The following is a 56,756-nucleotide window of genomic DNA, read 5'->3' as shown; positions in this document are numbered from 1 at the left end:
TGGAAGTACGTGGTGCCACCGGAGCTGCAGTTGCCACTGCCGCCCGAGGTGAGACCGATCGCCTTCGAGCCGGAGTAGAGCGGGCCGCCGGAGTCGCCGGGCTCCGCACACACGTTGGTCTTGATCATGCCGTAGACGATGTCGCCGTTGCCGTAGTTGACCGTGGCGTTGAGGCCCGTGACGCTGCCGCTGTGGACGCCGGTGGTGGAACCGCGGCGGGTGACGGACATGCCGACCGTGGCATTGGCCGCTCCGGTGATGGTGACGCTGCCGACGGTGCCCGGGTGGGCGAGCGAGGCATTGTCGTACCGCACCAGGCCGTAGTCATTGGTCGGGAAGCTGGACCCGACCGTCGGGCCGATGCTGGTCGTGTTCGAGGAGTTGGTGTACCAGGGCGGGTTGCCGTCGGTGCAGTGACCGGCGGTCAGGAAGTAGTAGGTGCTGCCGCTGTGGACGTTGAAGCCGAGGGAACAGCGCCAGCCGGGGGCGTAGATCGCGTCGCCACCGGAGAGCAGTTTGCTGAGCTTTCCGGCGGTGCGCTCGATCCGCACGGCACCGGCGTTGGCTCCGACGGACTGCTTGATCTGCTTGATCTCGGCCTGTGAGACCGTGCTGTCCGCGGTGACCACGAGGGAGTTGGTCGCCGGGTCGATGCTCCAGGCAGTCCCCGCCACATCGGCGCCGAGCACGGCGTCGCTCGCGGCGGAGAGCTGCTTGGCGCTGAAGGTGGTGGGGGCGGTGTCGGCCTGGGCGCTGGGTACGGCGAGTGCGGCGACGGCGACGAGGCCGGCTGCGACGGCGACAGCCCTGCTGCGTCTGGCGGTGCCGCTGAGGGGGGTGGTGCGCTTGATCCTCACTTTTCATTCCTCCCGAAAGGAAATCGGGGGTCCGCCTGTGGGGTGGTCGGACCCGTGAGGCGCAGTCGTTCGCACGGCGGCATGCCCGGGTTCCGGAATGCCGTGCTCCTGACAAGCGCTGCTCGGGAGTATTCAAGGCGTCAACTTCTGGCGCAAGAGGGCCTCCTGGCCTGAACCTGTCGCGTCGCACCGGACGGCCCCGGCAGCCCGTGGGCTGCCGGGGCCTTTGTCCGAGGCCGATCCGGCGGCGCGTCGGCCGCGGACCGGGGCCTTTGTCCCGGGGTGGTCCGACGGAACGTCAGCCGTCGATCCGGTTCCGCTCGCCCGCCTCGACGGCGACGGGCAGGGTGTTGCCGGGCGGCGGGAAGGGGCAGATGAAGTGATCAGCGAAGGCGCAGGGCGGCAGCAGTGCCCGATTGAGGTCCACCGTCACGCTGCCGTCCTCGGCCGGGGCCGCGGGCCGCAGGAACCGGAAGCGGTAGCTGCTGTTCCCACTGGTGGCATCCGCGAAGACCGCCCAGAGTGATCCGTCGGGCTCGACCGCGGCCTGCAGCGTGTGCTGGGCACCGTCGAGCTCGAACACGATCTCACCGCCGAGCCCGAGGCCGCGCTCGACCCCGTCGGCGTTCTCGACGCGGACCGTACGGGCGGAAGCGTACGGGCGGAAGGTGCCCGGCAGCGCCCAACGGGCCTCGTACAAGGTGGCCTCGATGGCCCGGAAGGCGCGCCGTGCCGCCGAGGCCGGGTCGAAGTCCCTTACCGCCCAGAGCCCTTCGCGGCTCAGGACGACCAACCGCCGCTCACCGTGCGCGACGCGGGACTCTCCGATCGGGCCGCGGTCGGGGGTGAGGCGGACCTGGCCGGTGAAGGGCTTGCCGTCGACGGTCAGGCCGTCTGCGGCGGTGGCGCTGAGCAGCAGTTCCTCGCCGTCCCCGCGCCACTGTCCGGGCGCCCCCGGAATGTGGCCCCCCGGGTGGTCGGAGAGCCAGTGGGTGCCGGTGAGGGAGAGCGGACCGTACGGCGCGGACACCGTGGCGGTGCGCTCCTCGTGCCAGTGCTTCCAGTCCTGTGCCGCCTGCCCGGAATCGTGCGGCTGGTGTGTTTCCGTGCTCATGCGTTCAACCTTTCCATACCGGTTCGGCGAGCCCGAGATGCGACCGCAGCGTGGGACCCGTGTACGCGGAGCGGAACACGCCGCGCTCCTGGAGGAGCGGGACGACCCGGTCGACGAAGTCGTCCAGGCCGCCCGGGGTGAGATGCGGTACGAGGATGAACCCGTCGGCGGCGTCGGCGGCCACGAACTCGGTGAGCCGCGCCGCGACCGTCCGCGGGCTGCCGATGAAGGACTGCCGCCCGGTCGTCTCGATGACGGTCTGACGGATGGACAGCCCCTTCTCCTTCGACAGCGCGCGCCAGCGGACCGCGACAGCAAGGGGGTCGCCGTGCCTGACCCGGCCCTGGACCAGCGAGGAATCCGGGTCGGGGTCGATCTCGGGGAGCGGTCCGTCGGGGTCGTAGGAGGAGAGGTCACGGCCCCAGACCTGTTCCAGGGCCAGCAGCGCGTTCTGCGGGGAGACCTGCTGGAGGCGGATCTCGGCCGCTCTCTCCCGGGCCTCGGCATCGCTGTCGCCGAGCACGAAGGTGACCCCCGGCATGATCTTCAGATCGTCCGGCTCCCGACCGTACTTCGCCAGCCGCGCCTTGACGTCGGCGTAGAAGGTGCGTCCGGCCTCCAGGGTGCCGTGCCGGGTGAAGATGACATCGGCGGCGGACGCGGCGAACTCACGGCCCTCCGGGGAGTCCCCGGCCTGGATGACGACCGGATGGCCTTGCGGGGAGCGCGGGACGGTGAACTCCCCCTCGATGGTGAAGTGCTGCCCGTGGTACGCGAACGGGCGCGGAGTGCCGTCGGGGGCCCAGCTGTCCCACAGTTCGCGGGCGGTGGCTACGAACTCGGCCGCCCGGGTGTATCGGTGGGCCCGGTCGAGATAGCCGCCGCGCCGGAAGTTCTCCCCGGTGAAGGCATCCGAGGAGGTGACCACGTTCCAGGCGGCCCGGCCGCCGCTGAGATGGTCGAGGGTGGCGAGGCGGCGGGCCAGTTCGTAGGGCTCGTTGAACGTGGTGTTGACGGTCGCGGCAAGGCCCAGCCGGTCGGTGACGGCCGCCAGCGCGGCCAGCACCGTGAGGGATTCGGGGCGGCCGACCACGTCCAGGTCGTGGATCCGGCCGTTGTGCTCGCGCAGCCGCAGCCCCTCGGCGAGGAAGAAGAAGTCGAACCTGCCGCGTTCCGCGGTGCGGGCCAGGTGCTCGAACGAGGAGAAGTCGATCTGGCTCCTGGAGCGCGGGTCCGACCAGACGGTGGTGTTGTTCACACCTGGGAAGTGGGCGGCGAGATGCATCTGTCTCGTCGTGGTGCTCATGCTCGTCCCCCTTCGAGGGCGTAACGGTTGGCGGGGCGGGCCAGCCCCAGGTGCTCGCGCAGGGTGCCGCCGGGATAGAAGGTGCGGAACAGGCCGCGGTGCTGGAGCACGGCCACGGTGCCGTTGACGATGCGTTCGAGGTCGCGCCCGGGGGTGATGGGCGTGAGGTGGAAGCCGTCCACCGCTCCCCCGTGGTGCCACTGGGTGATCAGTTCGGCGAGGTCGACCGGGCCGCCCCGGTAGTAGGAGCCACCGGCGGCGAGCGGGGGTCCGCTCGCCAGCCCCGGTTCCGGGGCGGTCTCGGCGTCGCCGAGGTCGACGGCGAGCGCGACCAGAACCCGGAGGGAGTCGGGGTCGCGTCCGTACACCGCGGCGCGCCGGCGCAGATCGGTGCGGATCGCGGCGGCCCGCTCGGGGGCGGTGGCCCGGACGAGGACGACATCGGCGTGGCGGGCCGCGGTCTCCCTCGCCGGGCCACCGGTCCCGTCGACGACGGTGACCGGGTGTCCCTGCGGGGGCCGGGGCACGATGGCCGGGCCACGGACCGAGAAGGAGGCGCCCTCGAAGTCGACGTGGTGCAGCTTGTCGCGGTCGATGAAACGTCCGGTGGCGACGTCCCGGATCTCGGCGTCGTCCTCCCAGCTGTCCCAGAGCCGGGCGCCCACCTCGGCCGCCTGGAGTTCAGCACCAGGGCGAGGAGCGCCAGGGCGGCAACTGCCGCCGCCCACTGACCTGTTCGGCGTACCGGGACGATCCTGAGCCGGTCGGTCTGCTCACTCTTCGCGGGTGGGGCGGGGAGAGAGGAAGGAAGGGTGTCTGTCTGCGCGGACATGCGAGGGCTCCGTGGATGCAGAGATCGAACACGGGGCGCGTCTTCAGCGGAGACACAACGCGGACCGGGCCCCTCAGCACCGGTCCGCTTCCGAGATAAACGCTGTTCACCGTGCGTTGTCAAGCCTGTCCACACTGTGAGTCGTACGTCTCAGTTCAGTTGACGCACCACCGGATGCCTGTTCCACTGGGGCCATGCATTCGCAGCAGTGGCTGGTCAAGCGCTCCCACATCGACTTCGGTCGCGTGTGGTCCTCCTCCTGTTGAGCCGACCCCCCTGCATCTCCTCGCATCTCCGCCCGGCGCCGTGCGCGGCGCCTGAGCACTGTTCCCCGCGCGTCTTCACGTACACAACATCGCTCCACCCTCCCCTCTCGTTCCGTAGCTCTTCCGTGCTGTGTCGATCTCTCGTTCTGTCGACTTTTCGTCCTGCCGTTCGCTTCGCCCCGGCCGTGGGGTCGCCGCGCGACATCGGCAGTCCGCCCGGTGCCGCCTACCTCGCCGACGGGAAGACGGTGGCCGGTACGGACATCGACTTCGCGGACGCGGTGGCCAGGAAGCTCGGGCTGGGACTGAAGCGCGAGGTGGCCTCCTTCGAGGCGATCCTGCCCGCGCTGGACAGCGGCAAGTACGAACCACGTTCGAGGTGACGCTGGAGGAGAACAGACATCGGTGCTCCGACGCGGGCAAGAAGCCGTACGAGGTGAAGACCTACAACGACCAGGGCGCGACCTGGGGTTCGTTCCGGCAGGGTCGCAGCGATGTGGTGATGTCCACCATCAACGGGCTGCGGTACGCGGTGGATCAGCAGGAGGGTGTGCGCTTCCTCAACGAGTTCAAGCGCCTCGACGTCGGCTTCTCCTTCAAGAAGGGCGCCCCGTTGGCACCCGCCTTCCAGGCCGCGGTGAACGGTCTCGAGGCGGACGGCACCTACGACCGGATCCTGAAGAAGTGGGGCATCGGCGCGTCGGCCATCAAGACCTCGCAGATCTCGCCGCCCGTGATCAGGTGAAACGGGCCCGCGGACCGGGGCCGGGTCTCCGGGCCGCCCCATGCCTCGGGGGCCGGGACGGCGCGGCCCGGCCACGTCGCAACGCCCGGTCTCCCGCTCAGCAGCTGCAGTCGCACCCGCAGTCGCAGCAGTCGCATCCGTCGCAGCAGTCCCCACAGTTGCTGCAGCAGTCGCACGCATCGCAGCAGTCGCCGCAGTCGCACTGGCTGCACAGCCCCTCACGGCGCTGATGGGTCCACGGGTCCTCGAAGGTGCCGCAGCACATCTGGCAGGTGCAGGCCAGCCCCGCCCACACCAGGCAGCCGGCGATCAGTCCTCGCCGGTCGCGCGGGGGCTCGGGCGGGGGTTGCGGCGGGCCGAAGGGGTTGCCGGGGCTCGGTGCGTACGGATTGCCCGGTGGCGGGCCGAAGGACCCGGTCTGCCGCCCGTCCGACGGGCGGACGGCTCCGTCCGGTACCGGGACGCCCGCACCGTGCGAGCACGCCGTGGTACCGAACGCCCGGTCCACCGACTGCCGCAGCTCGTGCACCAGCAGCACATGGGCCAGCTTGTCGTCGGTGAACTCCGCGTCGCGCAACGCCAGCCGTACGCCCCGCAGCGCGTCGTCGCACAGCCGTCGGGCCTCGGCCCGCGAGGTGCCGGTCGCGGTGAGCGGGTTCCATGCACCCGACGCGGCGTCAGCTTCCTGGTCCTCCACGGCATCCAGCAGATGCGCCAGGCGTCCGAAGAGCCGGCCGGCCTCGGCCAGCGGCTCCGCGTTCTGCGGCCTGCCCGCGAGTATCGCGGTGTGGGCGAAGGCGGCCGCAGTGGCGGTCTCGGTGGGCTCGGTGACCGTGAGCAGCGGGGCGCCGGGCCCGGCGAGCAGCTCGATTCCCGTCTGCCGGTCGACGGCGTCCACGAGCAGCGCCGTGTCGAAGCCGAGTTGCGCGCCGGTGCGCGCGCCTGCCCGGTCCCAGCCCGCCGCGACCCGGCGCGCGGCCGCGGCGACCGGGCGGCGCTTCAACAGGCCGTCCCGGTCGGCGACGTGGTCCCGTACCTTCGCCGATGCCAGCACCAGTGAGACGGCGGCGGCCAGCCTGGCTCCCTCGCCGTGGGCGACCGGGGCGGTCCGCATGGCGCGCAGCGGGCAGGGCCCCGCGGTGCGTCGCCATCCGTTGGTGCGCTCGGCCTGAGCCTCCGTCAGGACCGAGACGATCAGGCCGTCATAGTTCGTCACGATGCGGGCGAATTGCCCGTGGTCCGAGCGAAGTGCGAGACAGAGCCCGCAGAGATGGGCCATCCACTCGGTCCTGAGCCCTTCGGACAACCGGTGCGTACAGGGCCTGACTATTCCGAACACGACGATCCCCCGAGAGTCGTTCACTCGTGCGCCGAGCTCCTGCGCGTGCGCGACGTGCATCGTATCGAGCGCTCCGTTCACCCGTACGTCCCCCGTGTCACCCGTACGGACCGGCGCATCTTATTTTCTTTCTTTCAGGTCCCTGATGCAGGAGGAACCTTGACGAACCGCCACATCTTCTGCACCAGTACCGTCACGAATCCCCTGCGCGCCGACTATCCACTTGGCGCACGATCCGCATCATGGACGACCATAGGGACACGAAAGAGATAGAGATGCGGAACATCACGGAACCGCGGTGAGAGGAGGCGTCCATGGGATCGGTGCGCAAGGCGAGTGCCTGGCTGGGCCTCGTGGAGGACAACGACGAGCGGTACTACGACGACGAGGAGTACGCGAGGGGTGCACAGACCGGGACCGGCCAGGCCTGGGTGACCGACCCCCGGGTGCAGGTGGCTTCCGAGGCGGCCGTGGAGACGGGCCGCCGGATCGCCACCGTCACCCCGGACAGCTTCCGGGACGCGCGAGGCATCGGCGAGCTCTTCCGGGACGGCGTGCCGGTGATCGTCAACCTCACGACCATGGACCCCACGGACGCCAAGCGCGTCGTGGACTTCGCCGCGGGGCTGACCTTCGGGCTGCGCGGTTCGATCGAGCGCGTGGCCACCCGGGTCTTCCTGCTGACCCCCGCCGACACCCGAGTGGTCAACGGCGAAGCCGTCGGCCGGCCGGCCGACGGCTTCTTCAACCAGAGCTGAGCAGGGCGCTCGCCGGACCGGTCTACCGGAACGCGTCGAGACCGGTGAGCGCCTTGCCCAGCACCAGCTGGTGCATCTCCACGGTCCCCTCGTACGTGAGCACCGACTCCAGATTCGTCGCATGCCGCATCACCGGGTACTCCAGGGAGATCCCGTTGGCGCCGAGGATCGTGCGCGAGGTACGGCAGATGTCGATCGCCTCCCGCACATTGTTGAGCTTTCCGAAACTGACCTGCTCGGGGCGGAGCCTGCCCGCGTCCATCCGCCGGCCCAGATGGTGGGCGAGCAGGATGCCCTTGTGCAGTTCCACGGCCATGTCCGCGAGCTTGGCCTGGGTGAGCTGGAAGCCGCCGATCGGCCTGCCGAACTGTTCCCGGGTCCGCGCGTAGTCGAGGGCCGTCTCGAACGCGGAGCGCGCCGCCCCCATGGCTCCCCAGACGATGCCGTAGCGGGCGTGGCCGAGACAGCTGAGCGGGCCGCGCAGACCGGTGACTCCGGGGAGTACGGCATCGGCGGGCAGGCGTACCTCGTCGAGGACCAGCTCACTGGTGACCGAGGCGCGCAGCGACCACTTGTGCTTGATCTCGGGCGCTGTGAAGCCCGGGGTGTCGGTCGGCACGACGAATCCGCGGATCCCGCCGCCCGCGCCGCCCTCGTCGGTCTGCGCCCAGACGACGGCGACCCCGGCGACCGAGCCGTTGGTGATCCACATCTTGCGGCCGGTGAGAACCCAGTCTCCCCCTCGGTCGCGCCTGGCGTACGTCCTCATCCCGGCCGGGTCGGAGCCGTGGTCCGGCTCGGTGAGACCGAAGCAGCCGATGATCTCGCCGGCCGCCATGCCCGGCAGCCACCGCTGCCGCTGCTCCTCGGAGCCGAAGCGGTGGATGGCGTACATGGCGAGCGACCCCTGCACGGAGACCAGCGAGCGGATCCCCGAGTCCGCCGCTTCGAGTTCCAGGCAGGCCAGTCCGTACTGCACGGCGGTGGCGCCCGCGCAGCCGTACCCCTGCAGGGACATGCCGAGAGCGCCGAGCGAACCGAGTTCGCGGGCCAGTTCCCGGATGCCGGGCAGCTCGCCGTTCTCGTACCACTCGGCGATGTGCGGCAGTACGCGGTCGGTGGCCCAGCCCCGGACGGTGTCGCGGATGGCGAGGTCCTCGGTGCCGAGCAGGTCGTCGATGCCGATCGGGTCGGCGGGGTCGAAGGGTGGGAGCTTCGAGGACGGGGTGGTGGACATGAGGGCGCCTCCGGCGGCTCGCACGATGCTAAAACTAGCAGTGTTAGTTATGGCCTCGTGTCGACGTTACGGCTCAGTGCCCCGCCCGTCCAGAGCCGGTCGCCTCGGCGGGTCGGCGCCGGGCGGACAGCGCGAGCGGCCGCTGCGTACGGCCCGCGACGGGCACCTCGTGCGGCTCGGGGCGTTGCGGCGCCTGGCCCGCGTCGGCCTCCCGGGATTCGTCAGGAGCCGGCGATGGGCACTCCATCGCGCGTGGCAGCCGCAGCGCGGCGAGCGCGCCGGCCAGCAGCAGGGCCGCGCTGACCAGCAGCGTGACATGCAGCCCGGTGATGAAGGCATGGCGGGCCGTGGAGCGCAGCGCCTCGCCCAGCGGACCGCCGAGCCGGTCCGCCACCTGGTAGGCCTCGCCCAGCGAGTGGGCGGCGGCCGCGCCGTCCCCGACGGGGACGCCCTTTCCGGGGAGCTTCGCGAGTCCGGGGGCATAGGCGGCGTTCATGACACTGCCGAGCAGGGCGATGCCCATGCCCGCGCCCAGCTGGTACGAGGTCTCACCGATCGCCGCCGCCCCGCCCGCCCGGTCGGCCGGGGCATCGCTGAGCATGGATTCGTACGCCCCGAAGAGCGTGGTCTGCAGTCCGAAGCCGAGCGCGACGAACGCCGCGGTCAGCAGGCCGGGCCGGTCGTGCTGCCCCATCGCGGTCAGGATCAGCACGGAGGCGGCCGTCAGCACGAAGCCCCAGCAGACCATCCGCCGCGGCCCGACGCGGCGCAGCGTGTACGACCCGGTGGCGCCCGCGGCCATGGCCGCGAAGGTGAGCGGCAGCAGCCGCAGCCCGGTCTCCAGCGGGCTCAGTCCGAGCACGAGCTGGAGGTACTGCACGGCTATCAGTTCCAGCCCGACCAGGGCCAGCATGGCGAGGACGATGCAGCCCACCGCGGTGGAGAAGGCCGGCCGGGCAAACATCCCGATGTCTATCAGCGGATGCCTACGGCGTTTCTGACGGCGTACGAAGGTGACGAGCAGTACGGCCCCGATCAGCAGCGGGGCCAGGGTGGCCGGGCTCAGCAGCCCCTCCCCGGCGCCCGCCCGCTTCACTCCGAGGACCACGCCGAGCACACCGGCCGCGGCCATCAGCGCGCCCAGTACGTCCCACGGGCCGTCGTCACTGCCGCGCGACTCGGGCAGCAGCAGGCGGCCCACCGGCAGGACCAGGGCCATCAGCGGGACATTGATCAGAAAGACCGAGCCCCACCAGAAGTGTTCGACCAGGAAGCCGCCTATGACGGGCCCGGTGGCCGCTCCGACGGCGGCGACCGCGCTCCAGACGCCGATCGCCACGGCCCGTTCGCGCCGGTCGGGAAAGACCTGCCGGAGGATCGACAGCGTCGCAGGCATGATCATCGCCCCGCCGACCCCGAGCAGGGCACGCGCCGCGATCAGCACGCCGGGGCTGTCGGCCATCGCGGCTATCGCCGAGGCGACGCCGAAGAGGGCGTAGCCGAGCAGCAGCACGCGGCGTCGTCCGACCCGGTCGCCGAGGGTGCCGAAGAGGATCAGCAGCGAGGCGCAGACCAGCGGATAGGCGTCCACGATCCAGAGCAGACCGGCGGCACTGGGCCGCAGGTCCTCGGTGACGGCGGGGACGGCGACATGGAGCACGGTCGCGTCGAGTGCGACGAGCAGCAGGCTGAGGCAGAGGACGACGAGGACGACCCAACGATTGGCACCGTCGGCGGCTGAGCGCAGCCGGATTCGGCCTGCGGTCGTCCCGGACATGCATGTACCTCCCAAAAGGTCCTCACGCTCGGCGGGCCAGCCGGGGACGCGGCGGTTCGCTGCCCCTCGGGGCCCGGCATCGACGGGCGAGTGATCCGTCAGCGTACGCGAGTTCGGAGCACCCACACGTGGTCCACCTCATACCCCGACGGGCCATGGAGTGTGGCGTACGCCACGCCGGGCGCCGCCCGGAGCCCGTCGGACCTGCATGAACGACCGCCACCGGAGACCGCTCGAAGCCGCGCCGCCGACCTCCGCGCCCGGCTCAGAAGGTACCCGGCGTCACTCCGGCACCACTGGCCGGACCTGCATCGGAAGCGGTCGGTGACCGGACGGATACCTTCGGTTTCACCCCTGAGAGGGGTCGGATAAATTCATACCGGCACCCCCTTCGCCTTTCTTCCCACCCCTGAACACCCTTCCGAAATAAGTGTGAAATAAAAAGCGTGGAGGCATGCCGAGACGCTTCTTCGAGTCAGGAATTAAGGTCTGGCTGAGACATAGTCCACATCACATCGTCATCACAAAGAGACCGGATCGACCTGTCCACGCACTAACTCGCTGTAACGTCGATTGGGTGCGTACCGACATCTTTGCCCGCCTGGACCGGGAGCCGGAGCCGCCGAAGATAGAGCCACCGCGGATGAGCCGTCACCGCATCGCTCTCTTCGGCGGGACGTTGGCGTTCTATCTCGCCATCGTCGTCGCCGTGCTGGTCTCCTCCTGGCTGGTGACCCTGGACTGGAAGGTCATGCTCTTCCGGCCCTATCAACAGTGGCCGCAAATCCATGCGTTCCTCGACTACTACATCGTGCTCGGTCAGCGCGGCCCCACCGCCACCATGGTCGCTTGCTGGCTCGGCTGGCGCTCCTGGCGGCAGCACACACTGCGGCCCCTGCTGACACTCGGCGCCGCACTGCTGCTGCTCAATGCGACGGTCGGCGCGGTCAAGATCGGCCTGGGGCGGCTCGGCCCGCACTACGCGACCCAGATCGGCTCCGCCGAACTCTTCGCCGGCGGCGATATATTTCCGTCGGGCCACACCGCCAACGCGGTCGTGACCTGGGGGATCCTCGCCTACCTGGCGACCACCCCGCGGGCCAGGCGCTATCTGTCGGCCGTGTCCGCGATCGTCTCGCTCGGCGTCGGACTCACCACGGTCTACCTCGGCACGCACTGGCTCAGCGATGTGCTGCTCGGCTGGGCCGCGGGGCTGCTGATCCTGCTGGCCCTGCCCTGGGTCGAGCCGCTGATCACCCGGGCCGAGGCCTGGATCTTCGCCCAGCGCGAGATCCTGCGGGGACGCGCCCGCCCCGTTCCCTCCCTGCCCGTCGCGGTGGGTGGACCCCGGACCGCACTGCTCCCGCAGATGGACGGCGGCGACGCCGTGGCGGAGAGCCCTGTGCTGGAACCGGTCGCCGCAGGCACGGTCACGGGCCCCCGCTCGCGTACACACCCGGCTCCCCCGTCGCATCCGACACATCTGGTGCGCTCGGAACGCACTCCGGTCACCCCGGCCGGGAGCCGGCGCCCGCCGCACGCGGACCGTACGCCACGCGGCGGCACGACCTCGGCCCGCCCGGTGTCCGGCGGCTGAACGGAGCCGGGGGCCGGTACGCACAGCCGCTCCCCCGCACAGCGAAGGCCCCGACTCCGGTCGGGGCCTTCGCTGTGCCCGGAGTCCGGCAGCAGTCGTTCTCAGCCCACCCAGCAGCGGGTGACGACGGCGTCGACGGCCTCGAAGTTGATCCGTCCGCCCCGGAACTCCATGGTGATGATCGCCCCTGGCGGCAGGGATCTGACAGTGGTCCAGCCATGGCTGCGGGCTCGCCGTTCGGCCGCTTCGACAGCGAGGCCGACGTACGCACCGGGTGCGTCCTCGGGCTGGACGGGAGGGGTCGGTATGGGTGCCATGTCTCTCACCGTAGGCTCCCCCGGACCACGACGGAAGCCGGGGCACGGGTCGCCGCACGGCATCCTCACGTCCCCCGCCTGTCACGCTTGTGTCACAGGATCTCGACACGTGCGCTGCTCGGATCACGCCGCCCGAACTCGCGGCCCACGACCCGACACACAGTAATCACACAAGCCGGGAAACGATCATACGGAACACCCGAAAACAAAACGGAGTACGTCGTGTCGGGCCGTCGGAATTCCTGCGTCGAATAACCCGCGTAAAGGAGCATGCCACCGGGAATTCACGCTTCCTTATGGCAGCCTTATCCTTTGGTCACAAAACCCGTGCCGCAGACCGGCACTACTGCCCGCCGCCGCCCGTATAGCGGACAAGCCGAACCGTCACCGTGCGGGAACACCGTCGGAGGCGGTCAGCCCAGGGCTCTCGACAGCCGGTCCCTGACCGCCCTGATGGCGTCATTGAGCTCCGGAGGTTCGACGACCTCGAACTCGATCCCCATCAGCACGACGTGGATGACCATCACATCGAGACTCGTGGCCCCGGTGCGCAGCAGACAACTGTCGGTGCCGTCCGCCTCCAGCACCCCGACCGAGGGCGGGATCCGTTCCGCCGCGCGCTCGACCCCCGTCTTCAGCCGGATCACCGCACGGGTCGCGTACGCGGTGGTGGAGATGCCCTCCGAGACATAGGCGGCCAGATCCTCGGCCGGTGCGTCGCGGGGCACGAACCTCGGACCGTGCGGCGGTGCGGGGGTGATCCGGTCCGCACGGAACGTACGCCAGTCCGCACGGTCCAGATCCCAGGCGACCAGATACCAGCGGCGTTCGGTACACACCAGCCGGTGCGGTTCGACGGACCGGCGCGACACGGAGCCGGAGTGGTCCCGGTACTCGAAGCGCAGCCGCTCGCTGTCCCGGCAGGCTCCGGCCAGTTCGGTGAGCACCCCCGGGTCGGCGGTGGACGCGCCGGGCCCGCGCAGCAACGGCACCGTGAAGGTGTTCAGCGCGTTCACCCGGCGGCGGAGTCGGTTCGGCAGTACCTGTTCCAGCTTGGCCAGGGCGCGTACGGAGGTCTCGCCGATGCCCTCGACCCCGTTGCCCGCCGCGGTGCGCAGCCCGACGGCGACCGCGACGGCCTCCTCGTCGTCGAGGAGCAGCGGCGGCAACTGCGCACCGGCGCCGAGCCGGTATCCGCCGCCCTTGCCGGGGGCGGCGGATACCGGGTAGCCCAGTTCGCGCAGCTTGTCGACATCGCGCCGGACGGTCCGCGGCGTGACCCCGAGCCGCTCGGCGAGACCGGCGCCCGACCAGTCCCGGTGCGCCTGGAGCAGTGAGAGCAGGCGCAGCAGTCGTGCCGAGGTCTCCAACATGGGGCGAGTCTGCCAGGGATCGCGGACACCCCGCGTCCGCGATCGGCTGCCGAGGCCTTACCCGGCCGACGTCGGACCGGGTTCGATCCGGACACAGAGGTCGTTCTCGGCCGAGTAGCAGGGGGTGGCGCGTGCTCCCTCCCCCACGTCGTGTCCCGGGTAGACGAAGATGTTCTTGCGGTCCCAGACGTCGTCGAGGAGGCGGGAGATCCGTACGCCGTCGGCCGGCTCACCGCTGGGCGTGCCGGGGATCAGCCAGAGCGTCCACAGCTGCTTCCCGGTGACCGGCCCGGCTGCCAGCCGGTCGAGGGGCAGCGTGAAGGAGAACGTGTTCCCCTTCCCGGTGACCGGCACCCGGCAGACCCGCTCGCTGGTACCGGGCGGTCGCGCCTCGACACGGGCGTCGTCGCCGAGACCGGTCCCGTACAGCGTGCCCTCGACGGTCATCCCGTCCCGGTCGAAGGTGACCGGTCCGGCCTCCGCGTGCGGTGAGCGGATCCAGCAGTGCAGGGCGAGCCGCCCGTCGACGGTCGGATACGGGATGCGGACCGCGATCCGCCCGGTCCGGGGGGCGCGGTCCAAGAGGAGTCGCAGATCCCTGATCCCGGGCTCGACGGCCACCTCCCCGTCGTCACCCGCGCCCGGCTCACGCACATAGACGTCCCAGCGCCCCTCGGCGGGCTCCGCGGTGCTCGGCAGCCGCGCCCGCAGCCGCCCGTCACCCAGCGGGCTCAGCGGCAGCCGCAGGGTGCCGTCGTCGCCCTTGCTGCCGCGCAGCCGGAGAAGCAGTTCAGGCGCCTTTCCCTCCGCACGGCGACCGGGGTCGAGATCGAAGACGATCCCGCCGTCGGGACCGGCGGTGCAGTCGGCTCGTGGTGTCGGTCGCTCTGTGGAGACGGTCATGCGGACTTCCCCTTGCGGATGACGTCGGCGGCCTTGTAGCGCAGGGCGTACGCCCCGTCCAGCACGGTGCCGCGGGCACGGTGCAGTGTGGTGCGCACAGCGCCGTGCGAACGGTCGCTCGGGGCCCGGGAGGCGAGTTCGGTGAAGAGCCGCTCATGGCGTTCGGCGATCCGCGACGGATCGAACCGCTGCGACGCGACCAGCGCGGCACGTCCCGCTCGGTGCCGTGCCTCGTCGTCGTCGATCAGACCGAGCAGGGCCGCTGCCACGGCCGCCGTGTCACCGACCGGCACCAGCCGCCCGTCCGTGCCGTCCTCGATGATCTCGCGGGGGCCGTGCGGGCAGTCGGTGGCGACGACCGGCAGGCCGCAGCGCATCGCCTCGACGATGGTCATGCCGAAGGATTCGCGGTCCGAAGTGACCGCGGCGATCGCCCCCTTGGGCCACTCGGCCTCCAGCGGGTCGACCGAACCCATCAGGAACACGTGGTTGTGCAGGCCGAGTTCACCGATGAGGGTGAGCAGCGCCTGCCGCTCGTTCCCGGTCGCGTCACCGCCGCCGTAGATGCGCAGCCGCCAGTCCGGACGGACGGCGACGACGTCGGCGAAGGCCCGGACCAGCAGGTCGTACCGCTTGACCTTGTGCAAGCGGCCCGCGGCGATCACCCACTTGCTGTCGCCGCCGGCAGGCTCGATCCTCGGTGCGGGCACGCTGTTGGGAATGGACTCGATCCGCACGCCGGGCAGCTTGAACCCGCTCCGGTAGGCACGGGCGTCGGCCTCGGTGACGGTGGTGATCGCGTCCAGCAGGGCGTAGCGGTGCCCGATCTCGCGGCGCAGCCGGTAGCCGTGGCTGTCGAGGGTGAGGTGCTCCTGACCGATCCGGACCGGACCGCGCCGGGTCTGCCTGCTGATCTGCACATTGAGCCCGGGGCGGGTTCCGACCACGACGTCCGCGTCCAGCGACCGCAGATGGTCCGCCACCCGCGCGTCGGTCAGCCTGCTGTACTGCCGGTACCGGCTGTCGCCGCGCGGGAACACGGTCGCGGGACGGGCGTGCTCGGCCGCGGCGCCATCGTACGTCGGGCTCTTCTTCCGCAGGTCGACAAGGTGGCCCAGACGCACGCCCGCGGGGGCGCCCAGCGCCGGGACGTCCCGGTGCCGGAAGACGGAGACGATCTCGACGTCATGGTGCTCGGCCAGCGTCCCGGCGAGATTGAACGTCGTGCGGATCGTGCCCCCGACGCCATAGGCGTTGTGGAGCAGGAAAGAAATGTGCATAAAACGGTACATCTCCTGGTTCGGCCGCCCGATGGAGGGCGGCACTACCCATGACGACGCGAATCGGCCGGCGGTTCACTCCGGACATCGGTCACTTCCGGCCATCTTCATATTCGCCTGTTTTCCTGATTTGTCGATGTATCGGTGAACCACTCCATGGCCGAGTCGACCACATCACCCCACGACCAATCAGGACAAATAAGCCGTAAGCGGCCCCCCGGATCCCGAGATTCACCCCCCGCGTCGGATGGTTCGATTACGTTCCCTTTCTCGCGTGACCCCGGCCACGGATCGCCCGTTGTCTTCTTCATGAGCCGGGAACCGCTCGGCCCACGCAACGAGTTCGAGGAGCCACCCGTGCCGCGCATGCTCGACGTCAGCGAGGACGTACGCGCCGAGATCGGCGACGCCGAAGCCGACCGGCTGCTCGTCGGCGACAACACCCCGGGCAGCTACGACTGCACCTCCTGCCGCACTCCCGGAGACTCCGAGCAGGAACGCACCAGCACGGTGCTCTTCGTCGGGGACGAGACCGCCGTCCTGGCCTTCGCCCACGCGAGCTGTATCCCCTCGCAGGTCGTCCAGGTCGCCGAGGAGCAGCTTCAGGGCGCCGTCCGCAGCATCACCCGCAGCGACGCGGAACACCCGGAGGGCCCGAGCACCGAACAGGCAGTCCTCGGGGTCACCAGCGGCCTCGTCCTGATCGACGACGAGCTGCATCCGGCCCTCGTCGTCGAGCCGACCGGCGCCATCGCCCGTCCGGGCACCGACGGCAGCCGGGGCGACGAGTTCCTGCAGCTGCTGCTGGAGCAGGGCTTCCAGCCGGCCCACCGGGTGGACCTGATGCCCTCGGTGCTGCACGGCTGGTCGGTCCTGCTCGCCATGGGCCGGCTGCACGCCGTGCTGCAGCCGGGCACCGGCGGCACCCCCGTCGCCTGGTGGCAGGCACACGCGCCGCTCCAGGTCACCGAGGGCTGGCGAACGGCGGCCAACAAGTCGCAGACCGTGCTTCTCTTCGCCGCCCCGGCGGGAGCGATCGGCCAGCAGCCCCGCGAGGACCTGTTGCGCGACGCCCTGGACAAGGCCGCCGCCGCCGGGCTCCTGGTCGCCGCGGCGATGCCCCTGGCCGGGACCTGATCATGCCCCTCGGCTCCTCCCGCCTGCGGCGAACAGCTATTTCTCCGCCGGGCCCGCATCCGACGGACACCGGGGTCGTTGGCACATACGTGCACTCATACGACTCCTCCCACCAGCGACCGAGCCCGATCCCTGCCATGCGTCCCTCGCAGGAACCCACGGGCGGTCAGTCCCAGACCCCGATCTACGACGCGCTGTACTCGGAGTACCGCCGGTCGTTCCGGGCGTTGCCGGGCGATCGGAGCGGCGAGGAGAATCTCGGCTTCATGGCCTTCAGCACCGGGCTCTTCGGCAGCCGCCTCCCGCTGAGCGGCCACTCCGGCCACTCCAGCCACTCCGGTCTCTCCACCGGCCTCTCCGCACATGGCGCGACCACCGGAGACGGCAGCGGCCCGAGCACACACACCGGCAGCCTCGGTTCCTGGCAGCGGGTGGGACGGCACTCCGGGCGCACCCAGCCCGCGGCTCTGCCCCCGGGATCGCGAGGGGCCTGACCGCATGAAGAGGGGCCTGACCGTATGAAAGAGCCCCGGACCGTTCCGCAGCCGGAACGGTCCGGGGCTCTTTCCAGGGCCCTTGCGTCCTACTTGTTGCGGCCGCGCTTCTCGCGCACCCGCACCGAGATGTGGATCGGGGTGCCCTCGAAGCCGAACTCCTCGCGCAGGCGGCGCTCCACGAAGCGCCGGTAGCCGTGCTCCAGGAAGCCCGAGGCGAACAGCACGAAGCGCGGCGGCTTGGTTCCCGCCTGGGTGCCGAAGAGGATCCTGGGCTGCTTGCCGCCGCGGACGGGGTGCGGGTGCGAGGCGACGATCTCGCCGAGGAAGGCGTTCAGCCGACCGGTGGGGACGCGGGACTCCCAGCCGGCGAGGGCGGTCTCGATCGCCGGGACCAGCTTCTCCATGTGACGGCCGGTGACCGCGGAGACGTTGACCCGCGGGGCCCATGCGACCTGCGCGAGCTCCGTCTCGATCTCGCGCTCCAGGTAGTAGCGGCGCTCCTCGTCGAGGGTGTCCCATTTGTTGTACGCGATCACCAGAGCACGCCCGGCCTCGACGGCCATGGTGACGATGCGCTGGTCCTGGACGCTGATGGACTCGGCGGCGTCGATCAGGACGACGGCGACCTCGGCCTTCTCCACGGCGGCGGCGGTACGCAGCGAGGCGTAGTAGTCCGCGCCCTCCTGGAGGTGGACGCGGCGGCGGATACCGGCCGTGTCGATGAACTTCCAGGTGATGCCGCCGAGCTGGATCAGCTCGTCGACCGGGTCACGGGTGGTGCCCGCGAGCTCGTTGACGACGACGCGGTCCTCGTTCGCCACCTTGTTCAGCAGCGAGGACTTGCCGACGTTCGGACGGCCGATCAGCGCGATCCGGCGCGGTCCGCCGATCACGGTGCCGAAGCGCTGTGCCGGGGCCTCCGGAAGCGCTTCGAGTACGGCGTCGAGCAGGTCGCCCGTGCCGCGCCCGTGCAGCGAGGAGACCGGGTGCGGCTCGCCGAGGCCCAGCGACCAGAGCGCGGTGGCGTCCGCCTCTCCGCTCTGGCCGTCGACCTTGTTGGCGCACAGCACGACGGGCTTGCCGGCCCGGCGCAGCAGCTTGACGACGGCCTCGTCGGTGTCGGTGGCGCCGACGGTCGAGTCGACCACGAAGACGACCGCGTCGGCGGCCTCGATCGCGTACTCGGCCTGGGCGGCGACGGAGGCGTCGATGCCCAGCACGTCCTGCTCCCAGCCGCCGGTGTCGACGACCTTGAAGCGGCGGCCCGCCCACTCGGCCTCGTAGGTGACGCGGTCACGGGTGACGCCGGGCTTGTCCTCGACGACCGCCTCGCGGCGGCCGATGATCCGGTTCACCAGTGTCGACTTGCCGACGTTGGGGCGGCCGACGACGGCGAGTACGGGAAGCGGTCCGTGACCGGCCTCCCCGATCGCGCCCTCGACCTCTTCGGCGTCGAAGCCCTCCTCCGCGGCGAGCTCCATGAACTCCGCGTACTCGGCGTCGCCAAGCGCTCCGTGCTCGTGGTCCGAGCCGTCGGAGTGAATCTGGTCGTTCATGAAGTCCGTTCCTCTTTGCATCATCATCGATGAGCCACGACCACGCGGCCCACTACTCAAGTCTTACCTACGCCCGGTGAAACGCCTGGCCTCGTCCAGGTGGTCGGTCAGCCGCCGCTGGATCCGCACCGTCGCCTCGTCCAGCGCCTTGCGCGTGCGCCGCCCGCTCCCGCCCACGCGTCGCCCACCACCGCCCTCGTCCGAGCTGCGCGCCCCCTCTTGCGCGTCAAAAGCATCGCCGAACACGACATCGACCCGGCTGCGCAACGGTGGCAGTGCCGATATCAACCGTCCGCTGCGCTCAGTGCTTCCCAGTACGGCCACGGGCACGATCGGCGCCCCGCTGCGAACCGCGAAGTACGCCAGCCCGGCACGCAGAGAGGCGAAGTCGCCATCGCCCCTGGTGCCCTCGGGGAAGATCCCGAGCACCCCGCCGCTCTTCAGCACGCCGAGGGCGTCGGTGATGGCGGTGCGGTCGGCGGTCGTACGGTCCACCTTCAGCTGACCGATGCCGCGCAGGAACGGGTCGAGCGGGCCGACGAACGCCTCTTTCTTGATCAGGAAGTGGACGGGCCGGGGCGCGGTGCCCATCAGCATCGGACCGTCGATGTTGTGGGAGTGGTTCACCGCGAGTATGACGGGTCCGGAGGCGGGGACCCGCCACGCACCGAGGACGCGGGGCTTCCACAGCCCGTACATCAGCCCGATGCCGATCGCGCGCCCGACCGCTGCGCCGCGCGGCGTGGGCGAGCCCGTGGCTCGGGTCACTTCGCGGCCTGCTTCTCCTCGACGAGGGTGACGACACACTCGATGACCTGCTGAAGGGTCAGCTCGGTGGTATCCACCTCGACGGCGTCGTCCGCCTTGGCCAGCGGGGAGGTCTTGCGGCCGGAGTCGGCCGCGTCCCGCTTGATCAGCGCCTCCTTGGTGGCGGCGAGATCGGAGCCCTTCACCTCCGAGCTGCGGCGGGCGGCGCGCGCCTCCGGCGACGCGGTGAGGAAGATCTTCAGGTCGGCGTCGGGCAGCACGGTGGTGCCGATGTCACGGCCCTCGACCACTATGCCTCGCTCGGCCGAGGCCGCGATGGTGCGCTGCAGCTCGGTGATCCGGGTGCGCACCTCGGGGACCGCGCTGACGGCGCTGACCTTGGAGGTGACCTCCTGGGTACGGATCGGGCCCGAGGCGTCCTCGCCGTCGACGGTGATGGTCGGGGCGGCCGGGTCCGTACCGGAGACGATGACCGGCTTGGCGGCGGCGGTCGCCACCTCCATCGCGTCCCGCACGTCGATGCCGTTGTTCAGCATCCACCAGGTGATCGCCCGGTACTGGGCGCCGGTGTCCAGGTAGCTCAGGCCGAGCTGGGCGGCGACGGCCTTGGACGTGCTGGACTTGCCGGTGCCGGAGGGCCCGTCGATGGCGACGATCACTGCGGCCGGGGCCGTCCGGGCGGCGGCGCTTGCGGTTTCCACGGTGGTGGACACCTTCCTGGTACTCGGGGTGGGCGGGACGGGGACGCGCGAACCCGCCCCGCACAAGGTTACCGAGTGCCGGAGGGGTCCTCTGCACCCCTGTGGACAACCTCCTCGCGGGCCCGCCGCCCGGGGCCTACTGGCGCAGCGACCAGCCCCGCTCGCGCAGCGCCGCGCTCAGCCCGGCGACCGCGCTCGGCTCGACCATCAGCTGGACCAGGCCGGCCTGCTGCCCGGTGGCGTGCTCGATGCGGACGTCCTCGACGTTGACCCCGGCCCGTCCGGCATCGGCGAAGATCCCGGCCAGCTCGCCCGGCCGGTCGCTGATGAGCACGGAAACGATCTCGTACGAGGTGGGGGCCGTCCCGTGCTTGCCGGGCACCCGGACCCGTCCCGCGTTGCCGCGACGCAGGACGTCCTCGATGCCTTCGGTGCCTTCGCGGCGCCTGTCGTCGTCACCGGACTGCAGACCGCGCAACGCCCGTACCGTCTCGTCCAGATCGGCGGCGACCCCGGCCAGTACGTCGGCTACCGGCCCGGGATTGGCGGAGAGGATCTCCACCCACATCCGGGGGTCGGAAGCGGCGATCCGGGTGACGTCCCTGATGCCCTGGCCGCAGAGACGTACGGCGGTCTCGTCGGCCTCCTCCAGGCGGGCGGCGACCATCGACGAGATCAGCTGCGGGGTGTGCGAGACCAGGGCGACGGCCCGGTCGTGCGCGTCGGCGTCCATGACGACGGGGACGGCGCGGCACAGGGCCACCAGTTCCAGGGCAAGGTTCAGGACCTCGGTGTCGGTGTCCCGGGTCGGGGTGAGGACCCAGGGACGGCCCTCGAAGAGGTCCGCGGTCGCGGCGAGGGGGCCGGATCGCTCCTTCCCGGCCATGGGGTGCGTACCGATGTACGGGGTGAGGTCGACGCCGTGTTCCTCCAGCTCGCGGCGCGGGCCGCCCTTGACGCTGGCGACGTCGAGGTAGCCGCGGGCGACGCCGTCCCGCATGGCCGTGGCCAGGACCGAGGCCACATGGGCGGGCGGCACGGCGATGATCGCCAGGTCGACGGGGCCCTCGGGCGCCTGGTCCGTACCGGCGCCGAGCGCGGCCGCGGTGCGGGCCGACTCGGGGTCGTGGTCGACGAGGTGGACATGGATGCCCCGCCCGGCCAGGGCGAGGGCCGCGGAGGTGCCGACGAGGCCCGTTCCGATGACGAGGGCGGTTCTCACTGGGCGATGTCCTTGCGGAGGGCGGCGGTGGCGCCGAGGTACACGTGTGCGATCTCGGACTTGGGGAGGTACGTCTCGACGTGCGCGAGGATGCGCACCACCCGGGGCATCGCGCCCACGACGTCCAACTCCTGGGCGCAGATGAGCGGTACGTCGACGATACCGATCCCACGCGCCGCCGCGGCAGGGAAGTCGCTGTGCAGATCGGGGGTGGCCGTGAACCAGATGCTGATCAGATCGTCCGCGACGAGGCTGTTGCGCTCCAGGACGGCGGTGAGCAGGGCACTGACCCGCTCGCCCATGTGTCCGGCCTCGTCCTGTTCCAGCTGGACGGCTCCACGGACCGCTCGTACCGCCACGTCGTGCTCCTCGCTTCTTCGTGCGTGTCACGCCTGCTGTCCGTTTGCGTGATCTTTCCGCGTGATCAGCCTAGAGGGACGGAGCGGCGGGCGGCCGGGGTGCTCTGTCAGTGAGACGGGGCGCCGGCGCGTGTGGCGGTCGGCCCCGGGGCTCCCGGTTCACGGCGGGCGCACGGCGCGGCCGGGGCCCCGCCGTGGCGACGAAGGCCTCCGGCCGCCTGGAGATGCTCCGGGGGGAGCTCGTCCTTCCGCGCGGTGAACGGCCTGTGCGGCCGTTCACCGGCCTCAGAGCGGCTGCTCCCGGACCAGCTCCTCGATCGAGCGGCCCTTGGGGACCTCGCCCGACGGAGTCAGTCTGCCGACCGCCGTCGGCAGCGAGCGGGCGATATCCAGGAGTGCGCCTGGTCGACGAGGCCGGACCTGGTGAGCCTCCCGATCAGCCCTTCGAGCGCATTGCCACTGCCGCCCTGGCCGCCGCCCAGCAGACCGCCCAGCAGACCGCCGAGGTCGTTCTCCGCCATGAATCCACCTCTCCAGCCATGGAGATTTATCGACAATGTCGATCAGAACCCTGACCTCTGCCACGTGAGCGGGGCCCGGCCACCGTCAACCGGCACTCGCCCGACGGCTGCGGCGGACATCGGCCAGGAGCGCCGCCTCCGCGACATCCGGATGCGCACTGCCCTTCAGTGCGGACAGCTCGTCGGGCCACGGGTCCGCCCACCGGGTGTGCCCGCCCGCCCGGACCACCAGCTCCACCGCGGCCAGCCCCGCGACGGCCGATCCCCGCGCCCGCAGCGCGGCCACCACCGTGCCGATAGCCGCGAGCGGCAGCGCCTTCTGCGGCCCCTGCCGGTCGTACCGGATGGCGTCGAGGGAACCCGGCCGCTCCCCCGCGAGGGCCAGCCACCGATCCCATCGCTCGACCGCCGCCCCGGCCGTTCCCCCGGCTGCCTCCGCCGGCGCCGACTCGTCACCCTCGTCCCTCTCGTCCGCCTCTGTCAGCGATGCGAGGGCTGCCGCAAGTGCCACTCCGGACGCGGTGCGGACGAGCCCCGCCTCCCGCAGCGCCTCGGTGACGGTGTCCAGGGCGGCGACCGGGCGCGGTGGGAAGTCCCGTTTCAGCGAGTCGAGGACGAACAGCGCGTCCCACCGCTCCTCCTCGTCCGCGGAACCGGCCTGGTTCACCACCGCGTGGAGTGCACCCTTGAGCGCCGGCGACCCAGGACGCTCCGGCGCGTCCGTGGCACCCAGCGCGGTGGCAGTCCCGATCCCATGACGGTGTCGAGCAGGTCGGTACGGCGCCGGGCGAGGGTGCGCCAGACGACGGGCACGACGACCGACGTGGGCGCGGCGGCGAGAAGTCCGGCGCAGCGCCGCTCCCGGGTGATCGGGTCCGTGAGCCACAGTGCGGCCGCCTGCCGGGCGTGTCTTCCGCCCGACCGGTCCCGTGCCGTCCGGCCGATCGCGTCGTCCAGGGCGGGGATGTACGGCAGATGACGCACGAACAGGGCCGCGAAGCCCACGAGTGTGCGCACCGCCATCGGGCCTCCGAGCTGCCACACACCGACGGCCGTGTCCCTGCGCGCTCAGCGCCCGCCGCGGCAGGCGTTGCGGAGCCAGGGGCAGGCGTGCGGCGCCGGTGCGGCGCAGTGAGGCCAGTACGGCGGCGGGGTCGCGCAGCAGTGCGGCCATCGTCGTACCGGTGACCAGATGCGGCGCCCGGTCGAGCAGCAGCATCCCGGCCGACGGATCGCTGGCGATCGTGGCACCGGAAAACGTCCGGGGCAACATCTTTTCGCTCACGTACCCTCGCGGGCATGATCACCCCTGACCCCGTAGCGCTCGTACGCGACCACACGGTCTACTCCTGTGTGATGGGCTCACGCGCGTTCGGGCTCGCCACGGAGGACAGCGACACCGACCGACGCGGCGTCTTCCTCGCACCGACCCCGCTGTTCTGGCGGTTCGACAAGCCACCGACGCATGTCGAGGGCCCGGCACAGGAGCAGTTCTCCTGGGAGCTGGAGCGCTTCTGCGAGCTGGCCCTGCGGGCCAACCCCAATGTTCTGGAGTGCCTGCACTCGCCGCTGGTGGAGCACATCGACGCCGTGGGCGGTGAACTCCTGTCCCTGCGGGAGGCGTTCCTGTCCCGGCTGGCCCATCAGACCTTCGTCCGGTACGCGCTGGGCCAACGCAGAAAGCTGGAGGCTGACCAACGGCAGTACGGGGAGCCGCGCTGGAAGCACGCCATGCATCTGCTGCGGCTGCTGACCAGTGGCCGGGATCTGCTGCGCACGGGCGAGCTCTCGATCGAGGTGGGCCCGGCCCGGGAGGAACTGCTGGCGGTGAAGCGCGGCGAGGTGCCCTGGGCGGAGGTCGAACGCCGTATGACCCGCCTGGCCGAGGAGAACGACGCGGCGGTCACCTCCTCACCGCTGCCGCCCGAACCGGACCGGGCCCGGGTGGAGGACTTCCTGATCCGCACCCGCCGGGCGTCCGCGCTCCGGCCCGAAGAGAGCTGAACGGCCCGACGGGACCTCAGCCGCCCTTCCTGCTGCAACCCCGGTCCCTTTGCCCACCCGTCCCCGGCGCGGTGGGCGGATCGACTGGATATCACGTGATGTGGCGTCCAACTCCGCTGCGCTCCTTCGTCGTTCGGGTACGCAACGAGGAGCGGTCAGAGCGGACAGGTGATGCACACGCCTCCGATGTGTTGCCCCGTAGTCCGGTCAACACCTCGAAGAAGCCCGCCCCCGCAACCGTGCACGCACCACGAGATCGTGCAGCGCGTCGAACGCACCGGCCGCCTCGTGGAGTCCCGATCCCGCCTGCGCCTCGTCCAGCACCCCGTGCAGCTTCTCGACGTCCCGGGACACCAATGCGGCGTCCGCCCGCCCCGTTCGCCCGTGCTCGGCCTCGGCCTTCGCGTCGATCAGCTCGGGCAGATACGCCGGAGCCGCCACCTCGCCGAGGAGCGTCGGCAGATGGGCGCACACCTCGCCGCTGCGCATCAGATGGACGCCGGTGAGCAGCGCCCGGAACGTGTACAGCAGTGGCTTCAGTTCGCCGGACTTCTCGAAGAGCCGCCATTGCGTGCGGGCGAACCCCCGGTAGTGATGGGCGTGATGACGGGTCAGTACCCCGGGGGCCAGGTCCACCAGTTCCGTGTGCAGTCGACCCGTGTGGACGACGAGCGGAGACAGCAGCTGCTCCAGCACGTAGCCGTTCGGTCTCAGCATCAGCTGGACGAACTTCCGCAGATCGTGGGTGACGAGGTCCATCTCGACCCCGTCCCGGTCCCACATCCGCGAGCGCGTCTCCTCGGGGCCGCGCAGTCCGACGAGTTCTTCCGTGGGCAGGAGATGGACCCCCCGAAGGTCCACATCCGAGTCCCTGGAAGGAAACCCGTACAGATGCGCCCCGGAGACGGTGACGAACAGCAGCGGGTGGCTTTCCTCGGCGAGCACCGGGCCGAAGTCCGTGACCGGCAGCCCGGCTTCCTTGAGGCGCGTCGTTTTGCTGTGCATGGATCAAGCGTCCCAGAGCGCCCCCAGCGAGAGCAGATCGCTCCGGTACTCGATCCGCTCCGCCCACTCCTTGGGCCAGGCCCCTGCCCCCAGGTGCGCCCCGGCGAGCGCGCCGGTCAGGCAGCCGAGGGAGTCCGAGTCGCCCCTGGTGCAGGCGGCCCGGCGCAGCGCGGTGACGGGCTCGTCGGGGAAGAGCAGGAAGCAGTGCAGGGCCGTGGCCAGGGCCTCCTCGGCGATCCACCCGTCGCCGGTCGCCTCGCAGGGGTCGGTCTCCGGGGACGGGTCGCGCAGCGCGTCCTGGACACGGGCCAGGGCGGCAAGGCATTCGTCCCAGCCCCGCTGGATGTACAGCTCCGGCGAGGGGTCGCCCGCGTACCGCCAGAGGTCGCCGAGCCAGCGCGTGAGGTAGCGGCTGCTGTTCTCGTACGCGTAACTGCGCAGTTGCCCGATCAGGCCCCTCGGCTCCGCCCCCTGTGCCAGCAGGTACACCGCTCGGGCCATCAGATCGGACGCGGCGAGCGCCGTCGGGTGCCCATGGGTGAGGGCCGCCTGCAACTGGGCCGCGCCGGAGCGCTGTTCGTCGCTCAGCCCCGGCACGAGTCCGACCGGCGCGACCCGCATGTTGGCGCCGCAGCCCTTGGACCCGGTCTGGCTGGCCTCCTGCCAGAGCCGGTCGCTGTCGAGCAGGCGGCAGGCGGTCATGCAGGTGCGGCCGGGGGCACGGTTGTTGTCGGGCGAGTGGTACCAGTCGACGAACTCCTCACGGACCGGGCGGGTCAGCCGCAGCGGGGTGAGCAGCCCTCGGTCCATGGCGGTCCGGATGCCCCGCCCCAGGGCCAGTGTCATCTGGGTGTCGTCGGTGACGATCGCCGGGTTCGGCAGCCGCATCCGGCGCCACGGCCCGCACTTGGCGAGGATCGACGGCACGTTGTTGAACTCGGTCGGGAAGCCCAGCGCATCGCCGAGCGCGAGCCCGGTCAGTGCGCCGGTGGCGGCCTGTTTGGTGATGGTCCTGGTCACGATCACGAGGTTCTTCCTTCCGGTCTCAGGAGTGGAGGGTGCAGTGCGGTGGCGGCGCCCGCCCGGTAGAGAGCGGCCGGCTTCCCCCGTCCGCCGGTGCGGCGCGGCGGACCCTCCACGGCCTGGACGAAGCCGGGTGTGGTGAGGACCTTGCGCCGGAAGTTGGGCCGGTCCAGCTCGACTCCCCAGACCGTCTCGTACACCTGCTGGAGCTCTCCCAGGGTGAATTCGGGCGGGCAGAAGGCGGTGGCCAGGCAGCTGTATTCGAGTCTGGCGCCGATCCGGTCGTGTGCGTCGGCGAGGATGTGGTCGTGGTCGAAGGCGAGCGGGCCGACGGTTCGGGCGTCCCACCACTGGGCGCTGGCGGCGTCTCCGCCGCCACGGGGTTCGGGCAGGTCGGGTACGAGTGCGGCGTAGGCGACCGAGACGACCCGCATCCTCGGGTCGCGGTCCGGCGCGCTGTAGGTGCGCAACTGTTCCAGGTGGAGGGCACAGACGGTTCCCTCGGTGAGACCGGTCTCCTCGGCGAGCTCCCGGCGGGCGGCGTCCTCGGCGGACTCGCGCGGCTGGACGAAGCCGCCGGGCAGTGCCCAGTGGCCCTTGTAGGGGTCCTCGCCCCGTTCGACGAGCAGGACGTGCAGTCGGGTGTCGCGGACCGTGAAGACGGCGAGGTCGACGGTGACCGCGAAGGGTTCGAAGGCATACGGGTCGTAGCCTGCGGGGGCACCGGCGTTCATCGGTGCTCCGGAAGGGGGGCGGTGAAGTTCCAGCCGGCGGCGAGCAGGGTGTCGACGGCGGCGACGGCGGTGGCCAGGCGTTCCTCACGGGTTCCGGTGAGCTCGATGAACTCCCTTCCGGTACGGGTGAGTTCGGCCCGGAACCGGTCGGTCATCCAGGGCCGCAGCTCCTCGCCGTCGCGCAGCCCGTCGTCCTCGAAGGCGACCCCCTCGTGGTCGGTGAGCAGCCACAGATGGTGGGCGACCCGGTCGGCGGTCTCCTCGACGAGCGGGTTGCGGCCGCCGATGTACCGCTCGTGCCAGACGGTGGTGGCGAAGGAGTCCGTGTCGCAGAAGAGCACCGGCGACCCGGTGCGTGCGGCCGCCTCCTCGTTGGCGTTCTGCGTCTCGGCGATCAGCGGGAAGTCGTCGGTGCCGAAGGCGACGTCCTCCCACTGGGCCCCGGGCCACCGGGCGCGCAGCGCGGCCAGTTTCTGTTCGCTGAACTCCCGTCCGTACTCGTCGACGCATTGGGTCCGCGCCCAGACACCGCCACGCCGCCGGTAGTGGTCGGCGAGGGCGCGGGCCATCGTCGTGGTACCGGTGGATTCCGCGCCGAGGACGACGATCCGGCGGGTGAGCGCGGCCCGCACGGGCGGTTCGAGGAAGTCCCAGCAGCCGACCGGGTCCTTGCGGACGGCGGTGCCGGAGACCGGGAAGACCGTACGGTCGGGGTCGACACAGACGGACTCGGCACCGAATCTGCGGGCCAGTTCGTCCCCGTACGACTCCGAGGTGAACACGGCGTCCACCGGTTCGGGCACGGCCTCGGTGAAGACGGCCATGTGCGCGTCCCAGATCGCCGGGTCGTGGAGGTCCATGTGGACGTCGTCGACGGCGCCCACGACCCGTGCGTCCGGGTGCACCTGCCGCATCCAGGCCACCCGGTCGGCGAGCGGTACGGATTCGACGGAGGCGGCACACACCAGGACGGTCAGCCGCTCGCAGCGGTCCTGCGCGGTGCGGACGAGATGATGGTGGCCGGCGTGCGGCGGGTAGAACTTGCCGAGGACGAGCCCGTGCGCGAAGCGCTTCACGCCGCTGCCCCGTGGAAACCGACCACTCACAGCGACCCCCCACGCCCCCGGCCCACGCCGACCTCGTACCCGGGTGCCGCCGCCACCTCCACGGGTCGCCGCCGCCCGGCGAGATCTCGCCGCCAGTTGCTCAGGCCGATCAGGCACAGCGTCAGGAAGCCGACGTACAGCAGGGAGGTCAGATAGAGCTCCTTGTACGCGTACAGCGGGATGTACACCACATCGGCGGCGATCCAGAGCCACCACGACTCGACGAGCTTCCTGCACTGCCCGTACGTCGCCGTCAGGGACAACGCGGTCGTCAGGGCGTCCCAGAAGGGCACGGTCGAGTCGGTGGCGCGGTCCAGCAGGACGGTGAGGGCGAGGGCCCCCACCACCCCTGCCGCGAGCAGCCGGGTCCATTCGGCGCGCGAGGTGCGCCGCACCGGCAGATCCGGCGCCCCTGGTCCACCCCCGTGGGTCCAGGTCCACCAGCCGTACGCGGCAAGGGCGATGAAGACGATCTGGAGTCCGGCGTCGGCGTACAGGCCGGACTGGGCGAACAGCAGGATGAAGAAGAGGTTGTTGGCGATGCCGATCGGCCAGTTGGCGAGGTGCTGGCGGGCCACGAGCCACACGCACAGCGCCCCGCTGCCGAAGCCGAGCACCTCGGTCCAGCTGACCGGGGTGTCGAGGACCGTCACCAGGGGCTGCTGCAGGGGATCGAGGACATCCGCGAGACTCACTCCCGCCTCCTTAATAGTCAGTCTGACTATAAAGGCGGAACGGTCGCAGCAAAAGGCCCGCGGCCGATTCCTGTTCGAAAATCGAAAGCAGGAACCGGCCGCGGGCCGTGGAGCGGACGGAGCCGGGGCGGAGCGTCCGGACGGTCTTACAGGCCGACCTCGCGCATCAGCATGCCGACCTCGGTATTGGTGAGGCGGCGCAGCCAGCCGGACTTCTGGTCGCCCAGCGGGATCGGCCCGAAGGACGTCCGTACGAGCCGCTCGACCGGGAAGCCGGCCTCGGCCAGCATCCGGCGGACGATGTGCTTGCGGCCCTCGTGGAGGGTCACCTCGACCAGGTAGTTCTTGCCGGTGTTCTCGACGACCCGGAAGTGGTCGGCGCGGGCGTAGCCGTCCTCCAGCTGGATGCCGTCCTTGAGCCGCTTGCCCAGGTCGCGCGGGAGCGGTCCCTGGATGGCGGCCAGGTAGGTCTTCTTCACCCCGTACTTGGGGTGGGTCAGGCGGTGGGCCAGCTCGCCGTGGTTGGTGAGCATGATGATGCCCTCGGTCTCGGTGTCCAGCCGGCCGACGTGGAAGAGTCGCGTCTCACGGTTGGTGACGTAGTCGCCGAGGCACTGACGGCCGTCCGGGTCCTCCATGGAGGAGACAACACCGGCGGGCTTGTTCAGCGCGAAGAAGAGGTACGACTGCGCGGCGACGGTCAGACCGTCGACCTTGATCTCGTCCTTGTGCACATCGACGCGCATGCCCTGCTCGACAACGATCTCGCCGTTGACCTCGACGCGGGCCTGCTCGATCAGTTCCTCGCACGCGCGGCGCGAGCCCATGCCGGCCCTGGCGAGGACCTTCTGCAGCCGCTCGCCCTCCTGCTCGGCGCCCGGGAAGGTCTTGGGCGTCCTGATGTCGGGCTTGTTCGCGTACCTGTCCCGGTTGCGCTGCTCGATCTTGGCGTCGAGCTCACGCGGACGGGACGGGGCGCCCTGGCGACGCGCGCCGCCGCTCCGGCCGCCACCGGCCTGCGCGGGCTTCGGACCGCCCTTGGCACCGCCGCGGGCCGCGGCGCCACGGCCCTTGCGGGGACCGTCGCCGCTCTGCTCGCCGGTGGCGCCCACGTCATAGCGGCGCTCCTCGGGCCGGGGCCGACGAGGACGCTGCTCCTGCTTGCCGTCGCGCCCGGCGCCGGCACCCCGGGGATTCCGGTTGCCGCCGCTCCTGCCGCTGCCGCTTCCGCTGTTCCTGCCACTGCTTCGCATCAAAATTCCGTCTTGTCGTCTGCGTGAGTTTCCGGGGTGTCCGGTGCGTCCGGATCGAACGACGGCACACCCTCTGGCGTCTCGGCCTCGATCGCGTCCGCCTCGGGGAGGAAGGGCGCGAGCTCCGGGAGCTCATCCAGGCCACGCAGGCCCATCCGCTCCAGAAAGTAGTTCGTCGTCCTGTACAGGATCGCACCTGTTTCGGGTTCCGCGCCCGCTTCCTCGACGAGGCCCCGCTGCAGGAGGGTCCGCATGACCCCGTCACAGTTCACGCCGCGGACCGCGGAGACCCTCGACCGGCTGACCGGTTGACGGTACGCGACCACCGCGAGGGTCTCCAGCGCCGCCTGCGTGAGACGGGCCTGCTGGCCGTCCAGGACGAAGCCCTCGACGGCCGCCGCGTACTCCGGGCGCGTGTAGAAGCGCCAGCCGCCCGCGACCAGCCGCAGGTCGAACCCGCGGCGCTGCACGGTGTACTCGTCGGCCAGCTCGCGCAGCGCGTCGGCGACGGCCCTGCGGGGCCGTTCCAGCACCTTGGCGAGGTGTTCCTCCGTGGCGGGCTCGTCGACGACCATGAGGACGGCCTCCAGCGCGGGCTTGAGATCGAGATCCGCGACGGTGGAACCCGTGGTGTCCTGCTGACTCATGCCTTCCCATCCTCCCGGACGTCCTGCGCCCCGGTCACCTCGGTGTCGAACTCGTCCGTCACGACGGGCTCGGCCCCCTCTCCTGCGGCCCAGCGCACCAGGAGCTCACCGAGCGCCTCGTCCTGGTCCAGCGCTACGGCCTTCTCCCGGTACAGCTCCAGCAGCGCGAGGAACCGGGCGACGACGGTGAGGGTGTCCGGCGCGTCCTCGGTGAGCACCCGGAAGCTGATCTCCCCGGCCTCGCGCAGCCGGGCCACCACGATCTCGGCCTGTTCCCGCACGCTGACCAGCGGCGCGTGGATGTGGTCGACGTACACCCGAGGCTCGGGCTTCGGCTGCATCGCCCGCACGGCCAGTTCGGCGAACTTCTCCGCTCCGATCCTGATGACGACCTCGGGCAGCAGCTCGGCGTGGTGCGGCTCCAGGCCCACGGTCCGCGGGAAGCGCCGCCCCTCCGACTCCAGCCGGTCGCTGAAGATCTCCGCGACGCGTTTGTACGCACGGTACTGGAGCAGCCGGGCGAAGAGCAGGTCGCGCGCTTCGAGCAGGGCCAGATCCGCCTCGTCCTCCACCTCTGCCGCGGGCAGCAGGCGGGCGGCCTTCAGGTCGAGCAGGGTGGCGGCGACGACGAGGAACTCGGTGGTCTGATCCAGGTCCCAGTCCGGCCCCATGGCCCGGATGTGGGCCATGAACTCGTCGGTGACCTTGGACAGCGCGACTTCGGTCACATCCAGCTTGTGCTTGGAGATGAGCTGCAGCAGCAGATCGAACGGCCCCTCGAAGTTCGCCAGCCGAACGGTGAACCGCCCGTCGTCGGCCGGCTCGGGGGACGGGCCCGGTGGCGCTGTCGCGACGGGCCCGGAAGGCGGTACGGGGTCCTGGGACCCGACGGTCCCGGCAGGCCCGGCCGCCGCCGCATCCGCCGGAGACGGGGCCGGGGACGCCTCATCGGTGCCGGGAAGCGGCACGGCGGATTCACCGTCGCCGCCCCCGGACGCCGCAGGTGCCACAGCAGGCCGACCGCCCGGACCTCGGCCCAAGGGGCGGCGCAGGGTGCGGGCGGGCTCGTCGTTCGTCGGCATGAGGGTCCAGGGGCAAGCGGGATACGGGCGGCGGGCAAAGGCCCGGACGGAAGGGGCCGGGCCGCTCGGCCGACGGCGGCACCCCGGGCAGGCTACCGGCGCCCCGCCCGTCAGCGGCCGCGCAGCCGCCGTACGAGGATGCTCGCGTCGCCCCGCGACTCCAGGTCCGCGAGAACCACCGCGACGGCCTCGCGGACGATCCGTCCGCGGTCGACCGCGAGCCCGTGCTCCCCGCGCAGCACGAGACGTGCGTGTTCGAGGTCCATCAGTTCCTCGGCGGAGACATAGACGGTGATCTTCTCGTCGTGGCGCTCACGGCCGCTGGGCCGCCGGTTCGCCCCCCGTCCGCCGCCACGCCTGCGCTGCTGCTGGACGGCGGGGGCGGGAACCGCCTCCTGCGCGGACGACGGCGCCGGCGACTGCGCGGACGGCGGGGACTGCTGGGGCCTGCGCCCCGACTGTCCCGCCACCGCGACCCGCTCGCCACCGCGGCTGCGCGATTCCCCCGCGTCGGCGTCCGCCGCGGAGTGCTCTTCCCGCGCGGCGGCAGCGGCTCCGGTCTCCGTCGTACCCGCAGTCGGCCCGTCGGCCCCGGTGTCGCTCTCACCCGCCGGGCCGGGCACCCGGGCCTCGCCGTTCGCCTTGCGCCGCCGGTCTGCGGGGGACGAGGCCTGCAGACCCATCCCCCCGGTGGTACGGAACAGTTCGTCGGCCCCGGGCAGACTCACTCGGCGTGACACCGGGCGAGCACCTCCCTGGCGAGCTGGCGATAGGCGGCGGCACCGACCGAGTTGGAGGCGTACGTGGTGATGGGCTCACCCGCGACCGTGGTCTCCGGGAAACGCACGGTGCGCCCGATGACCGTGTGGTACACGTGGTCGTCGAAGGCCTCGACGACGCGCGCGAGGACCTCGCGGCTGTGCACCGTGCGGGAGTCGTACATGGTGGCGAGGATGCCGTCGAGCTCCAGATCCGGGTTGAGCCGCTCCTGGACCTTCTCGATGGTCTCGGTGAGCAGGGCCACGCCGCGCAGCGCGAAGAACTCGCATTCGAGCGGCACTATGACCTTGTGGGCCGCCGTCAGGGCGTTCACGGTGAGCAGGCCCAGCGACGGCTGACAGTCGATCACGATGTAGTCGTAGTCGGCCATCAGCGGCTTCAGGGCGCGCTGCAGCGTGGATTCCCGGGCGACCTCGCTCACCAGCTGCACCTCCGCAGCCGACAGGTCGATGTTGCTGGGCAGCAGGTCCATGTTCGGGACCGCGGTCTTCAGCAGGACCTCGTCGGCCGACATGCCCCGCTCCATGAGCAGGTTGTAGACCGTGAGGTCGAGCTCCATCGGGTTGACGCCGAGCCCGACCGACAGGGCTCCCTGCGGGTCGAAGTCGACGAGCAGGACGCGACGTCCGTACTCCGCGAGTGCGGCACCCAGGTTGATGGTCGACGTGGTCTTGCCGACGCCGCCCTTCTGGTTGCACATCGCGATGATCTTCGCGGGACCGTGGTCGGTCAGCGGACCCGGGATCGGGAAATAGGGCAGGGGTCGACCGGTCGGGCCGATCCGCTCGCGGCGCTGTCGGGCAGCGTCGGGCGCGAGAGTGGCCGCGTACTCCGGATCGGGCTCGTACTCGGCGTCGGGGTCGTAGAAGTGCCCCTGGGGCACCTCGTCGAAGTCGGCGAAGTGGGCAGTGTCTCGGCCACTCTCGTTGCCGGCCATGGCGTTCACGTGTAGGCCGTCCATCATCTGGGGGGCTGTCGTCATGTGCTGGTGGGTGGCGAAGGTGCGGACAGCGACGGAGCCGACAGCCTCCAGCCCGTTCGGGCTCTGGCCCCGTGCAGGCATCCCTGGTTGAACACCCCCGGGAGTAAATGTCGACTCATTCACAAGTCGTCTTACCTCCTTGGATGTGACCAGGAAACTTATCGATAGGTCAGCGTGGCATCATGCCGACGATTGGCGACTCTATGGCGTGTCACCGCTCCGCAGCAACACAATCCGCCGGACCCGGACCGATGTGTCGGCAATCGAACACCTCCCTGTCAAGGGCACGCAGCCACCGGCGCACACTTTTAACAGGTGCACGAATCGGTTGAAGGGTTACGTTCGAGACGAGTTGCGCAGGGACCCCGCGGGACCCGACATGAGTCCGGCCGGACCTTGCTCGGCAAGGTCCGGCCGGACTCATGAGGTTGACGGAAGATGTTGACCCGTCAGCCGAGGAGCGAGCTCAGCTCGACGTGCGGCAGACCGTGCGCCTCGGCCACCTCGCGGTAAACGACCTGTCCGTCATGGGTGTTGAGACCCTTGGCCAGTGCGGCGTCACGGCGCAGCGCCTCGACCCAGCCACGGTTGGCGAGCTCCACGATGTACGGCAGCGTGGCGTTGGTGAGGGCGTACGTGGAGGTGTTCGGCACCGCGCCGGGCATGTTCGCGACGCAGTAGAAGACCGAGTTGTGGACCATGAAGGTCGGCTCGGCGTGGGTCGTCGGGTGCGAGTCCTCGAAGCAGCCACCCTGGTCGATTGCAATGTCGACAAGTACACTTCCGGGCTTCATCTTGGCGACAAGCTCGTTGGTGACGAGCTTCGGGGCCTTCGCACCCGGGATGAGCACGGCACCGACGACGAGGTCGGCCTCGACGACGGCCTTCTCCAGCTCGAAGGCGTTGGAGACGACCGTCTGCACCTTGGTGCCGAAGATCTTGTCGGCCTCGCGCAGCTTGTTGATGTCCTTGTCGAGCAGCGTGACGTGGAAGCCGAGGCCGACGGCGATCTGCGTGGCGTTCCAGCCCGAGACACCGCCGCCGATGACGACGGCCTTGCCGGCCGCCGTGCCGGGAACCCCGCCCGGCAGCACGCCGCGGCCACCGGCCGAGCGCATCAGGTGGTAGGCGCCGACCTGCGGGGCCAGCCGGCCCGCGACCTCGGACATCGGGGCGAGCAGCGGCAGCGCGCGGTTCGCGGTCTCGACCGTCTCGTACGCGATGGCCGTGGTGCCCGACTCCAGCAGCGCGTCCGTGCACTCGCGGGAGGCGGCGAGGTGCAGGTAGGTGAAGAGCGTCTGGTCCTTGCGGAGGCGGTGGTACTCCTCGGCGACCGGCTCCTTGACCTTGAGCAGCAGATCGGCGGCGGCCCAGACCTCGTCCGCGGTGGCGAGTATCTGCGCTCCGGCGGCGATGTACTCCTCGTCCGTGATGGAGGAGCCGGCCCCGGCGTTCTCCTCGACGACGACCTGATGGCCGTGGCGGACGAGCTCGTTCACACCGGCAGGCGTGATCGCCACGCGGAACTCGTTGTTCTTGACTTCGCGGGGGATGCCGACCTTCACGTCGATCACGGTCCTTGACTCAGAGGGTTACCCGGACACAGCTACACATACCCGGATAGACACTGCGTAAATGGAGATACCGCGAACACACGCGGTACAGCCAGTTTAATGAAGGACTTCTCGCTGTCTAGCCTTACAAAGCATTATTTTTCAGTGATCACACTGCGGATTTCGTAGGTTGCACCCTTCTCGCCCAGCAAGCTGTCGGCCAGACCCCTGTGCAGCCGGGCCGCGGCCGGGTCGCCGAGCCGTTCGAGGGTGTCGGCCAGCCGCAGCTCCAGCGCCGCCTGCAGCCGTACGTCCCCGGCCCTCCTGGCCCACTGAACGGCCTCCTGGCAGGTGTGCAGCGATTCGTGGGGGCGGCCCGCGTACTCCTGCACCCGGGCGGCCTCGCTCAGTGCCCGCGCCTGGGCCGGGACATCGCCGAGCCTGCGGTACCCGGCGGCGGCGGCGCGCCAGTTCCGCAGCGCCTCGCCGTACCGCCCGGCATAGGTGTGGACGGCGCCGAGCCGCCCGTACAACCGCGCCTCGTCGGCCCGCTCGCCCTGGGTGAGCCGCTGCGCCAGCGCCCGGCCGTACCAGTCGGAGGCCCGCTGGAAGTCCCCCAGCTCGGCGTAGGCGCCGCCTACGGATTCCATCGCGCGGCCGGTGGCGTACGGGTCCTTCGCGGCCCGTCCGGCGTCCAGCGCGGCGCGGTAGCGGGCCAGCGCCTCCCGCGTACGGCCGGTCCTGGCATCGAGGTCGGCGAGGTTGAGCAGTGCGGCGGCCCGCTCGCGCGGCAGATCGCGCCGTTCGGCGACGGCCAGGACCAGACCGTGCAGTCCGTACAGCTCGGGCGCGGCGGCCTCGGTGCCCTGATGCACGGCCAGCGCCCGCACCAGAGCTGCCACCAACCTCCTTGCCAGAGTGTCGAGTTCACCGTCCTCGACGGCGATCCTGGCCGAGGCCAGCAGCGCGGGCCGGCGCATCCGCAGCCATTCGGCGGCCGCGTCGGGGCCGGGGAAGCGCAGCGAGCGCGGCAGCCCGGCGAGCTTGCGGCGGGCCGGGGAACCCTCGGGGTCGGTGACCGCCCGGCAGGACTGCAACAGCCGTACGGTCCGCTCCAGCATCCGGGCCCTGGCCAGCTGGATCTCCGTCGGCCGGTCCCTGGCCTCCAGGAGCGCCCGCAGCAACGGGGCGAGGCAGCCGGGCACCTCGTACTGCGGCTCGTCCGCCCCGTCGGTGCGCAGCAGTCCCAGGGCCACGAAGTCGTCGAGGGTCGTCCGGGCGGCCGAGACGGAGCAGCCGGCCAGCGCGGAGGCGGTGTGCGCGTCGGCGAGCCCGGCGGGAGCGAGGGCGAGCAGGCGCAGTATCCGGGCGGCGGTCGCCGGCAGGGAGTCGTGGACCAGCCGGAAGGCGCGGGCCAGCGGGCGGGCACCGTTGGACTGCTCCGGCTCGTCCGGCAGTTCCCGCAGCTGTTTGGTGACATCGGCGACCGAGGCCATGGGACGGGCGGCGAGCCAGCCTCCGACCATCACCAGGGCCGCCGGCAGTCCACCGCACTCCTCGGCCAGGGTCTCGGCGGTCCGCGGGTCGACGGTGATCCTGACCTGGCCGATGAGCCGGGCGAGCAGCCGGACCGCGGAGCCCGCGTCCAGACCGCCGAGGGTGCAGGGGCGGACGCCCGGGATGCCGGTCAGCGGGCCCTCGGAGGTGGCGACGACCAGACAGTCGGGGTCGTCCGGCAGCAGCGGGTCGACCTGTTCCGCGTCCACGGCGTCATCGAGGAGCAGCAGGGTGCGGCGCCCGGTGAGCGCCTCGCGGAGCAACTCGGAGAGTTCGTCCCCGTCCGCGCCGGGCGGCCCCGTCACACCCAGCTGGTCGAGCAGCTCCCGCGCGGTGCGCTCGGTGGGAACCGGCGCGCCGCCGGGATCGGTGAGCCGGGCCCTGAGCAGTCCGTCCGCGTAACCGTCGGTGGAGAGCAGCCGGCGGGTGAGTTCACCGGCGAGCGCGGTGCGTCCGGAACCGGGACGGCCGGCGATCAGCAGGACCCGTGCGCGGGCGGCCTTGCGGCCGGCCAGGGTGTCCAGTCCGGCCCGCTCGATGTCGGCCCGTAGCGCCTTCAACTCGCGTTCGCGGCCGAAGAATCGGGGTGGGGCGGCGCCGGACGGCTCCTCGGTTCCCGCTGCCTCAACCGGGCCGCTGGTGTCCACCGCCTGATCCGTCACGGGCCACGCTCCACTTCGCTGCACGCATTGCCCGCCGGGACTCCGGTCAGGGCATTCCGAGCGTAGTTCAGGCGTATGGACGAATTCCGTGGAGCATGGCGCAGAGGTCCCTCGATCGGATCAGCGTCTTTTCCGATCGGAAGATGTCGGTGATGTCGGCGAACCGTTCAGCGGTCCGCCGAGCCGCCCGGTCAGACTGCCGATCGGACCACCGGACCCCGGACGACGCCCCGCCCGGTCCCCGGACGATCCCTGCTCGTCGAACGGCCGGACCCCGAGCGGTCCTTGCTGATCGTCAGGCCTCGAACGGGCGGGCGGGCCAGGGCGCCTCGGCCGGACGCAGGGAATCGATCCCGTCACCGGCGCGCACCGCCGCGAGCGAGAGGACACCCACCACGAGGCAGTTGTTGTGCAGATCCCCGGCGAGCACCCCGCGCACCAGCTCCTGGAGCGGCACCCGGGCCAGCTCCATGTCGGCCTCCTCCTCGGAGACCTCGTAGCGCTCCCCGTCGGCCTCGGAGAGATTCCGGGCCAGGAAGATCCGTACGGCTTCGTCGCAGCCGCCCGGCGTGGTGTAGACGTCCGCCAGCACCCGCCAGTCCTCGGCCTTGGCGTACGCCTCCTCGTAGAGCTCGCGCTGTGCCGCGTGCAGCGGGTTCTCACCGGGGATGTCGAGCAGTCCGGCCGGGATCTCCCAGAGCTTGTGGCGCACCGGGTGGCGGTACTGCCGCAGCACGAGGACCCGGTCCTCCTCGTCGATCGCGAGCACGGCGACCGAACCCGGGTGGACCTGGTAGTCGCGGCGTACGACCGTGCCGTCGGGCATCACCACTTCATCGGTGCGGACGCTGGTCTTGTTGCCGGTGAAGGGCGTCTTGGTCGCGGTGACCTGCCACTCCTCGGGCGTGTCCTGGAAACCCATCTACGTCCTCCCACGAAGAACAGAAACCGGGGCACGCATCCACAGTGGATCCGTACCCCGGTCAACGTTAATGCCTGCCTGCCGCCGGACTACTTGCCCGATGCGGCGGTCTGCTTGCCACCGGCCCCGGCACCCGTCCTGCGCTCGACGGCGGCCTTCACCAGGCCCGCGAAGAGCGGGTGGGGGCGGGTCGGGCGGGAGCGGAGCTCCGGGTGTGCCTGGGTGGCGACCAGGTAGGGGTGGATCTCGCGCGGGTACTCGACGTACTCGACGAGCTTGTTGTCCGGGGAGGTGCCGGAGAAGACCAGACCAGCCTTCTTCTCCAGCTCGGCGCGGTAGGCGTTGTTGACCTCGTAGCGGTGGCGGTGACGCTCCTCCACGTACGGCTGGTCGTCGTACGCCTCGCGGACCAGCGAGCCCTCGGCGAGCTTCGCCGGGTACAGGCCGAGCCGCATGGTGCCGCCCAGGTCGCCCGCGCCCTCGACGTACGCGAGCTGCTCCTCCATCGTCGAGATGACGGGGTGCGCGGTGGCGGCGTCGAACTCGGTGGAGTTGGCGTCGGGGATCTCGGCAAGGTTGCGCGCGGCCTCGATCACGATGCACTGGAGGCCGAGGCAGAGGCCGAGCAGCGGCACCTTGTTCTCACGGGCGTACTGGATGGCGCCGATCTTGCCGTTGACACCGCGGTCGCCGAAGCCGCCCGGGACGCAGATCGCGTCCACGTCGGAGAGCTGCCTGGCGGCGCCGGCCGGGGTCTTGCAGTCATCGGAGGCGACCCACTTGACCTTGACGCGGGCCTTGTTCGCGAAGCCGCCGGCCCGGATGGCCTCGGTGACCGAGAGATAGGCGTCGGGCAGGTCGATGTACTTGCCGACGAGCGCGACGGTGACCTCGTGGTCGGGGTTGTGGACGCGGTCCAGCAGGTCGTCCCAGGTGGTCCAGTCGACGTCACGGAACGGCAGGTCGAGCTTGCGCACGACATAGGCGTCCAGGCCCTCGGTGTGCAGCACCTTGGGGATGTCGTAGATCGACTTGGCGTCCACGCAGGCCACCACGGCGGCCTCGTCGACGTCGCACATCAGCGAGATCTTGCGCTTGATGGCGGTCGGCACGTCACGGTCGGCGCGGAGCACGATGGCATCGGGCTGGATGCCGATGTTGCGCAGCGCGGCGACGGAGTGCTGGGTCGGCTTGGTCTTGAGCTCGCCGGACGGGCCGATGTAGGGCAGCAGCGAGATGTGCACGACGAAGACGTTGTCCCGGCCGACCTCGTGGCGGACCTGGCGCACGGTCTCCAGGAACGGCAGCGACTCGATGTCACCGACCGTGCCGCCGACCTCGGTGATGACGACATCGACGTCATCGGTGGCCATGCGGCGGATGCGGTGCTTGATCTCGTTGGTGATGTGCGGGATGACCTGCACGGTGTCACCGAGGTACTCGCCGCGCCGCTCCTTGGCGATCACCTGGGAGTAGACCTGCCCGGTGGTGACGTTGGCGGAGCCGTCGAGGTCGACGTCGAGGAAGCGCTCGTAGTGGCCGATGTCCAGGTCGGTCTCGGCGCCGTCGTTGGTGACGAACACCTCCCCGTGCTGGAACGGGTTCATCGTGCCCGGGTCGACGTTCAGGTACGGGTCGAGCTTCTGCATGGTGACCCGGAGTCCGCGCGCCTTGAGCAGGGCGCCGAGGCTGGAGGCAGTCAGACCCTTGCCGAGGGAAGAGGCGACACCCCCGGTGACGAAGATGTGCTTGGTCGTCGTGGATGTGGGCTGCATAGCCAAAGGGGGCTCCCGTGGTCGCGATCGTGAGGTGCGTACCGGCGTTGCCGTCCGGTCGTTCCGGAGGTGCCGTCGCTGCGGTTCGGGGGCCTCGTCCGCTGTTGCGGACGACCACCGGTCCACGGGCTACCAGGGTATCAGCGACCCGGGGAGGCTGCTTCCGGCCACACCCCGCACACTCACTACACAAGATCATCTCGAGCCCCTCACACCGCACCCGTTCGGCGCAGACCTGTTGATGAGACGGTCGCGCAGATCACCTGGGTGCGTCGTATCCTGCTCGGACACTCGCTCCGGGCGAGGTTCCGAGCACGCAGGTTCCCCCACAACAACCCCTTGCGACGACCTCTTGACCCGCAGTAATGCCCTACGGGGTGACAAGGCCGTTCGACTGGAGATGCACGTGGCCGGGCGCATCGAGGATTACGCACTCATCGGAGACATGCAGACCGCCGCCCTGGTCTGCCGGGACGGCACAGTCGACTGGCTGTGCCTCCCACGCTTCGATTCGCATGCCGTTTTTGCGGGACTTCTGGGTACTGAGGAGCACGGCTTCTGGCGCCTGGGACCGGCGCGGGAGGAGGGGGCCGAGCCGCCCTCCGCCGACCGCCGCCGCTACCGCGGCGATTCCCTGATCCTGGAATCGGAATGGGACACCCCGCGCGGAACGGTCAGAGTGACCGATTTCATGCCGCCGCGTGACGGTGCCCCGCAGGTGATCCGGATCGTGGAGGGAATCAGCGGCCGGGTACCCATGCGCTCGGAGCTGCGCATGCGGTTCAGCTACGGCCGGGTCACCCCGTGGGTGCACAAGGTCGACGGCCGTACGGTCGCCGTCGCCGGCCCGGACTCCGTCTGGCTGGACACTCCCGCCGACACCTTCGGCGAGAACCTGACGACGTACTCCGACTTCACGGTCGCGCCGGGTGACCGGATCGCGTTCACGATCAGCTGGCAGCCCTCGCACCACGAGCCGCCGGGCCTGCCGGACCCGGAGGGTTCACTGGACGCGACCGCGGACTTCTGGCGTGAATGGGTCGAACAGTGCACATACCACGGGCCCTACCGCGAGGCCGTGGTCCGCTCCCTGATCACCCTCAAGGCCCTGACGTACGCGCCGACCGGCGGCATCGTCGCCGCGCCGACCACGTCCCTGCCCGAGGACATCGGCGGCTCCCGGAACTGGGACTACCGCTACACCTGGCTGCGTGACGCCGCGATCACCCTCTCGTCCCTGCTGCGCACCGGATACCGCGAGGAGGCCCGCGCCTGGCGCGAGTGGCTGCTGCGGGCGGTCGCCGGGGACCCGGAGAACCTGCAGATCATGTACGGCATCGCGGGCGAGCGCGAGCTGGGCGAGGCCGAGCTGGACTGGCTGCCCGGTTACGAGAACTCCGGCCCGGTCCGGGTCGGCAACGGCGCCGCGGGCCAGCTCCAGCTGGACGTGTACGGCGAGGTCACCGAGGCGCTGCACCTCGCCCACATGACGGGCCTGACCCGCAACGACTACGCCACGGGCCTCCAGCTCAAGCTGATCGAGTACCTGGAGAAGCACTGGGACGAGCCGGACGAGGGCATCTGGGAGGTGCGCGGCCCGCGCCGCCACTTCGTCCACTCCAAGGTGATGGCCTGGGTCGCCGTCGACCGCACCATCAAGCTGATCGAGTCCGGTGACGCGGAGGGGCCGGTGGAGCGGCTGCGCGGACTGCGTGACGAGATCCACCGAGACGTCTGCGACCGGGGCTACGACAAGGAGCGCAACACCTTCACCCAGTCCTACGGATCGAAGGAGCTGGACGCCTCCCTCCTGCTGATCCCTCAGATGGGATTCCTGCCGCCCGACGACAAGCGCGTGATCGGCACGATCGAGGCGATCCAGCGCGAGCTGTCCACCGAGGACGGCTTCGTGCTGCGCTACCCCACCAAGGGCGAGCACGCCGGCGTCGACGGTCTGGAGGGCGACGAGGGCGCGTTCCTGGCCTGCTCGTTCTGGCTGGCCGACGACCTGGCGATGATCGGCCGGGTCGACGAGGCACGCCGGCTCTTCGAGCGGCTGCTGTCCCTGCGCAACGATCTGGGCCTGCTCGCGGAGGAGTGGGATTCCCGTCTGCAGCGCCAGGTGGGGAACTTCCCCCAGGCGTTCAGCCACGTGCCGCTGATCGACACGGCACTGCGCCTGACGGCGAGCGGGGCGTACGTCGGCTGACCTCGGGAAGGGGGCGGTCATCGCGCGAGCGGTGTCCGCCCCCTTCCGTTCGCCCGGACGCCGATCCGCTCCGGTTCCGGGTTCTCACAGGAGTGCGGCGAGCCGTGCCGGCGCGGCTGCCCCACGCTCTGCGTTCCGGTCACGACGGGCAGCTCCGAGGGCAGCCCCCATTCGCTCCAGGACCCGTCGTACACGGCCGGCTCGCGGTACCCGGCCAGCTCGGCCCCGAGCGCCAGCACGCAGGCGGTGACGCCCGATCCGCAGCTGAAGAACAGCCGTTGCCGGTCTCCGGCGAGGGCGGCGAACACGGCGCGCAGCTCATCCGCCGGGCGCATCCGGCCGTCGCGTTGGAGCACGCCGAAGGGCAGATTGACCGCCCCCGGCATATGGCCGGCGCGCAGTCCCGGTCGTGGCTCGGCGACCACGCCGGAGTACCGCTCCCCGGAGCGGGCGTCGAAGACCGCCGCCGCGGGGTCGGCCAGGGCCGCCACCACCTCGTCGCTGCCCACGATCCGTCCCGCGCGCGGCCGGGCCGTGAAGTCGCCGCGCTCCGCGGGCGCGGGCCGGGCGGTCTCCAGCGGCAGCCCGGCGTCCGTCCAGGCGGGCAGGCCACCGTCGAGCACCGCGGCCCGGTCGAAGCCCATCGCGCGCAGCATCCACCAGGCGCGCGGGCTGGAGTAGATGCCCGCGCCGTCGTAGACGACGACGGTGTCGGTGTCGTGGACGCCGAGGGAGCGCAGTTCCTCGGTGAACCGGCAGGCATCGGGCATCGTGTGCGGCAGTGGTCCCGAGTGGTCGGACAGCGCCCCGTCGATGTCGAAGGGCCGCGCGTCCGGGATCCGCCGCCCGGAGCCCCGGTGCGCGCCCACGGAGGCGTCCAGGACCACCAGTCCGGGCTCGCCCAGCCGCGACGCGAGCCAGTCGACCCCGACCAGGGGGCCGGGAAGGTCCTCCCGGCTTGCGTACGCCGATACGTCGTCGCCCACGTCTGCTCCAGGTCCGGGTAGGAGAGCCGCACGGTCCGAACCGCGCGGCGGTCACAAGATCGCAGCGGCCTCGACCCGTGTCAACCGTGGTTCCATGTCCCCGGGCAGGTCGAAAGCGGCAGATCAGAGCGGCCGCTCCCGGTCGGCGGAGCCCCTCGGCACCTCCCCGACCGCGCCTCCCGCGCCCGGGGCCGGTACCTTCCTGAATCAGGGCGACCGCCCGTTTGAACCGAATGGAAACGCGAGGCCGGAGCCAGTGGAGACGCAAGGCGGAATCACCGTGCAGCGGGCCCTTGAGCTGCCGGGGCTGCGCAGCGGGCTCCCGGAGGTGGTGGCCGGTGCGGACCGGCTGAACCGTACGGTGCGCTGGGTGCACGCGGGCGAGGTCCCCAACATCGCTTCGCTGCTCAAGGGCGGTGAGCTGCTGCTCACCACCGGACTGGGGCTCGGCACCCGTCCCGCCGAGCAGCGCGCCTTCGTCCGCAGGCTCGCCGACCGCGGGATCGCCGCCCTGGTGGTGGAACTCGGTCCGCGCTTCAGCAGGCTGCCCGCATCGATCGTGGACGCCGCCCGCGCGGCCGGTCTGCCGCTGGTGCAGCTGCACCGCGAGGTGCCGTTCGTGACGGTGACCGAGGAGATACACACGGAGATCGTCAACGGTCACTACGCCCTGCTGCGGCAGGCCGAGGATGTGCACCGCAGGTGCACGGAGGCGCTCCTCGGCGGTGGCGGGGTGCCCCAGGTGCTGGGCATCCTGGCGGACTTCGCGGCCAACCCGGTCTTCCTGGAGACGGCGGACGGCCAGCTGCTGTACGCGGCCGGTCCCGCGTCCGGCCCGGTGTCCGCCGATCCGCTCCAGGTGTGGGACGGAATGCGCGGTGGCCGGGCGGCCCGCGAGGCGCCGCCCACGGGTTCGGTGCTGGTGGACGTGCCGGGCGGCGGGCCGGGAACCGGTTCGGTACGGGCCAGGCTGGTGCTGCTGGCCGTGTCCGCACCGCTGGTGACGGTGCACCGGATGGCGGCGGAACGGGCGGCGGGGATCCTCGCCGTCGTGCTGATGCAGGCCCGTCAGGAGGAGGAGCTCGCGGCGCGCGGCCGGGGCGACTTCCTGTCGGATCTCGCGGAGGGCCGGATCACTCCGGAGGACGCCCCGGCGCAGGCCCGCGTGCTGGGCTTCAAACCGGGCGGGACACCGCTGCTGCCGGTGGTGATGCGGCTGGCCCCCGAACTGTCCGTGTCGGGGAACTGGGCGCTGCTGGCACGGGCCGTGCTGGAGGAGCTCTCGTCGGTGGGCGTGCCGGTGCTGCTCGGCGTGCGGCCCGTGGAGGGCCGGGTTCCGGTGTTGCTGGGGCTGCGGTCCGAGACGGAGCGCACGGCGGTCGCGGACCGGGTCGCGGCGGCGTTGCGGGCCGGTGTGGAACGCGCCGGTCTGGAGCGGGCCGGATCGCATCCGCCGGTCGTGGTGGTGGGCGTGGCCGGCGGCTGGGCCGCGGCCGGTGCCGGACTGCGGCACGCCGCGGAGACGGCGACGGCCGCGCAGGGGCTCAGCGACCGGCCCTGGTACGACGCCCGGCGCTTGGACATCGATCTGCTGCTGTGGCGGCTGCGGGACCATCCGGATCTGGCCGCGTTCGTGGACCGGGCGATCGGTCCGCTGCGCGACCACGACCGCAGCTCGCGCCCTCCGCTGCTGCCGACGCTGGAGACGTACCTCGCCCACGCGGGCCGCAAGGCGGAGACGGCACGCGAGCTCCATCTGAACCGGCAGACGTTGTACAACCGGCTGGCCCGCATCGGTGAGCTGCTGGGCACCGACCTCGACGACCCCCAGGCGGTCCTGGCCCTGAGCCTGGCGCTCCGGGCTCGGCGCCACACCTCGTAGCCCCATGGTCCGAAACCTGGCGGAGCACGGCGGGCGGAGCGTTCACCGCGTCCGGGCGACCGCCAACGGCTGCGTCAACTCGTCATAGACGGCGAGGACTTGCACGATCGTGTCGTCCGCCGTCGGCCAGTCGGCGGACTGCGCGCGCCCCGCGGCCACCAACTGCTCACACCGCGCCGGATCACCGAGCAGCCTGACGACCGCCCGCCCGAGCGCCTCGCCGTTGCCGCACGGCACGAGCTCCGCCCCGTCCCCGACGAGTTCGGGCACCCCTCCGACCGCGGTGGCGACCAGCGGAACGCCGAGTCGCAGCGCCTCCTGAGCCAGTACCGAGCGCGCCTCCCACCGGCTGGACAGCACGGCCAGATCCGCGACGGCGAGCAGTTCGGCGACGTCGTCGCGGCTGCCGATGAGCCTGACGGGCAGTTCCTCGTCCCTGATCCGGCGCTGCAGGGCCGCCCGTTCCCGCCCCTCCCCCGCGATGACCAGCAGCGGCACGGGGTCGAGCCCGCGCCACATCCGTGCGGCGTCGAGCAGCGTGTCGTACCCGTGGTGCGGTACGAGGCTGCCGTACGACACGATCAACGGCCGTTCCATCACCCCGAGTTCGGCCCGCGCCTTGCCCTCGTCGACGACGGCCGGCTGCTGCGGCACGGGGGCCGAGACCGGCGAGAGCCGGGCATCGCGCGCGCCTCGGCGCCGCGCCCGGTCGACCAGGTCCGATGTCGTGCCGAGCACAACTGCCGCCGCACGGGCGGCCCTTCGCTCCATCAGATGCAGCAGTCGGCTGCGGGCGCCCTCGGCGTGGGCGCGGGCGTGCCAGGTGACGACCAGCGGGACGCGTCGGCCGCCGAGCGCGAGCGCGGCCCGTACGGCGGCGTGCAGACCGTGCGCGTGGACCACGTCCGCGGTCAGGCATGCGGTACGCAGCGCGGCGACGGCGGTGGGGTCACTGCGTCGCGGTACGGGGGCGAAATCGACTCCCTTGCCGGAGAAGTCGTAGGCGTGGTCCAGTTCGGCCGGGGCGCAGACGGTGACGTGCACGCCTCTCGCCACCAGCCCCGCGGCGAGCGAGCTGACGTGGGCACTGCTGCCCGCGCTGCCGCCGCCCAGGACTTGGACCGTACGCAGCTGTGACACGTTGAATGGCTCCCGGGGCTCCCGAGTCGGCGGTGATGGCACGTCAAGGATGCCAGTCCGTACGCACGTTCCGGCACAATCGGGCCACTGTCCCGCTGCATACGACAGCAACCGGCCACGATCTATCACTCGTACAAGTGAGAAGCTGACGCGATGTTGACGCACCCGTGTCCCGGCCTCCGCCGTCAGCGGTCCCACAGCCCCCGGACGAGTCGGCTGACCCGGTCCCCGTGGACCGTCGCCACGACGAGCCCCACGGTGTGAGCGACGAGACCGGCCCGGCCGCGGCCCGCGACGACGGCGACGCCGAGCGCGGCGCCCAGGGCGTGGGCCCCGGTGTCCCCGATCATGGTGCGCTCCCCCAGGTCGTCGGCGACGAGGGCTGCCGCGGCGCCCATCGGCGCGGCAGCGAGCGCGCTCCTCGGCAGGCCCGGGGCCCCGAGAGCGAGCACGGTGGCGGCAGCGGCGGCGGGCCGTACGTCCGTCAGATTGACGAGGTGCGCGGTTGCGGCGATCACGACGCCGGCGAGGATCCGATCGACGGGACGCTCCTTGAGCAGCGTCCCGGCCGTGAGCCCTGCGGTCCCGATGCCGAGAAGTTTCACCGCGCCGCTGGTCACCTCGCCGCCCCGCAGCGCGCCCAGGTGGGCCCGGAAACCGCGACGCGGATCGTCGGCGCCGACGAGGTCGTCGTAGGCACCGCAGCCGCCGGCCGCGAGCACGGCGAGCGCTGCGGCGTACTTGGTGCGAGCAGGCAGCGCAAGGACGGCGGTTCCGGCCACGGTTCCGAGGGCGACGGCCGGACCCGCGTACAGATCGACGGTCCGGCCCGCGTAGTTGGTGCGCTGCCAGCGCCTGCGCGGCCGGGCCCGCAGCACCCGGTACACAACCCCCGCGACGGCGGCGGCGACCGAACCCGACACCACGGCCCTGTTGCACGCTGTTCCCATACGAGCAGGCTACGCAGCGGTCCGCCGGGGCCGTCCGGCGGCCGTCCGGTGAGCGAACGGCCGGGCGCCCCTGGAGGGCGAGGTCGCCCGGCGACCGGCCGTGAACGCGCGCCCGACGGCCGCGAGCCCCGGCTACCCGTCCGCCCGCGCCGCCGCGAGCAGCTCCTCCGCATGAGCCCGCGCCGTCTGCGAGTCCTCCTGCCCCGCGAGCATCCGGGACAGCTCCCGCACCCGGTCCTCGCCCTCCAGGACCGTGACCCCGCTGCTGGTCACCGACCCGTCGACGGTCTTCTCGACCAGCAGTTGCCGGTCGGCGAAGGCCGCCACCTGCGGCAGGTGTGTGACGACGACGACCTGGGCGGACCTGGCGAGCTTCGCGAGCCGCCGCCCGACCTCCACGGCGGCCTTGCCGCCGACGCCCGCGTCCACCTCGTCGAAGAGGTACGTGGGGACGGGGTCGGAGCCGGCGAAGACCACCTCGACGGCGAGCATCACCCGGGACAGCTCGCCGCCCGACGCGCCCTTGGCGATCGGCCGCGGCTGGGCTCCCGGGTGCGGGGCCAGCAGGAGCTCGACCTCGTCGGCGCCGGAGGGACCGTAGACCACGCTCCGCCCGCCGACCTCGATGCCGGAGGTCTCGTCGGCCGCCTCGGTCTGCCGGATGTCGAAGGAGACCCGGGCGTGCGGCATCGCGAGGGAGGCCAGTTCCGCCGTGACGGCCTCGGCGAAGCGCCCCGCCGCCCCGGTACGCGCATCGGTCAACGCCTGTCCGAGGCCCGAGAGTTCGGCCCGCAGCGCGTCGCGCTCCGCCGTCAGTTCGCCGATGCGGTCGTCGTCGCCCTCCAGCTCGGTGAGCCGGGCGGCCCCCTCCTGGGCCCAGGCGAGCACGGCGGTGATGTCCTCGCCATACTTGCGGGTGAGCCCCGTGAGCGCTGCGCGCCGCTCCTCCACCGCGGCGAGCCGCAGCGGATCGGCGTCCAGCTGGTCGGCGTACCCGGCCAGTTCACCCGCCACGTCGGCGAGCAGGATCGAGATCTCGCCGATCCGGTCGGCGAGCGCGGCCAGCGCCGGATCGTGGGACCGCACGGCGTCCAGGGACCGTCCGGCGGCCGCGACCACGGTCGTCGCGTCGACGCCCTCCGGGTCCTCCGGGTTGCCCGCGAGCGCGGTGTGCGCAAGGGCCGCCGCGGAGGCGAGGGCTTCGGCGTGACCGAGCCGTTCGGCCTCGGCGGCCAGGTCGCCGTCCTCGCCCGCCAACGGTTCGACCCCGGCGATCTCGCCCAGCCCGAAACGCAGCAGATCCGCTTCCTGGGCACGTTCGCGGGCGCGCGTCGTCAGCTCGTCGAGCTCCGTGACAACGGCCCGCAGCCGCTGGTACGCCGCCGCGTACTCGGCGTGCGGCACGGCGACGCCGTCGCCCGCGTACCGGTCCAGGGCCTGTCGCTGCCGGGCGGGCTTGAGCAGCCCCTGCTGGTCGGTCTGGCCATGCACGGCGACGAGCTCGTCGGCCAGTTCCGCGAGCACCCCCACCGGCACCGATCTCCCGCCGAGATGCGCCCGGGAACGCCCCTCCGCGGAGACGGTACGGCTGATCAACAGCGCACCGTCGTCGAATTCGGCCCCGGCCTCCTCGGCCCGCAGGGCCACCGCCTCGCCCTCGGACACCGTGATCCGTCCCTCGACGACGGCGGCCTTGGCCCCGATCCGTACGAGGGTGGGGTCGGCACGCCCGCCGAGCAGCAGCCCCAGGCTGGTGACGACCATGGTCTTGCCCGCGCCGGTCTCACCCGTCACCGCGGTGAAACCGGGTGACAGCTCGACCACCGCGTCGTCGATGACTCCGAGCGACCGTATCCGCATCTCCTCCAACACGGACATGACCTTACGAGGTCCAAGCCCCGATGTGCGACGGACCCCGCCCCCCGGGGTTCACTCTCCCGTGTGCTCCTGGAGCATTCGCACCGTCTCCGCAGGCATGTCCGCCGGTCAGTGCGGCGCGCCCCGCCACCCCGAGACGGGCAGCGCGAACTTCGCCACCAGCCGGTCCGTGAAGGAGGCGTGGTGCAGCCGAGCCAGCCGTACGGGCACCGCACCGCGGCGCACCTCGACCCGCGCCCCCGAGGGCAGCTCCACGGTCCTGCGCCCGTCGCACCACAGCACCCCGTGCGGGGTGTGCTGCTGTACCTCGACGGCCAGCACCGAGTCCGGCGAGGTCACCAGCGGCTTGGCGAACAGCGCGTGGGCGCTGATCGGCACCATCAGCAGCGCCTCGACCTCGGGCCAGACGACGGGACCGCCCGCCGAGAAGGCGTACGCGGTCGATCCGGTCGGGGTCGCGCAGACGATCCCGTCGCAGCCGAACCCGGTCACCGGCCGGCCGTCGATCTCCAGGACGACCTCCAGCATCCGCTCGGGCGACACCTTCTGCACGGCCGCTTCGTTGAGCGCCCAGTCGGTGTGGACGACGTCGCCGTTGCTGTGCACGACGACATCGAGCGTCATGCGTTCCTCGACCTGGTACGCCCGGGTGACGACCCGGTCGACCACCTTGTCCAGGTCGTCCCGCTCGGCCTCGGCGAGGAAGCCGACCCGGCCGAGGTTGACGCCGAGCATCGGCACCCCGGAGGCGCGGGAGAACTCGGCGCCGCGCAGCAGCGTCCCGTCCCCGCCGAGCACGATCAGCAGCTCACAGCCGTCCACAGCCCCGGGTGTGGTGTCCGTGACGGTCTCGACGGACGCCGGCAGCGGCAGATCGGCCGCCTCGGTGGCCAGCACCCGCACCCCGAGGCCGCTGCGCAGCAGTCCCTGTACGACAAGTTCGGCGCTGCGGATCGCGGCCGGGCGGCCGGTGTGCGCCAGAAGAAAGACAGTTCGTGCCGCATTCGTCGTCAACGAGGCCCCTCCGCCACTGCACGGTCGACATCCGCCGGGTCCAGCTCGGGCGCTCCGGCCCGCAGCCAGAGAAAGTACTCGACATTTCCTGCGGGCCCCGGCAGCGGGCTCGCCGTCACCCCCCGCACTCCGAGGCCCAGCGCCCAGGCCCGGCGCGCCACCTCCCGTACCGCTTCGGCCCGCAGTTCGGGGCTGCGCACCACACCGCCGCTGCCGAGCCGCTCCTTGCCGACCTCGAACTGGGGCTTGACCATGAGGACCAGATCGGCGTCGGGGGCCGCGCAGCGCGCCAGGGCGGGCAGGACCAGCCCCAGCGGGATGAACGACAGATCACCGACCACCAGATCCACCGGCCGGCCGTCGATCGTCTCCAGGGTCAGCTCACGCACGTTGGTACGGTCCTTGACGGTGACGCGCTCATCCGACTGCAGCGACCAGGCGAGCTGTCCGTAGCCGACATCGACGGCGACGACATGACCGGCGCCGGCCCGCAGCAGCACGTCGGTGAAGCCGCCGGTCGACGCCCCGGCGTCCAGCGCCCGCCGCCCCTCGATCTTCAGCCCGAGGGGTACGAAGGCGGCGAGAGCCCCGGCGAGCTTGTGTCCACCGCGCGAGACGTACTCGGGGTCGCTGTCGTCCTTGGTCACGACGATGGCGGCGCGGGTCTCGACCTGAGTGGCGGCCTTGGTCGCGGTGTTGCCACCGACGGTCACCCGTCCCGCGGCGATCAGCTGGCTCGCGTGCTCGCGCGAGCGGGCGAGCTCACGGCGTACCAGCTCGGCGTCGAGGCGGTGACGTGTCACTCCTGCCACGTTCGGTTCAGCTCCTGTGGTTGTACGAGGGCATCGGTGCGGGTGCGGGTCCTGCGTCCAGCGCGGTCAGCGCGTCGCGCAGCCCACGGTGTACATCCTCGTACACCTCGATGTGCCCGTCCGCCGTGAGGTGGTCCGCATCGGCCAGACGCCCCAGCCGCGCGTCGACCTCGGCGTTGCCGGTAGGGGTGCGTTCGATACCGAGGGGAGTGGGCGCGGCGGGCTCGGACACGGTTGCGGCGGCCGGGGCCGCGTCCTCGTCGGGCGAGCCCTGCGCCGCTTGCCCGGACGTCGCTCCGGGCACTGTTCCGTATGCCGCCCCGGGCCCCGGCATCGAGTCGCTCATGCGGGAAACGCTACCGCGTGGGGCTGCGGTACCGTCGGTCACGATGGCGACCATGGCGGAGTGCCGCAGCGCACTCGACAGACTCTCCGGCAACCTCGCGGTGGCCGATGGCGACGTGCGCAGCGCGGCAGCCCTCGACCGCTCGCTGAGCTGCCACATCAAGGACCTCGACATCACCTTCACCGGGCGGCTGGCCCATGGCCGGATCCAGGTCCTGGACACGGCCGACGGTCCGCCCCGGGAGAAGGCCGAGATCCGGCTCGCGATGACCGGTGACGACCTGGTGGCCATGGTGGACGGTGAGCTGAACTTCGCCAAGGCATGGGGCACGGGCCGGGTCCGGCTGGAGGCGGGCTTCCGCGACCTGCTGAGACTCAGGACGCTGCTGTAACCACCGCGTGGGCCCCTTCCCCGGCCCGTGGCGCGACCGTGGCGGCAGCTCGTACGGTCCCCTTCGTCCCGTCAGCCCCCCGTCGAGGCCCCGGCTGATGCCTGGTCCCGTGTGCCCGCCCCGCCGCTCCGCGGCTTGCGCGCGGCCGGGACCACCAGCGGCGTGCCGGTCTCCGGGTCGTCGATGACCTGGCAGCGCAGCCCGAAGACCCGCTCCACCAGTTCCGCGGTGACGACGTCGCCCGGCGCCCCCTCGGCGATCACCTCGCCCTCCCGCATCGCGACGAGATGGGTGGCATACCGCGCGGCGTGGTTCAGATCGTGCAGGACGGCCACCAGGGTGCGCCCCTGCGCCTCGTGCAGTTCCGCGCAGAGGTCGAGGACGTCGATCTGGTGCTGGATGTCGAGGTACGTCGTCGGCTCGTCGAGCAGCAGGAGCGGCGTCTGCTGGGCGAGCGCCATGGCGATCCAGACACGCTGCCGCTGCCCGCCGGACAATTCATCGACATGGCGATCGGCGAGCGTGCCGACTCCGGTCGCCGCCATCGATTCCTCGACAATGCGTTCGTCGTCCGGCGACCATTGCCGCAGCAGCCCCTGATGCGGGTACCGGCCGCGCCCGACGAGGTCGGCGACGGTGATGCCGTCCGGCGCGACGGAGGACTGCGGCAGCAGTCCCAACGTCCTGGCGACCTTCTTCGCGGGCATTTCGTGGATCGCCTGCCCGTCCAGGAGCACCTGTCCGCTGTTCGGCTTCAGCATCCGCGAGAGCGCGCGCAACAGGGTCGACTTGCCACAGGCGTTGGGACCGACGATCACCGTGAACGAGTTGTCGGGTATCTCGACGGAGAGATTCTCCGCGATGACCCGCCGGTCGTAGCCGAGGGTCACCGAGTCCGCGGTGAGGCGCTGCATGGGTCGTACTCCCGGGGTCGGGGGTGATCGGGCGCGAGGGTCGTCCTTCACCACAGGCGGCGGGTGGGCCCGAGCCCGGCACCACCCGCCGGGCGGGTCGGCCATCCGGACGGTGGCACACCGAGCAGAACAAAGTTAGGTTAGCCTACCCTCCTTTGCTCTCGAAGCACCGGGAACCGTTCCTACAGCCCCAGCCTGGCGACCGCCTTCGCCGCGTCCAACCCGCACGAGCCGTCCCCGGCGTACGACCACGCGGCCCCGCAGAGCGCCCGCAGCCCGTCGAGCACCTCCCCGTCCCCCTCGATCACCAGGTCGTCACCGCGCACCGACGCCGTCCAGCCACCACAGCCGAACCCGTCGCCCGTCCGCGTCACCTCGGGCTGCCCGGTCAGCAACCCTCGCAGGTCCGCGTCCACGAACGTCGGCCGGTGCTGCGGCCCGGCGGCCAGCAGCCGCGCCGCGTCCGTCACCCCGGTGAGCACCAGCAGGGAGTCCACACCGCCGTTGAAGGCACCCTCGATGTCCGTGTCCAGCCGGTCCCCGACCACCAACGGACGCTCGGCCCCGGTCCGCAGCACCGTCTCCCGGTGCATCGGCGGCAACGGCTTCCCGGCGACCTGCGGCTCGGCCCCGGTCGCGATCCGTACGACCTCCACCGCCGCACCGTTCCCCGGCGCGATCCCCCGGGCACTCGGAATCGTCAGATCCGTGTTGGACGCGAACCACGGCACCCCCCGCGCGATCGCGTAGGCCGCCTCGGCGAACCGCCCCCACGCCATGTCGGGCCCGCCGTACCCCTGCGCCACCGCGGCCGGCTCGTCGTCCGCCGATTCCACCGGCACCAGCCCGCGCTCGCGCAGTGCGACGCGCAGCCCCTCGCCACCCACCACCAGAACCCGTGCACCGGCGGGCAGCTGATCGGCCATCAGCCGCGCCACCGCCTGCGCCGAGGTGATCACATCACTGGGCCCGGCCGGCACTCCGAGGTCGGTCAGGTGCTCGGCCACCGCGGCCGGGGTCCGCAGGGCGTTGTTGGTCACGTATGCCAGATGCATCCCGCCCTCCCGCGCCGCTCCCAGCGAGTCGACGGCGTGAACGATCGCATGACCGCCCGCGTACACCACCCCGTCGAGATCGAGCAGCGCCGTGTCGTACGCCTCGTTCAACGCGGTGCCGCTGCCGCTCGGCCTGGTCCTGCTCGCCTGACTCATTCTTTGCGCTCCTCATTCCATGCTTCTGTCCCGATCATCGCGCATCCCCGCCGCACACATACGATGCAGAAATGAACACATCAGGTCCGGCCGGCCAGGGACTGCGTCTGACCCCGTTCCGTGGACTGCGCTACGTCCCCGAGCGGGTCGGCAGTCTCGCCGCGGTGACCTCACCGCCGTACGACGTCGTCGTACGCCCCGACGGACTGCACCACCTGGAGTCGGCGGACCCGCACAACATCGTCCGGCTCATCCTGCCGCAGGCCGACACCGCCGCGGCCCGTCACAAGCAGGCCGCCGAGACCCTGGACCGCTGGCTGGCCGAGGGCGTTCTCGCTCCCGATGCCGAGCCCGCGCTGTACGTCTACGAGCAGCGCGACGCCGAGATCCTGCAACGCGGCATCGTCGGAGCACTGGCACTGTCCGCGCCCGCCGAAGGCATCGTCCTGCCGCACGAGGACGTGATGGCCCACGTCGTCGAGGACCGGGCCGACCTGATGCGCACCACGGCCGCCCATCTCGAACCGCTGCTGCTCACCTACCGCAGCGACGAGGACGTCTCGGGCGCGACCGCCGTCATCGAGCGGACCATCGAGCGTCCACCGCTGCTCGCCACCACCACCGAGGACGGTTACAGCCACCGGCTGTGGGCGGTCACCGATCCGTCCGAACGAGCCGAGATCGAGGCCGATCTGGCCCACCACCAAGCCCTGATCGCCGACGGCCACCACCGCTGGGCCACCTATCTCCGGCTGCAACAGGAGCACACCGCTCCCGGCCCCTGGGACTTCGGCCTGGTCCTCCTCGTCGACACGGCCCGCTACCCGCTCCGGGTCCGCGCCATCCACCGGCTGCTCCACCGCCTCCCCGTCGCCGACGCGCTCGCCGCGTTGAACGGCCTCTTCCGCGTCCGCGACATCGAGGCCCCGCTGCCCCTGGCCCTGGAAGCGCTCGCCGAGGCGGCCGTCGAAGGCAACGCGTTCCTGCTCGCCGGCGACGGCCGCTTCCACCTCGTCGACCGCCCCGACGCCGCCCTGCTGGCACGTACGATTCCAGCCGATCACCCGACCGCCTGGCAGACCCTCGACGCGACGGTCCTGCACGCTGCTCTGCTCGACCACGTCTGGCAGATCCCCGACGCCCCCGACCACATCGCATACATCCACGACACCGCGGCCGCCGTCGAACAGGCCGAGCGCCACAACGCCACGGCGGTCCTGATGCATCCGGTGCGCGAGGAAGTCGTCCGGGACCTCGCTCGACAGGGCGTCACCATGCCTCGCAAGTCGACCTCCTTCGGCCCCAAGCCCGCCACCGGCCTGGTCCTGCGAAGCCTCGCTCTCGACTGACCCCCGGAAACGGCAAAAGGGCGGCACCCTCAGGGTGCCGCCCTCTCTCATGCCTTACGCCTCGGACGTACCGTCCTGGCCCCGACCCTTGTCCTGGTCGTCGTCCGCAGCGGCGGCCGAGGGGGCGACGTCGTTCTCACCCTCGTCGTCCTCATCCAGGGCGTCGACGAACTCGACACCTTCCAGCTCGGCGAGCCGGTCCGACGCATTGGTGGCGCCGTCCTTGTCGGCCTCCAGCGCCTTCCCGAACCACTCACGTGCCTCGTCCTCGCGCCCGGCCGCCAGCAGCGCGTCCGCATACGCGTAGCGCAGTCGCGGGGTCCACGGGTGCACGGCGCTCGAAGCCAGTTCGGGGCTCTGCAGCGTGACGATGGCCGCATCGATCTGCCCCATGTCACGACGGGCCCCGGCAGCCACCAGACGCATCTCGACCTGACCGGCCTTGTCCAGCTTCTGCACCTCGGGCTCGCCGGCCATTGCCATCGCCCGCTCGGGGCGTCCGAGTCCACGCTCGCAGTCGGCCATGACGGGCCACAGCTCCACGGAACCGGTCATCCGCTTGGCAGCGCGGAACTCCGCCAGCGCCTCCGAGTACTTCTGCGTCGCGTACGCGGCGAACCCGGCCGCCTCGCGCACGGCCGCGACCCGTGAGGCCAGCCGCAGTGCGATCCGCGAGTACGCGTACGCCTGCTCGGGGTCCTCGTCGATCAGGCGGGCCACCATGACGAGGTTCCTGGCGACATCCTCGGCCAGGGTCTTCGGCAGGCTCATCAGCTCCTGCCGCACATCCTTGTCGATCTCGTCGCCGGTGACGTCCTCCGGAATCGGAAGCCGCTTGATGGGCTCACGGTCCCGGTCGTCCCGCCGCTCGTACCCACCGCGGTCGTCACGCCCGCGGTAACCGCCCCGGCCACCACGATCGTCCCGCTGGCCGCGGTAGCCCCCGCCACGGCTGTCGTCGCGCCGGTACCCGCCGCCACGGCGGTCGTCGTCACGACGCGGCCCACGGAAACCACCGCGGTCGTCGTCACGACGCGGCCCACGATCACGATCCCGGTCGTCCCGACGGAACCCGCCACCACCGGTGGGCCGGCTGTCGTCCCGACGGAACCCACCCGAACGCTCATCACGCCGGTCGTCCCGACGGAAACCACCACCGGAACCGCCACGGCTGTCCTCGTCGCGACGCGGCCCACGCGGCCGGTCGTCCCGCCGCTCGAACCCACCGCCGGACCGCCCACCACGGTCGTCATCACGACGCGGCCCACGATCACGCTCCCGGTCATCCCGACGGAAACCACCGCCGGAACCACCACGGCTGTCGTCCCGACGGAAACCACCCGAACGCTCATCACGCCGGTCGTCCCGACGGAAACCGCCACCGGAACCGCCACGGCTGTCGTCGTCGCGACGCGGCCCACGCGGCCGGTCG

General features: G+C 71.3%; 51 protein-coding genes and 3 pseudogenes (1 of these 54 cut by a window edge). 10 read left to right on the top strand and 44 right to left on the bottom strand.

Annotation, left to right across the window (positions count from 1 at the left end; genetic code table 11):
* From ACF1B9_RS18915 to ACF1B9_RS18900, 4 genes and pseudogenes are all read right to left on the bottom strand, one after another.
* Window positions 1–857, bottom strand: the 5' portion of a protein-coding gene (locus ACF1B9_RS18915; protein WP_391740399.1) for a S1 family peptidase. 46 nt of this gene lie to the left of the window's left edge; the window shows 857 of its 903 coding nt (coding positions 1–857); the start codon lies at window positions 855–857; the stop codon falls past the left edge of the window.
* A gap of 298 nt (window positions 858–1,155) precedes the next feature.
* Window positions 1,156–1,971 carry a DUF1684 domain-containing protein gene (locus ACF1B9_RS18910; RefSeq protein ID WP_391740400.1) on the bottom strand — a complete coding sequence of 272 codons (816 nt, stop codon included), beginning with the start codon at window positions 1,969–1,971 and terminating at the stop codon, window positions 1,156–1,158.
* Between the two features lie 4 nt (window positions 1,972–1,975).
* A complete protein-coding gene (locus ACF1B9_RS18905; RefSeq protein WP_391740452.1) occupies window positions 1,976–3,256 on the bottom strand; it encodes an NtaA/DmoA family FMN-dependent monooxygenase in 1,281 nt (426 codons plus the stop codon).
* Between the two features lie 17 nt (window positions 3,257–3,273).
* Window positions 3,274–3,987: pseudogene (locus tag ACF1B9_RS18900) on the bottom strand (LLM class flavin-dependent oxidoreductase); the annotation flags it as partial.
* 534 nt (window positions 3,988–4,521) lie between these two features.
* Here ACF1B9_RS18900 and ACF1B9_RS18895 point away from each other — a divergent pair.
* Window positions 4,522–5,120: pseudogene (locus tag ACF1B9_RS18895) on the top strand (transporter substrate-binding domain-containing protein).
* 97 nt (window positions 5,121–5,217) lie between these two features.
* Here the strand turns inward: ACF1B9_RS18895 and ACF1B9_RS18890 are convergent.
* Window positions 5,218–6,459, bottom strand: coding sequence for a DUF5685 family protein (locus tag ACF1B9_RS18890; protein WP_391740453.1), 1,242 nt, complete (start codon window positions 6,457–6,459; stop codon window positions 5,218–5,220).
* A gap of 314 nt (window positions 6,460–6,773) precedes the next feature.
* Between ACF1B9_RS18890 and ACF1B9_RS18885 the strand changes: the two genes are divergently transcribed.
* Window positions 6,774–7,217, top strand: coding sequence for a cell division protein SepF (locus ACF1B9_RS18885; RefSeq protein WP_391740401.1), 444 nt, complete (start codon window positions 6,774–6,776; stop codon window positions 7,215–7,217).
* Window positions 7,218–7,239: 22 nt separating this feature from the next.
* On the opposite strand, the gene ACF1B9_RS18880 is transcribed toward ACF1B9_RS18885, so the two are convergent.
* Together ACF1B9_RS18880 and ACF1B9_RS18875 are read right to left on the bottom strand one after the other, a co-directional pair.
* Window positions 7,240–8,454 carry an acyl-CoA dehydrogenase family protein gene (locus ACF1B9_RS18880; RefSeq protein WP_391740402.1) on the bottom strand — a complete coding sequence of 405 codons (1,215 nt, stop codon included), beginning with the start codon at window positions 8,452–8,454 and terminating at the stop codon, window positions 7,240–7,242.
* A gap of 73 nt (window positions 8,455–8,527) precedes the next feature.
* Complete coding sequence (locus ACF1B9_RS18875) at window positions 8,528–10,231, bottom strand: MFS transporter (protein WP_391740403.1); 1,704 nt, start codon at window positions 10,229–10,231, stop codon at window positions 8,528–8,530.
* Between the two features lie 577 nt (window positions 10,232–10,808).
* On the opposite strand from ACF1B9_RS18875, the gene ACF1B9_RS18870 reads away from it, so the two are divergent.
* Window positions 10,809–11,828 (top strand): phosphatase PAP2 family protein, encoded by a 1,020-nt coding sequence (locus ACF1B9_RS18870; protein WP_391740404.1) that lies wholly within the window; start codon window positions 10,809–10,811, stop codon window positions 11,826–11,828.
* Window positions 11,829–11,929: 101 nt separating this feature from the next.
* On the opposite strand, the gene ACF1B9_RS18865 is transcribed toward ACF1B9_RS18870, so the two are convergent.
* From ACF1B9_RS18865 to ACF1B9_RS18850, 4 genes are all read right to left on the bottom strand, one after another.
* The gene (locus tag ACF1B9_RS18865; RefSeq protein ID WP_376208776.1) at window positions 11,930–12,145 is read right to left on the bottom strand and encodes an I78 family peptidase inhibitor; all 216 of its coding nucleotides are present in this window, start codon (window positions 12,143–12,145) and stop codon (window positions 11,930–11,932) included.
* Window positions 12,146–12,558: 413 nt separating this feature from the next.
* On the bottom strand, window positions 12,559–13,518 hold the full coding sequence (locus tag ACF1B9_RS18860; protein WP_391740405.1) for a helix-turn-helix transcriptional regulator: 960 nt from the start codon (window positions 13,516–13,518) through the stop codon (window positions 12,559–12,561).
* A gap of 57 nt (window positions 13,519–13,575) precedes the next feature.
* Window positions 13,576–14,421 (bottom strand): transferase, encoded by an 846-nt coding sequence (locus ACF1B9_RS18855; protein ID WP_391740406.1) that lies wholly within the window; start codon window positions 14,419–14,421, stop codon window positions 13,576–13,578.
* Complete coding sequence (locus ACF1B9_RS18850) at window positions 14,418–15,701, bottom strand: glycosyltransferase (protein ID WP_391740407.1); 1,284 nt, start codon at window positions 15,699–15,701, stop codon at window positions 14,418–14,420. Before ACF1B9_RS18850 ends, ACF1B9_RS18855 begins: the two co-directional genes overlap by 4 nt.
* A gap of 357 nt (window positions 15,702–16,058) precedes the next feature.
* Between ACF1B9_RS18850 and ACF1B9_RS18845 the strand changes: the two genes are divergently transcribed.
* Window positions 16,059–16,838 (top strand): hypothetical protein, encoded by a 780-nt coding sequence (locus tag ACF1B9_RS18845; protein ID WP_391740454.1) that lies wholly within the window; start codon window positions 16,059–16,061, stop codon window positions 16,836–16,838.
* Window positions 16,839–16,975: 137 nt separating this feature from the next.
* Window positions 16,976–17,332, top strand: a complete 357-nt coding sequence (locus ACF1B9_RS18840; protein WP_391740408.1) for a hypothetical protein — start codon at window positions 16,976–16,978, stop codon at window positions 17,330–17,332.
* Between the two features lie 89 nt (window positions 17,333–17,421).
* Here the strand turns inward: ACF1B9_RS18840 and der are convergent, their stop codons facing one another.
* The 8 genes from der to ACF1B9_RS18800 form a co-directional block, all read right to left on the bottom strand.
* On the bottom strand, window positions 17,422–18,891 hold the full coding sequence (gene der, locus ACF1B9_RS18835) for a ribosome biogenesis GTPase Der (RefSeq protein ID WP_391740409.1): 1,470 nt from the start codon (window positions 18,889–18,891) through the stop codon (window positions 17,422–17,424).
* A 63-nt stretch (window positions 18,892–18,954) separates the two neighbouring features.
* Window positions 18,955–19,659, bottom strand: coding sequence for a lysophospholipid acyltransferase family protein (locus tag ACF1B9_RS18830; RefSeq protein ID WP_391740410.1), 705 nt, complete (start codon window positions 19,657–19,659; stop codon window positions 18,955–18,957).
* Window positions 19,656–20,372, bottom strand: coding sequence for a (d)CMP kinase (cmk, locus tag ACF1B9_RS18825; RefSeq protein WP_391740411.1), 717 nt, complete (start codon window positions 20,370–20,372; stop codon window positions 19,656–19,658). The genes ACF1B9_RS18830 and cmk overlap by 4 nt, the downstream gene beginning before the upstream one ends.
* A gap of 124 nt (window positions 20,373–20,496) precedes the next feature.
* The gene (locus tag ACF1B9_RS18820) at window positions 20,497–21,582 is read right to left on the bottom strand and encodes a prephenate dehydrogenase (protein WP_376221432.1); all 1,086 of its coding nucleotides are present in this window, start codon (window positions 21,580–21,582) and stop codon (window positions 20,497–20,499) included.
* Window positions 21,579–21,941, bottom strand: coding sequence for a chorismate mutase (aroH, locus tag ACF1B9_RS18815; protein WP_391740412.1), 363 nt, complete (start codon window positions 21,939–21,941; stop codon window positions 21,579–21,581). The genes ACF1B9_RS18820 and aroH overlap by 4 nt, the downstream gene beginning before the upstream one ends.
* Window positions 21,942–22,291: 350 nt before the next feature.
* Window positions 22,292–22,462: a YidB family protein gene (locus ACF1B9_RS18810; RefSeq protein WP_391740413.1), complete on the bottom strand. Its 171-nt coding sequence runs from the start codon at window positions 22,460–22,462 to the stop codon at window positions 22,292–22,294.
* An 85-nt stretch (window positions 22,463–22,547) separates the two neighbouring features.
* Window positions 22,548–23,132, bottom strand: coding sequence for a hypothetical protein (locus ACF1B9_RS18805; RefSeq protein WP_391740414.1), 585 nt, complete (start codon window positions 23,130–23,132; stop codon window positions 22,548–22,550).
* Complete coding sequence (locus ACF1B9_RS18800; RefSeq protein WP_391740415.1) at window positions 23,126–23,485, bottom strand: hypothetical protein; 360 nt, start codon at window positions 23,483–23,485, stop codon at window positions 23,126–23,128. The genes ACF1B9_RS18805 and ACF1B9_RS18800 overlap by 7 nt, the downstream gene beginning before the upstream one ends.
* 276 nt (window positions 23,486–23,761) lie before the next feature.
* On the opposite strand from ACF1B9_RS18800, the gene ACF1B9_RS18795 reads away from it, so the two are divergent.
* Window positions 23,762–24,466 carry a DNA polymerase beta superfamily protein gene (locus tag ACF1B9_RS18795; RefSeq protein ID WP_391740416.1) on the top strand — a complete coding sequence of 235 codons (705 nt, stop codon included), beginning with the start codon at window positions 23,762–23,764 and terminating at the stop codon, window positions 24,464–24,466.
* 207 nt (window positions 24,467–24,673) lie between these two features.
* On the opposite strand, the gene ACF1B9_RS18790 is transcribed toward ACF1B9_RS18795, so the two are convergent.
* From ACF1B9_RS18790 to ACF1B9_RS18725, 14 genes are all read right to left on the bottom strand, one after another.
* A complete protein-coding gene (locus tag ACF1B9_RS18790; protein WP_391740417.1) occupies window positions 24,674–25,471 on the bottom strand; it encodes a DNA polymerase beta superfamily protein in 798 nt (265 codons plus the stop codon).
* Window positions 25,472–25,474: 3 nt separating this feature from the next.
* Entirely contained in the window at window positions 25,475–26,497 is a 1,023-nt protein-coding gene (locus ACF1B9_RS18785) for an ADP-ribosylglycohydrolase family protein (protein ID WP_391740418.1), read from the bottom strand.
* The gene (locus ACF1B9_RS18780) at window positions 26,494–27,228 is read right to left on the bottom strand and encodes an NUDIX domain-containing protein (protein ID WP_351074749.1); all 735 of its coding nucleotides are present in this window, start codon (window positions 27,226–27,228) and stop codon (window positions 26,494–26,496) included. Before ACF1B9_RS18780 ends, ACF1B9_RS18785 begins: the two co-directional genes overlap by 4 nt.
* Complete coding sequence (locus ACF1B9_RS18775; protein WP_391740419.1) at window positions 27,225–28,304, bottom strand: AAA family ATPase; 1,080 nt, start codon at window positions 28,302–28,304, stop codon at window positions 27,225–27,227. The genes ACF1B9_RS18780 and ACF1B9_RS18775 overlap by 4 nt, the downstream gene beginning before the upstream one ends.
* 26 nt (window positions 28,305–28,330) lie before the next feature.
* Window positions 28,331–29,029 (bottom strand): nicotinamide riboside transporter PnuC, encoded by a 699-nt coding sequence (gene pnuC, locus ACF1B9_RS18770; protein ID WP_391740420.1) that lies wholly within the window; start codon window positions 29,027–29,029, stop codon window positions 28,331–28,333.
* Between the two features lie 146 nt (window positions 29,030–29,175).
* Entirely contained in the window at window positions 29,176–30,282 is a 1,107-nt protein-coding gene (locus ACF1B9_RS18765) for a pseudouridine synthase (RefSeq protein WP_391740421.1), read from the bottom strand.
* On the bottom strand, window positions 30,282–30,929 hold the full coding sequence (scpB, locus tag ACF1B9_RS18760) for an SMC-Scp complex subunit ScpB (protein ID WP_391740422.1): 648 nt from the start codon (window positions 30,927–30,929) through the stop codon (window positions 30,282–30,284). Before scpB ends, ACF1B9_RS18765 begins: the two co-directional genes overlap by 1 nt.
* Window positions 30,926–32,011 (bottom strand): segregation and condensation protein A, encoded by a 1,086-nt coding sequence (locus ACF1B9_RS18755; RefSeq protein WP_391740423.1) that lies wholly within the window; start codon window positions 32,009–32,011, stop codon window positions 30,926–30,928. Before ACF1B9_RS18755 ends, scpB begins: the two co-directional genes overlap by 4 nt.
* A gap of 110 nt (window positions 32,012–32,121) precedes the next feature.
* Window positions 32,122–32,739, bottom strand: a complete 618-nt coding sequence (locus tag ACF1B9_RS18750; protein WP_391740455.1) for a hypothetical protein — start codon at window positions 32,737–32,739, stop codon at window positions 32,122–32,124.
* Window positions 32,736–33,854: a ParA family protein gene (locus ACF1B9_RS18745; RefSeq protein WP_351074738.1), complete on the bottom strand. Its 1,119-nt coding sequence runs from the start codon at window positions 33,852–33,854 to the stop codon at window positions 32,736–32,738. The genes ACF1B9_RS18750 and ACF1B9_RS18745 overlap by 4 nt, the downstream gene beginning before the upstream one ends.
* 368 nt (window positions 33,855–34,222) lie before the next feature.
* Entirely contained in the window at window positions 34,223–35,338 is a 1,116-nt protein-coding gene (gene ald, locus ACF1B9_RS18740) for an alanine dehydrogenase (protein WP_391740456.1), read from the bottom strand.
* Between the two features lie 143 nt (window positions 35,339–35,481).
* Window positions 35,482–37,545: a tetratricopeptide repeat protein gene (locus ACF1B9_RS18735; protein WP_391740424.1), complete on the bottom strand. Its 2,064-nt coding sequence runs from the start codon at window positions 37,543–37,545 to the stop codon at window positions 35,482–35,484.
* Between the two features lie 295 nt (window positions 37,546–37,840).
* Entirely contained in the window at window positions 37,841–38,467 is a 627-nt protein-coding gene (locus ACF1B9_RS18730) for an NUDIX domain-containing protein (RefSeq protein ID WP_391740425.1), read from the bottom strand.
* An 89-nt stretch (window positions 38,468–38,556) separates the two neighbouring features.
* Window positions 38,557–40,242 carry a CTP synthase gene (locus tag ACF1B9_RS18725; protein WP_351085804.1) on the bottom strand — a complete coding sequence of 562 codons (1,686 nt, stop codon included), beginning with the start codon at window positions 40,240–40,242 and terminating at the stop codon, window positions 38,557–38,559.
* A 406-nt stretch (window positions 40,243–40,648) separates the two neighbouring features.
* Here ACF1B9_RS18725 and ACF1B9_RS18720 point away from each other — a divergent pair, with 406 nt between their 5' ends.
* On the top strand, window positions 40,649–42,451 hold the full coding sequence (locus ACF1B9_RS18720; RefSeq protein ID WP_391740426.1) for a glycoside hydrolase family 15 protein: 1,803 nt from the start codon (window positions 40,649–40,651) through the stop codon (window positions 42,449–42,451).
* A 17-nt stretch (window positions 42,452–42,468) separates the two neighbouring features.
* Here the strand turns inward: ACF1B9_RS18720 and ACF1B9_RS18715 are convergent, their stop codons facing one another.
* Entirely contained in the window at window positions 42,469–43,437 is a 969-nt protein-coding gene (locus tag ACF1B9_RS18715) for a sulfurtransferase (protein ID WP_391740427.1), read from the bottom strand.
* 256 nt (window positions 43,438–43,693) lie between these two features.
* On the opposite strand from ACF1B9_RS18715, the gene ACF1B9_RS18710 reads away from it, so the two are divergent.
* Window positions 43,694–45,319, top strand: a complete 1,626-nt coding sequence (locus ACF1B9_RS18710; protein ID WP_391740428.1) for a PucR family transcriptional regulator — start codon at window positions 43,694–43,696, stop codon at window positions 45,317–45,319.
* 42 nt (window positions 45,320–45,361) lie between these two features.
* On the opposite strand, the gene ACF1B9_RS18705 is transcribed toward ACF1B9_RS18710, so the two are convergent.
* The 6 genes from ACF1B9_RS18705 to ACF1B9_RS18680 form a co-directional block, all read right to left on the bottom strand.
* Window positions 45,362–46,459 (bottom strand): glycosyltransferase family 4 protein, encoded by a 1,098-nt coding sequence (locus ACF1B9_RS18705; RefSeq protein WP_391740429.1) that lies wholly within the window; start codon window positions 46,457–46,459, stop codon window positions 45,362–45,364.
* A gap of 185 nt (window positions 46,460–46,644) precedes the next feature.
* Window positions 46,645–47,409 (bottom strand): hypothetical protein, encoded by a 765-nt coding sequence (locus ACF1B9_RS18700; protein ID WP_391740430.1) that lies wholly within the window; start codon window positions 47,407–47,409, stop codon window positions 46,645–46,647.
* Window positions 47,410–47,541: 132 nt separating this feature from the next.
* On the bottom strand, window positions 47,542–49,287 hold the full coding sequence (recN, locus tag ACF1B9_RS18695) for a DNA repair protein RecN (protein ID WP_391740431.1): 1,746 nt from the start codon (window positions 49,285–49,287) through the stop codon (window positions 47,542–47,544).
* A gap of 108 nt (window positions 49,288–49,395) precedes the next feature.
* The gene (locus ACF1B9_RS18690) at window positions 49,396–50,301 is read right to left on the bottom strand and encodes an NAD kinase (protein ID WP_351085792.1); all 906 of its coding nucleotides are present in this window, start codon (window positions 50,299–50,301) and stop codon (window positions 49,396–49,398) included.
* A complete protein-coding gene (locus ACF1B9_RS18685; RefSeq protein WP_351085790.1) occupies window positions 50,298–51,113 on the bottom strand; it encodes a TlyA family RNA methyltransferase in 816 nt (271 codons plus the stop codon). Before ACF1B9_RS18685 ends, ACF1B9_RS18690 begins: the two co-directional genes overlap by 4 nt.
* Before the next feature lie 7 nt (window positions 51,114–51,120).
* On the bottom strand, window positions 51,121–51,447 hold the full coding sequence (locus ACF1B9_RS18680) for a hypothetical protein (protein WP_391740457.1): 327 nt from the start codon (window positions 51,445–51,447) through the stop codon (window positions 51,121–51,123).
* A gap of 55 nt (window positions 51,448–51,502) precedes the next feature.
* On the opposite strand from ACF1B9_RS18680, the gene ACF1B9_RS18675 reads away from it, so the two are divergent.
* Entirely contained in the window at window positions 51,503–51,850 is a 348-nt protein-coding gene (locus ACF1B9_RS18675) for an SCP2 sterol-binding domain-containing protein (RefSeq protein WP_351085786.1), read from the top strand.
* Window positions 51,851–51,921: 71 nt separating this feature from the next.
* Here the strand turns inward: ACF1B9_RS18675 and ACF1B9_RS18670 are convergent, their stop codons facing one another.
* On the bottom strand, window positions 51,922–52,764 hold the full coding sequence (locus ACF1B9_RS18670; RefSeq protein WP_391740432.1) for an ABC transporter ATP-binding protein: 843 nt from the start codon (window positions 52,762–52,764) through the stop codon (window positions 51,922–51,924).
* Between the two features lie 182 nt (window positions 52,765–52,946).
* On the bottom strand, window positions 52,947–53,975 hold the full coding sequence (locus tag ACF1B9_RS18665; protein WP_391740433.1) for an HAD hydrolase-like protein: 1,029 nt from the start codon (window positions 53,973–53,975) through the stop codon (window positions 52,947–52,949).
* 71 nt (window positions 53,976–54,046) lie between these two features.
* On the opposite strand from ACF1B9_RS18665, the gene ACF1B9_RS18660 reads away from it, so the two are divergent.
* Window positions 54,047–55,324, top strand: a complete 1,278-nt coding sequence (locus ACF1B9_RS18660; RefSeq protein ID WP_391740434.1) for a DUF1015 family protein — start codon at window positions 54,047–54,049, stop codon at window positions 55,322–55,324.
* Between the two features lie 54 nt (window positions 55,325–55,378).
* Here the strand turns inward: ACF1B9_RS18660 and ACF1B9_RS18655 are convergent, their stop codons facing one another.
* Together ACF1B9_RS18655 and ACF1B9_RS18650 are read right to left on the bottom strand one after the other, a co-directional pair.
* The gene (locus ACF1B9_RS18655; protein WP_391740435.1) at window positions 55,379–56,095 is read right to left on the bottom strand and encodes a tetratricopeptide repeat protein; all 717 of its coding nucleotides are present in this window, start codon (window positions 56,093–56,095) and stop codon (window positions 55,379–55,381) included.
* Window positions 56,095–56,756 (bottom strand): annotated as a pseudogene (locus tag ACF1B9_RS18650) (hypothetical protein); the annotation flags it as partial. The gene ACF1B9_RS18655 and the pseudogene ACF1B9_RS18650, both read right to left, overlap by 1 nt.

The sequence above is a fragment of the Streptomyces sp. NPDC014727 genome (genome assembly GCF_043083485.1).
In the GTDB taxonomy this organism is placed as follows: domain Bacteria; phylum Actinomycetota; class Actinomycetes; order Streptomycetales; family Streptomycetaceae; genus Streptomyces.
Note: the sequence above shows the minus strand (reverse complement) of the source record. Positions and strands in the feature narration are given on the sequence as shown.

Bases quoted from the DNA above. Each gene is read 5' to 3' on its own strand.
- ACF1B9_RS18910 (WP_391740400.1), bottom strand. From the start codon at position 1,971: ATGAGCACGGAAACACACCAGCCGCACGATTCCGGGCAGGCGGCACAG.
- ACF1B9_RS18905 (WP_391740452.1), bottom strand. From the start codon at position 3,256: ATGCATCTCGCCGCCCACTTCCCAGGTGTGAACAACACCACCGTCTGG.
- ACF1B9_RS18885 (WP_391740401.1), top strand. From the start codon at position 6,774: ATGGGATCGGTGCGCAAGGCGAGTGCCTGGCTGGGCCTCGTGGAGGAC.
- ACF1B9_RS18880 (WP_391740402.1), bottom strand. From the start codon at position 8,454: ATGTCCACCACCCCGTCCTCGAAGCTCCCACCCTTCGACCCCGCCGAC.
- ACF1B9_RS18875 (WP_391740403.1), bottom strand. From the start codon at position 10,231: ATGTCCGGGACGACCGCAGGCCGAATCCGGCTGCGCTCAGCCGCCGAC.
- ACF1B9_RS18865 (WP_376208776.1), bottom strand. From the start codon at position 12,145: ATGGCACCCATACCGACCCCTCCCGTCCAGCCCGAGGACGCACCCGGT.
- ACF1B9_RS18860 (WP_391740405.1), bottom strand. From the start codon at position 13,518: ATGTTGGAGACCTCGGCACGACTGCTGCGCCTGCTCTCACTGCTCCAG.
- ACF1B9_RS18855 (WP_391740406.1), bottom strand. From the start codon at position 14,421: ATGACCGTCTCCACAGAGCGACCGACACCACGAGCCGACTGCACCGCC.
- ACF1B9_RS18850 (WP_391740407.1), bottom strand. From the start codon at position 15,701: ATGCACATTTCTTTCCTGCTCCACAACGCCTATGGCGTCGGGGGCACG.
- ACF1B9_RS18840 (WP_391740408.1), top strand. From the start codon at position 16,976: ATGCGTCCCTCGCAGGAACCCACGGGCGGTCAGTCCCAGACCCCGATC.
- der (WP_391740409.1), bottom strand. From the start codon at position 18,891: ATGAACGACCAGATTCACTCCGACGGCTCGGACCACGAGCACGGAGCG.
- ACF1B9_RS18810 (WP_391740413.1), bottom strand. From the start codon at position 22,462: ATGGCGGAGAACGACCTCGGCGGTCTGCTGGGCGGTCTGCTGGGCGGC.
- ACF1B9_RS18800 (WP_391740415.1), bottom strand. From the start codon at position 23,485: ATGGCGGTGCGCACACTCGTGGGCTTCGCGGCCCTGTTCGTGCGTCAT.
- ACF1B9_RS18795 (WP_391740416.1), top strand. From the start codon at position 23,762: ATGATCACCCCTGACCCCGTAGCGCTCGTACGCGACCACACGGTCTAC.
- ACF1B9_RS18790 (WP_391740417.1), bottom strand. From the start codon at position 25,471: ATGCACAGCAAAACGACGCGCCTCAAGGAAGCCGGGCTGCCGGTCACG.
- ACF1B9_RS18780 (WP_351074749.1), bottom strand. From the start codon at position 27,228: ATGAACGCCGGTGCCCCCGCAGGCTACGACCCGTATGCCTTCGAACCC.
- ACF1B9_RS18765 (WP_391740421.1), bottom strand. From the start codon at position 30,282: ATGCGAAGCAGTGGCAGGAACAGCGGAAGCGGCAGCGGCAGGAGCGGC.
- scpB (WP_391740422.1), bottom strand. From the start codon at position 30,929: ATGAGTCAGCAGGACACCACGGGTTCCACCGTCGCGGATCTCGATCTC.
- ACF1B9_RS18755 (WP_391740423.1), bottom strand. From the start codon at position 32,011: ATGCCGACGAACGACGAGCCCGCCCGCACCCTGCGCCGCCCCTTGGGC.
- ACF1B9_RS18745 (WP_351074738.1), bottom strand. From the start codon at position 33,854: ATGCCTGCACGGGGCCAGAGCCCGAACGGGCTGGAGGCTGTCGGCTCC.
- ACF1B9_RS18730 (WP_391740425.1), bottom strand. From the start codon at position 38,467: ATGGGTTTCCAGGACACGCCCGAGGAGTGGCAGGTCACCGCGACCAAG.
- ACF1B9_RS18725 (WP_351085804.1), bottom strand. From the start codon at position 40,242: ATGCAGCCCACATCCACGACGACCAAGCACATCTTCGTCACCGGGGGT.
- ACF1B9_RS18700 (WP_391740430.1), bottom strand. From the start codon at position 47,409: ATGGGAACAGCGTGCAACAGGGCCGTGGTGTCGGGTTCGGTCGCCGCC.
- recN (WP_391740431.1), bottom strand. From the start codon at position 49,287: ATGTCCGTGTTGGAGGAGATGCGGATACGGTCGCTCGGAGTCATCGAC.
- ACF1B9_RS18680 (WP_391740457.1), bottom strand. From the start codon at position 51,447: ATGCCGGGGCCCGGGGCGGCATACGGAACAGTGCCCGGAGCGACGTCC.
- ACF1B9_RS18675 (WP_351085786.1), top strand. From the start codon at position 51,503: ATGGCGACCATGGCGGAGTGCCGCAGCGCACTCGACAGACTCTCCGGC.
- ACF1B9_RS18670 (WP_391740432.1), bottom strand. From the start codon at position 52,764: ATGCAGCGCCTCACCGCGGACTCGGTGACCCTCGGCTACGACCGGCGG.
- ACF1B9_RS18665 (WP_391740433.1), bottom strand. From the start codon at position 53,975: ATGAGTCAGGCGAGCAGGACCAGGCCGAGCGGCAGCGGCACCGCGTTG.
- ACF1B9_RS18660 (WP_391740434.1), top strand. From the start codon at position 54,047: ATGAACACATCAGGTCCGGCCGGCCAGGGACTGCGTCTGACCCCGTTC.
- ACF1B9_RS18655 (WP_391740435.1), bottom strand. From the start codon at position 56,095: ATGAGCCTGCCGAAGACCCTGGCCGAGGATGTCGCCAGGAACCTCGTC.